Origin of the sequence: Nocardia bhagyanarayanae, assembly GCF_006716565.1 — a bacterium.
Lineage (GTDB): Bacteria > Actinomycetota > Actinomycetes > Mycobacteriales > Mycobacteriaceae > Nocardia > Nocardia bhagyanarayanae.
This window is the reverse complement of the sequence record NZ_VFPG01000002.1, coordinates 1377481-1433938: the sequence shown is the minus strand read 5'-3', so window position 1 is coordinate 1433938 and position 56458 is coordinate 1377481. Positions and strand designations below refer to the sequence as shown.

Sequence of the window (56458 nt, the reverse complement as noted above, 5' to 3'; positions counted from 1 at the left end):
CGGCGGCCGCGATCTCGGGGGCCATATGCCGGTCCGGGCCCGGCCCCTCGACCTTGGTGCGCAACAGCGCGACCGCGGCGGCGGTGGCGGGCGCAGGACGCAGCGGGGCGCGCAGATCGAGGGCGCGGGCCGCGGTTAGGTACTCGACGGCGAGGACGGTGGTCAGCCCGTTCACCGCGGTGCGCAATTTGCGCGCGGCCGACCAGCCCATCGACACGTGGTCCTCCTGCATGGCGCTGCTCGGAATGGAATCCACCGAGGCGGGGACCGCGATCCGCTTCAGTTCGGCGACCACGGCCGCCTGGGTGTACTGGGCGATCATGTGCCCGGAGTCGATGCCGGGATCCGCGGCGAGGAACGCCGGAAGTCCGTGGGAGCGAGCGACATCCAGCATGCGATCGGTCCGGCGTTCGGCCATGCTCGCGACGTCGGCGATCGGAATGGCCAGGAAGTCGAGCACGTAGGCCAGGGGCGCGCCGTGGAAATTGCCGTTGGATTCCAGGCGGCCGTCGGCCAGTACGACGGGATTGTCGATGGTGGCGGCGAGCTCACGGTCGGCCACCGTCTCCGCGTGCGCGACGGTGTCGCGGGCCGCGCCGTGCACCTGCGGCGCACAGCGCAGCGAATAGGCGTCCTGCACCCGATGGCATTCGCGGTGACTGGCCACGATCTCGGAACCGGCGAGCGCGGCTCGCATGCGGGCCGCCGCGTACGCCTGACCCGGATGAGGGCGCAGGGCTTGCAGGTCGCCCGCGAAGACGCGATCGGTGCCGAGCAGCGCCTCCACGCTCATGGCGGCGGTGATATCGGCGACGTCGAGCAGCCGGTGCAGGTCGGTGAGCGCGAGCACCAGCATGCCGAGCATGCCGTCGGTGCCGTTGGTGAGGGCGAGCCCTTCCTTCTCCGCCAGGATGACGGGCGTTATCCCGTTGTCGTGCAACGCCTTTTCCGCGTCGACCACGTTTCCGCCTGCGTCGGTCACGGTGCCTTCGCCCATGAGCGCGAGCGCGACAGCGGCCAGCGGCGCGAGATCGCCGGAGCAGCCGAGCGAGCCGAACTCGTGCACCACGGGCGTGATGCCCGCGTTGAGCAGGGCGGTCAGCGCGTGCGCGGTCTCCGGATGGGCCCCGGTGTAGCCCGAGGCGAGGGTCCGCAGCCGCAACACCATCTGCGCGCGCACCACCTCCCGTTCGACCGCGTCGCCCGCGCCCGCCGCGTGGGAGCGGATCAGCGACCGCTGCAACGCGGCGCGGCGCGACGGCGGGATGTGGCGAATCGCGAGCGCACCGAATCCGGTGGACACGCCGTAGGTCGCGGTCGATGCCTCCGCCAAGGCGTCGACGTGCTGACGGGCGGCGATCAGCCGCCGCTCGGCGGCCGCGCTCAGGCTCACCCGAGCGCCGCCACGCGCGACCGCGACGACCTGCGCCCTGGTCAGCGGCCCGTCGATCTCGACGTTCGGCTGTTGCGCGATATCCGGCATGACTTCCATTCCACAACCGCGACGGCCGGTGGAGAATGAGGCCACGCCGGATTCGGTCTGAGATCCCAGACAAACCGAGGAGGCACCGTGGGAGAGAGCAGCGACATCCCCGCGCTGCGCCGCGGGCTTGCGGTGCTTCGGCTACTCGCGGGCAGACCCGGTCCGGTGTCGGCGGCCGCCATCGCGCGCGAGCTCGGGTTGCCGCGCTCGTCCACCTATCACCTGCTCGCCGAGCTGACCCAGGCCCGCTTCGTCACGCACCTGCCCGACGAGCGCCGCTACGGTCTCGGCATCGCCGCGTTCGAACTCGGCGCCGCCTATCTCCGGCACGATCCGCTGGAGCGCTTGGCCGGGCCCCTGCTGCGCGAACTCGTCGAGCAGGTGGGGCACAACGCGCATCTCGGCGTACTGCACGGCAACGAACTGCTGTACCTGGTCAAAGAGCGCCCGGCGCGGCCGGAGACCCTGGTCACCGACGTCGGCGTCCGGCTGCCCGCGCACCTGACCGCCTCGGGTCGCGCCATCCTCGCGCACCTGCCCGCCGCGCACGTGCGCGCCCTCTTCCCCACCGCCGAGTCCTTCGTGACCCGCACCGACCGCGGTCCCGCCGGTCTCGCCGCGTTGCGCCGCGTCCTCGCCGAGGAACGCCGACGCGGCTGGGCCTGTGAAGACGGCCACGTCACCCCCGGCTTCGCCTCCGTCGCCTACCCCGTCTTCGACCACGACCACCACCCCATCGCCGCCATCAGCGTCACCCTCCGGCACCACTGCGGCCGGCACCCCTGCGACGCCGATTGGACCGTACTGGCCGCCCGCGTCCGCGCCACCGCCGACACCCTGACCCGTCGGATCGGCGGCCGCACCGAATGATTCGCATCATCGTCGGCCGCGAACGACCGTCGGCACGATGGTCGCGAAGAGAGCCAGTGTTTCGCGGACGAATTCACGTCGGGCGCAACCGAGTTCGCGCAGAGCCGGACCGTGGTCGTGGGCGACGACGAGGGTCGCTCCGACCAGCACGGTCCACCAGAAGGCGCGAACGGCGACGCGGGTCGGCAGCCACGCGTCCGCGAACGCCGCGCGGAGCCGCTGGGTGTGGAAGGGCACGTGCCGACGTTCGTCGTCGAGGATGAGCGTGGCGACGCGGGTGGTGAGTGGATCGTCGGAGCCGTCGCGCAGCGCCCGGTAGTACTGGAGCGCGACGACTTCGGCGACCATCAGCACCATCAGTTCGAGGCGCAGCCCCAGCGCTCGGCGCAGCCGCACGAACACGGCGTCGGTCCAGTGGTGCTCGATCGTCGGTCGACCCGCCGCCCGCAGCAGGTGGGCGAGTAGTCGGGCGTGGTTGCGTTCCTCGTCGACGAACAAGCGGACCGCCGCCGTGTACACCGGATCACCGGCGCGTTCGGCTTTCGCGATGAGATCCGCGCCGTCTCCGCTCTCGCCGACCTGGAATCGCTGAACACTGCGCGCGATGGCTGGATGCAGGCGGGCGCCACGACTCCAATCCGGGTCGCCCGCCGCCGCTCGGGCGCGCGCCTTGGCCTCGAATTCCCCCACCCATCGGACGAATTCGTCCGTTTCCAGCTGTTCGATCACCATGTACGCAACCCTACGAACGAGTTACGCCGATTCCCGGGTGAGCCGGTGGAGATTTCGTGTGGATGCCGAACGTTACGGCTTGCGGCCGACACCGCCCCACGCCGAGGCGCCGCGAACGCCCTGGGCGGCGTCGTCGGTGCGCCAGTGGTTGATCGGCACGACGCCGGGTTCGACCAGGTCCAGTCCGTCGAAGATGCCGGTGATCTCGGCAGAGCTGCGCGGGAAGTACGGCGCCCCACCGGTTTTGGCGTAGTTCTCGCACATCCGCACGTACGCCTTGTCGTCGGTGGCTCCGTCGTAGAGCGCGAGGTAACTGCCCGAGGGCACACCGTCCATCATGGTGTTCACCACGCGCCGCACCTGGTCGTAGCTGCGCGCGTGCCCGAGCACGCCGATGTACATCACCGCGATCGGCTTGCTGAAGTTCAGCACGTGACGCGCGTCGGCCAAAATCATCTCGGGATCGTTGAAATCGGCCTCTAGATAGGTGGTCACGCCCTCGTCGGTGGTGTTGACCAGCAGCGCTCTGGCGTGCGCGAGGACGAGCGGGTCGTTGTCGACGTAGACGATCCTGGAGTCGGGAGCGGCGGACTGCGCCACCTCGTGCGTGTTCTGCATGGTCGGCAGTCCGGTGCCGATGTCGAGGAACTGACGGACGCCCGCTTCCGCCGCCAAATACCGCACCACCCGGATCAGGAACTGCCTCGACTGCATCGCCAGTGTCTTGATCTCGGGATACCCGGCGACACCGGCTTCGCCGGCCAGCCGATCGGCCTCGTAGTAGTCACGGCCGCCGAGCCAGTAGTTCCAGATTCGCGCCGAATGCGGGACGTCGGTACGGATCGGGCGCTTGTCTGCCATGGTGGCTCCTGAGCAAAAACGGCTGCGTCGCGGTGACTGTACAGCCGATCGTGTTGCGGTATCCGATGGTTCGCTGATGTCGAGCTGGGAACGGTGATCACGGGCAGTTGAGCAAGGGTCGCTGGAAAATATCCGGCGAGCGCGTCCGGGCGTGTCACGACTCGAGGACGGCACGCGCGGCATTGTGTCCCGGGATGCCGCTGACGCCGCCGCCGCGCACCGCGCCCGAGCCGCACAGGAAGACGTTGCGCACCCCGGTCGCGACGCCCCAGCGTCCGGCCGGATCCGTTTCGCTGTCGTCCGCGCGATAGGGAAACGCCAAGTCCCGGTGGAAGATATGACCGCCCGGCAATCCCACCTCGCGCTCCAGATCGAGCGGGGACTTCACCTCCAGACAGGGCACGCCGTCGGCATCTCGAGCCAGGCACTCGGCGATGGGCTCGGCCAGTACCTGGTCCAGCTGCGCGAGAAGAGCTTTCGCAACGGCGGCGCGGGCGGCATCCGGATCGTCACCGAAAAGCCGTGCGGGAGTGTGTAATCCGAACAGCGTGAGGGTGTGCATGCCGCGAGCTGCGACGTCGGCGGACAGGATCGACGGGTCGGTCAGGGTGTGGCAGTAGATCTCGGACGGCGGCGCCGACGGTATCCGTCCGGCCTCGGCTTCCCGATAGGACTGCTCCAATCGCGCATACGATTCGGCGATATGGAAGGTACCGGCGAAGGCCTCGGCGGGGTCGACCGCGGCGTCCCGTAGGCGCGGTAATCGCCGCAGCACCATGTTCAGCTTCATCTGGGAGCCTTCGGGTTTCGGCTCCTCGGCGCCGCCGAGCAGGCGCGCCAGCTCGTGCGGCGCGGCGTTCACCAGGACGTGCCGCGCGCCGACCGTGCCGCCCTCGAAGCGCACCTCCGCGGCGGCGCCGTCGCTGTCGACGCCGGTCACCGCGCGGTTCGTGACCAGTTCGGCCCCCGCGGCGCGCGCCGCGTCCGCCAGCGCGTCGGTGAGTGCCCCCATGCCACCCACCGGAACATCCCAGTCGCCGGTGCCGCCGCCGATCACGTGGTAGAGGAAGCAGCGGTTCTGCCGCAGCGAGGGGTCGTGCGCGTGGGTGAAGGTGCCGATCAGGGCGTCGGTGAACACCACGCCGCGCACAGTGTCGTCGGTGAAGGTCGCCTCGATCGTCTCGCCGAGCGGCCTTTCGAACACCGCCTCCCACAGCGCGTCGTCCGCGACGACGCGCCGCAGCTCGGTTCGGGTCGGCAGCGGTTCGGTCAGGGTGGGAAACACCCGCCGGGCCAGCTGTCCGGTACTCGCGTAGAACCGCCGCCACGCCTCGAAATCGCGGTCGGAGCCCGTCAGGCGTTCGAAGCTCGCCCTGGTGCGCGCCTCGGATCCGGTGTCGACGAGCAGCCCGCCGTCGCCCACCGGCGTGTAGGAGGAGATCCGCCTGCGCCGGGTCTGGAACCGGAGGCCGAGATCGCGCACGATGCTCGCGGGCAGCAGGCTGACCAGATACGAATACCGGGACACCCGCGCGTCGACACCGGGGAACGGGCGTTCCGACACCGCCGCGCCGCCCGTGTGCGACTGCCGCTCGAGCAGCAGCACCGAGCGGCCTGCCCGCGCCAGGTACGCGGCGGCGACCAAGCCGTTGTGGCCGCCGCCGACGATGACGACATCGTAGGAAGAGCGCGTCGGTGTCATCCGTCCTCGATACCACGGCCGCACCGCTGGAGGTCGTCCCGACGCGCCGCCGGGCGCTGCTCGCGGGTGCCCGCGCAGCCTCGCCCAGCGGCAGATTAGCAGCCCGCACCGACAACTTCGCTGATACCGAAACCGGTTGCGAGACAGAGGTTGTCGCTGTTCACAAGATCGACAACCGGGCCCCGGACTTGTCGGTGGGTTCGCGTAGGTTTTCGGTCATGAAGAGAAACGGGAGGGAATGCGATGGACTCGGATGACCGCGAGTGGGAGCGGGCGGCGGTGGTGCAGACGCTGCCCGTCGTGGCGCCGCGCAAACTGGCCAAGGTGCCCTTCGTCGAGATGGCGGACGGGCGGTTGCAGGGCGTGGTGTCGAGCGGATCGGATATCGCGCGGGTGTACGTCTCGTCGGTGTCGGCGAAGACGCACGGACTCAGCTGTAGCACCAACAACAATCGGCCGTGCGGCGGGCTGCGCGGACCCTATCCGTGCAAGCACATCGACGCGCTGCTGGACGAGGCGGTGGTGCAGTACGGCGCCGAGCAGGTGGCCCGCTACTTGGGGGTGGAGATCGCCGAGGGCGCGAGCCTGCGCGCCGCGCTGAACTGCGCGCACGAACCCGCGCCCGCCGCCGTCGTATTCAGCCGCTTCCTGCGCCATCTCGCGTATCTCGAGCTGCCGGGCGGCACCGCGCCGATCCCCGAGTTGCAGTGGTTTCCCGCGACGGGGGTGAGCCGCTGATGCTCGGCGTGCATTTGGCCGAACTGCTCGAGCCGCCGCCGGGTGTGCCGGAAACGCTCGATGTGGTGACCGGATTCGACACCGCGCTGGTACACGGATTCGCGCGGCTGACCGACGAACACACGGCCGCGCTGGCGAGTCTCGCCGCCGCGCTCGGCGGATCCCCGCTCGGGCCATCGATCGCCGAGGCGGTCGCGAAACTCGGCGCGGGCTCGATCGGCCCCGAGGAGCTCTCGGCCCTGGCGGGCGGACGCGCCGCGCTGCTCGGCGCCGTACACGACGCCCTGCTGGACCGGGTGGACACCGCGCTGGGACGCGAGCGTGCCGTGTGGGAGCAGCCGGAGCAGCCGCACACGCCGCACAACCTGGCGGCGGGCAGCCGCTCCTGGTTACAGGAGGTCGCCATCACCGGATGGCGCGGCGTCGACCACGACTTGGTCTCGGCCGCCGATCAGACGGTCGAGGCGCTGCTCGCCGAACCGGCCTTGCGCAGGCTCGCCGTCCTGCTCGACGGCCTGACCGCCGAGCTGCGCGCCGGATCTCCGGTGGCGACGCTGGACCGGCTGCCCGCCCGGCGCTGGGCGGACCTGTGGGCGCGGGCGCTGCTGTTGTCCTGGCGCACCGGCGGTTTCACCGAGACCACGGCGGTCTCCGGGCGGCTGCTTCCGCTGGGCGTCGACGTGCACGAGCACGGCACCGCGGTGCAGGCCCAGCTGTACGCGCTGCTGGAGACGGCGGGCGGGCCGACGCGGCGGGTGCGGGTCAGCATCGCCGCGGCCAAGGTCGACACGATCGTCGGCCCCGCGATCTGGCAGCTGTTCACCGAGCACCCGCAACTGCTGAAAGCGATGGCCGAGCGGCTCAGCCTCGACATCGACGGCATGCCGATGACCGCGGGAGGCGACCTGATCTGGCACGACCAGTCGGCTCGCATCGGCGCGAGCGCCGATCCGTTCGCCACGGCACGCGTCGGTCTGGCGGGCGCATTGGCCCCGGCCACTCCCCCGCTGGATCGTGACCCGGTGCACCTTTCGGAGCCGGTTCTGGTGGAGGGGTACAAGGTCGAGGACGGCGCCATCGAGTTGGACGGGCACCGGCTTGCCCTCGAACTGGACCGGCTGCCGACCTGCGGCCCGCTGACGCCCGCCGCGGTGAACGGCTCCTCGACCTGCCTAGGCCTGCTGCGCTGGGACGCCGGGCGGTGGTCGCTGCGCCCGCTCGCCGTGCGCAAGAAGACCAAAGGCGTGGCGGTCGACGTGCACGGCGGCGACTGGGCCTGCGGCGTGACGGATCCGAAAGTGGCCAAGTCGCAAGCGAAGTCGGGCGACGCGGTCGCGGTGCTCAGGGAACGAGCGGGACGGCTGCTGAGAAAATGACCGACAGCAACGAGACTCGACGGCAGATCCTCTACTGGCGGCTGCTCGCGGGCATTTTCGACAGCGAGGCGCAGCCCGCGCTGGAGACGTCGAGCGTCGCGATCGTCGACGACCTCGGCCTGCCCGCGGCGCTGCTCGACCCCGGTGTCTCGATCGACAACGTGGTGCAGCGCTTCCCCGATCTGGCGACCGAATTCGACGGACTCGGCGCCCACGTGCGGGCGGCGGAATCGGTGGACTGCGCCGCGGAATCGATCGAGCGGAACGCGGACGAGACTCCGGCGCAACCCGCGGAAACGGAGGCCGACCCGGCTGTCGGCTCCGGCGAGGTGCGTTCGGCCGCCTTGATTTCCAAGCTGTTGCTGAACGTCTTCGCGACCGGCGGCGGCACGGTCAGCGCGACCCAGCTGGCGGGCTGGCAGCGCGATGCGGGCTGGTTGCGGCGCATGCTCGGCGAGGACTGCGGCGCGGACGTGCGCACCGTGCTCGGCGACCTCGAGGCCGACCTGGTCTCGCGAATGCGGCTGCGCGAGGTACTCGCCGATCCCGCGCTCTCGGCCCAGCTGACGCCGAGCATGTCGCTGATCGAACAGCTGCTGCGCGACAAGACGAATCTGTCGGGCGTCGCGCTGGCCAACGCCAAGTCGCTCATCCGCCGCTACGTCGACCAGGTCGCGGAGGTGCTGCGCACCCAGGTACAGCAGACCACCGCGGGCACCGTCGACCGCTCGGTGCCGCCGAAGCGCATCCTGCGCAATCTGGATGTGGACCGCACGATCTGGAAGAACCTCACCAACTGGAATCCGGACGACGAGCGCCTCTACGTGGATCGGCTGTTCTATCGGCAGACCGCCAAGCGCACCGTGCCCGCCCGGATGATCGTGGTGGTCGACCAGTCCGGTTCGATGGTCGACTCGATGGTGAACTGCACCATCCTCGCCTCGATCTTCGCCGGCCTGCCCAAGGTCGACGTGCACCTCATCGCCTACGACACCCGTGCCATCGACCTGACGCCGTGGGTACACGACCCGTTCGAGGTGCTGCTGCGCACCAACCTCGGCGGCGGCAACGACGGCCCGGTCGCCATGGCGATGGCCCAGCCGAAGATCGTCGACCCGACCAACACCGTGCTGGTGTGGATCTCGGACTTCTACGAGTTCGACCGCTCCCAGCCGCTGTACGAGAGCATGCAGGCCGTGCACCGCAACGGCGTGAAGCTCATCCCCGTCGGCTCGGTGAACAGCTCCGGGCAGCAGAGCGTGAACCCCTGGTTCCGGGAGCGCTTCAAGGCCATGGGCACACCGGTGATCTCGGGCCGCATCCAAAAACTCGTGTTCGAACTCAAGAACTTTCTCGACTAGGAGACCTCGCAACCATGACCGACACCGCGCTGCGCGCCCCCGCCGAAATCAAGTACGCCGAGGAGCTGGACTGGCTCGAGTCGATCGACGACGGCCCCAAGCCGTTCGCCTGGCGCCTGAGCCCGAAGATGGTGCGGCTGTTCATCCTCGGCTCCGAGCGCGCCGACGGCCTGGAGCGGCAGATCGACCAGAAGTGGTTCGGCGACCGCAGTTTCGTCGAACGCAGCATCGTCACCCTGGCCTCCGACCGCGGGCTGCTGCTGATCGGTGATCCCGGTACCGGCAAGAGCTGGCTGGCCGAGCTGCTCTCGGCGGCCATCAGCCGCAATTCCACGCTCGTCGTGCAGGGCACCGCGGGCACCACCGAGGACCACATCAAGTACTCGTGGAACATCTCCATGGTCATCGCCAAGGGGCAGTCCAGGGAGTCGATGATCCCGTCCCCGATCATGACCGCGATGGAGCAGGGCGTGATCGGCCGCTTCGAGGAGCTGACCCGCTCCACCAGCGACGTGCAGGACGCGCTCATCTCGATCCTGTCCGAGAAGTACGTTTCCATCCCCGAACTCGACGACGACAACGTCGTGTTCGCCAAGCCGGGCTTCTCCATCATCGCCACCGCCAACAGCCGCGACCGCGGCGTCAACGATCTCTCCTCGGCGCTGAAGCGGCGCTTCAACTTCGTGCGCATCCCGGTGGTGACCAACAAGCGCAGCGAGGCCGAGATCGTGCGGTTCCGCACCGCCGAGCTGCTGCGCAGGCACCAGATCGAGCTGGAGCTGCCGCCCACGCTGCTCGACATCCTGCTCGACAGCTTCGCCGATCTTCGCTCCGCTGCCGCGGCCGCGACCAGCGACGACGAGAAGCTGGAGTCGGCGCTCTCGACCGCCGAGCAGATCGGCGTGCTGGAGGACGCGATCCTGCACAGCCAGTTCTTCGGCGACCGCACGCTGCGCGCGGAGACACTCGCCGGGTCGCTGGTCGGCTCGTTGGCCCGGCGGGCGCCGGAGGACCTGGCGATCCTCAACAAGTTCTGGCACGGCGTGGTGGAACCGCGCAGCAAGGACGCGGGCGGGGATTGGTCGCAGTTCCTCGAGGGCGGCCGGGCGGCGATCGCGAGGCTCTCGTGAGCGGTCCGTTCGGCGCGCTGCGCGAGCAATTGGCCACGGCCGCGGAGCGATTCGCGGCCGAGCCGGGCGCGGTCGCGGAGATCCTCGCGGGCATCGTCGACGACGTCGATCGCGCGCTCGCGGTCGAGCTCGAGATCTTCCCGGTTTGCCACCATTCGCCCGCCTCGGGGCTGGCGATGGTGCGGCGGCTGCACGAGAAGCGACCCAAGGTCGTCTACCTGGAGCTGTGCGAGGACCTGCGGCCGATCCTGGACGAGCTGCGCAATTGCAGGCTGCCGGTGGCGGTACAGGCGTGGGCCGGTGAACTCGACGGGTTCCCGGCCGCGTGGGCGCCGCTGTCGGTGGTCGCGCCGATCACCGAGGCGTCGGCGGAGTACCAGGCCATCGCCTACGCGCTCGACACCCCCGGCGTCGAGCTCGTGCTCGTCGACCGCTCCACCGACCACGTGTTCCAGTGGGCGCCGGACCGCGACGCGCCGAAGGGCGACGCGCCCGCCGAGGTAGTGCCGGAGCCCGCCGAGGGCGGCGCGCTGCACGGCGACGCGGTCGGCATCGAAATCGGCGATCTGCGACCGGGTTTCGCCGAACTCGAGGAGCACCTGCTGCACCACGGCAAGGTGCGGCACTGGTCGGAGTGGTGGGACCAGTATGTCGAGCAACCGCTGGCGGGCGCCGACTACGACACCTACCGCCAGGTCATGGTGTTGATCGGCAGCCTGTTCCGTCGCTTGCGCCGCACCGGCGTCGAGGAGGACGAGAACCGCGAGCGCTACATGTGGACGCGGATGCGCGAACATCTGGACGCGACCGGCGCCGACCCGGCCGACTGCCTGTACGTGTGCGGGGCGTTCCATGCGGCCAGCCACGTCGAGCAGTTCGGCCTGCCCGCCGACGCGGCGCCCTACGAGATCACGCCGCGGTCGAACACCACCTGGCAGTACGGGCTGATCCCGTCCAGCCACTCGGCCATCGAGGAGCAGTTCGGGCTGGCCTCGGGGTCGGTCTCGATCGCGGCGGCGACCTGGTCGAAGGGACTGCGGCGCGGCGGCGCCAAGCCGTTCCAGCTCGCGGGTCAGAAATCCGCGAGCAAGAAGACGAGCAAGCGCACCCCGCCCGTGGTGACGGTCGCCGCCGTGACCGACCAGCTGACGGGGTTCCTGTCCACGCCGCCGCGGCTGGACTCGCTCGACGAGGCCGAGTTGCTCGACTGGTCGGTCGACATCGTCCGGCTGGCCCGGCGCAACGGCTACCTGGCCAGCACCGCCGACGCGATCGCGGTGTTCGAAACCTCGATCCTGTTGGCGGGCATGCGCAATCGCGCCCGCCCGACGCCGTACGACTTCCAGGACGCGGCGATCACCTGCATCGAGAAGGACCACGTGCCGGGTCGCCGGGACGTGCGCAGGCTGTGCGAGATCCTGCTCGGCGGTGACCGCATCGGTCAGGTGGGCTACGCGGCGCTGCCGCCGCTCGCCCGCGACGTGCTCGACCGGCTCGCGCCGCTGGGTATCGACACCAGCAAGCGCACCGTGCAGCGTTCGCTGTTGGATCTGCGCGCCGACCCGCACCTGCGGCCCTGCTCGGATCTCTTGTGGATCCTGCGCAGGCTGCTGCCCTCGGACGCGGTGCGGCCGATCATGGGGTCGCGGGCACTCGGCGAGACCTCCATTCAGGAGAGCTGGGATCTGGCGCTCGGCAAACACCAACGCGCCCTCGTCGAGCTCGGCTACGAGGGTGTGACCATCGAGCAGGTCCTCGAGCAACGGCTACGCATGGCGGTGTCCGCCGCGGACGCCACGGCCGCGGTGGCGCTGGCGGCGGTGGAAGACGCCCTGGTGTACCTGAACTCGCCGCGCCTGGCCGACGAGCTGGGGCACCGCGCCGTCGAACTGCTCGCCGCCGAACGGTCGGTCGACGACGCGCCCGAGGTGCTGCGCCGAATCCGGCTGCTGCTCAACTACTTCCGGTCGACCGCGGACGGCCTGCCGGAGTGGTGCGGCCGGTTCGTCACCGCGGGCTACGCGCACTACTGCACGCTGCTGCCGACCGCGTTCACCGACGAGAACACCGGAGTGCGGCCGGTCGCGGCCATGCTCGGCTTCCTGTTCGGCATGGAGAACCTGGCGCTTTCCCTCGGCTGCGATCACACCCAGCTCGAACTCGCGGTGTTGCAGTCGCATCCGGAGGCGCCCGCGAAGGTCGCGCTGCTGTGGGCGACGCGCTTGCAACTCGGGTTGCTGACGCTGCCGGAACTGCGCACCCGCTGCGACGACATGCTGGCCAACCCGCTCGTGGTCCCCGCCTTCCCGCACTACCTGAGCGGTTTCGTGCAAGCCATGGATCCGGTGCCGTCCTTGAAACCTTTCGTGGTGGAACTGCTCTCGAAGGCATTCGGTCGCCTGCCGGACAGTGTGCTGCTGCCCTGGCTCCCGAAGCTGATCACCACCCTGCGTGGCCAGGCCGGTGAACTGATCCCGGCGCTCACCAGGGAGGCCGGTCGCACGTTCCCGTCCGGTCTCGCGGCGGTGGACCGCTGGACTCCGCCGTGGACGGGCACGCCGCAGCCGCCCGCCGCGCCCGCCGTCGCGGTCGCGGGCGGACCGGTCGGCGATCTGCTCTTCGCCCATCCGGCGAGCTGCGACGCGCTGGCCACGCTGCTCGGCCACGGCGGCGACTGGCAGCGTCCGGCGGAAGCTCCGCACGCCGAGGTCGCGGCGCTTGTCGCCCGGCACCAGGCCTCGGCGGTCGCGCTCGCCGCGCTGGTGCCAACGGCGGCGGGCTGATTTCGGACGGGAGGCCACTACGGCGGCAGGCCGATCGCCCGAAAGGCCGCGAATGCCGACGCTCTCCGCCGCGCCGAAACCATCGGCGCGGCGGAGCTTTCGTGTCTCGGCAGGCCCGTACGCCACTAGACGTCGCGCCGCCACGGTGCGCTGGGGATTCCGCAATCCTGGCACTGGATCGGAATGACGTGCGGCTCCTCGAGCCGGGCCGCGACGTGCGACTCGCGCCGGAACCGCTCGCGGTAGACGGGTCCTCGGCCGGCCGCTCGGGCAGCACCTTGATGGCGACGACGCGGTCCTTACCGGCGTCGTAGGCCTCGAACACCTCGCCCATGCCGCCGCGGCCGATCAGCCGGACCAGCCGGTACGGCCCGAACTGCGAACCGACCTCGAGTGGTCTGCGCTGGGTCGTCATATCGATCCTCCGTGACGCGAACCGCTTCCCGGACGGTGGCGCGGCCCCTCGGCCGCGCGGTACCTCGGATCAGCCGCCGAAGACCGCGCACCCATGCCCGATGTGCATGCCGGTGCCGACGGGCACCGCGGTGGCGGCGGTGCTGACACGGTCCGGAGCCTGCACGACGCTGATCGTGTGCGCACCCGGTGTCTCCGGTACCCACTTCAGCAGCGCGACCCCGCCGGTCGGCGCCACCGTGGCGAGCGGAATCCCGTTGTCGTAGAAGGACACCGGCGAGACCGCGTCGGTCACGAAGGCCTGGATCGTGTAGCTGCAGCCGGTTCCGAAATTGGTCGCGAGGCCGTAACCGAGGTCCGGTAGGACTCCGATTCTCGTGGCGGTGGCGTGCGCGCCTGGCGCGGCGGCCAGTGCGATCCCGGCGGCGCCCGCGCAGGCGCTCGCCACCACGGTGGCGCGGATCCGCCGCCGTCGAGCATTCCGGTCGACACTCATGCCTGCACCCCTCTCCGGACCCCGACCCCCTCCGATGGTATCGCTACCGAGCCGACGGCTCGAGCCATCCGCCGATCATGGTCGCCGTTTCGGTGATCACCAGTTCGCGATCGGCGGTCGCGGCGGGCCCGAGGGTGATGCGCAGCGCGGCGGCGAGGCCGGTGGTCACCATGACCAGCGCCTTCGCGTCGAGCTCGTCCTCCGGACACGGACCGAGCCGGTGCAGCAGGTAGGCACGGGTGAGGACGAGCAGCCTGCGCTCGAGCCCGAGCAACCCGAATCCGGGCACGGCGGCGGCCGCCGAAAGCGCGCGGACCAGTCCCTCCCGCGCAGACACCACGTCGACGATCGCGTGCAGGCTCGCCGCGACCGATTCCCGCGTGGACAGCGTCATTCCCGCCCGCACCGTCTCGGCGAACCGCTCCTCCAGTTCGGCGAGCAGCCGATCGCGCAGCACCCCGACGATCTCGTCCTTGTCGGCGAAGTACCGGTACAGCGACCCGATGCTCATGCCCGCGTGCGCCGCGATGCGATTTGTGGAGGTGTCCGCGATGCCGCGCTCGGCGAAAAGCTGAGCGGCGGCGGTCAGGATGCGTTCCCGAGACTCCCTCGCGCGCGGCTGTTTGGGTGCTTTTCGCCGGTTCGGCGCAGTATTTCCGGTCATCGGCGAACCGACCACAAAAGCGAGTAGAAGGTGAGCATCCACTCACTTTAGTGTTTCGGCATGGCTACCGACACCACTGACGAGGCGGAACTCTCGGCACCGACCGAATTCCGTTACTGGGAGCGCGTCGAGGACCCGTCGATCCAGCGGATACGGCGAATCATGCGGCGCGCCTTGCGTTTCGATCCGCAACCACCGGACGACCTGGTCCGTTCCTTCGCGGCGGCCTACTTCGAGGCCGACCCGGTGGCCGAGGCGTTCGTCGACGAGGTCTATCTCGGCGAACCCGGCCCGAAAGCGGGACGGGCCATGCTCGACCGAGCCCTGACGCACGGCGTCGACGCGGTGCCGGACGCCCCCGCGTCGCTGGTGCGGTTGTTCCAGGAGTTCGAGACGCCGCCGGAATGGCTGGACCGCGAGCTGGTCGAACGGGGCGCGCGGGTGTTCCGCCGTTGGGGCACCTCCGTGTTCAGCTTCGCCACGACCAGCACGCTGGAAATGTATTCGGAGAGCTCGATCGCCAAACCGCTGTCCTACACCGGCGGCTACGCGGGACAGCGCGCGCACAAACGCCAGCTGGAGACCGTGCGCTTCTGGATCGATGTGTCCGAGCCCGGCGGCTTGGCGCCCGGCGCGCGCGGGCGGCAGACCGCCATGCGGGTGCGGATCATGCACGTGTTCATCCGGCGCAAGCTGCTGAGCAGGCCGGAGTGGCAGCGCGCGGCGTGGGGTGTGCCGATCAGCGTCGGGGATGCCACCCTGACCCTGATGGCGGGCAGCGTGGTCCCCGGACTCGCGCTGTGGAGCGCCGGTTTCCAGACCACGCGCGCGGAGATCGAAGCCACCATGCACTTCTGGCGCTACGTCGGGCACCTGCTCGGCGTGCAACCGGACTGGTATCCGACCGACCTGCGCACCGGCGCGCAGCTGATGTTCGCCGCCTTCGTCAAGCGGGCGCACACGGCGGGCGCCGACGGAGCCGAACTCGTCGAGTCCTACCTTCCGGCCTTCCGTCCGAAGCCGGAAACGCCGTGGCGCAAGCGAATCCGCGACGAGCTCAACTATCGCGCGCAGATCGGCTACACCGGTTTCTGGCTGCCTCCCGCCACCTACGCCGCGCACTCCATGCCACGGCGCTTCCCGTGGATCCTCTACCCGATCCTGCGCACACCGGTGATCTTCGGGCTCGAGACGCTGCGCCGCACCGTTCCCGGCATGGACGACCTCGCCGACCGGTTCCAGCGCGTCCGCCGAGAAGCGTGGTACCGCAACGAAGTCGGCGACCGCGCCGCCGAGTTCACCCCCGTCGAGGAATTCCGACGGTGAGCGCCCGGCGGCGCGGATGCCTCACTCCACCAGCACCGACAGCGATTCGGCGACGCACGCGGGTTTCGCGCCGCCCTCGATCTCGATGGTGACCCGCGCGCTCACCTGCGTGCCCGCGGCGATCGCCTTGGCGCCGAGCAGTTCGACGCCCGCGCGCACCCGGCTGCCGACCGGCACGACGGCGGGGAACCGCACCTTGTCCGCGCCGTAGTTGATGCCCATCCGCAGCCCGTCCACCCGGTAGATCTGGCCGACGAGCTGGGGCAGCAGCGAAAGCGTCAGATAACCGTGCGCGATGGTGGCGCCGAACGGACCCGCCGCGGCCCGCTCGGGGTCGGTGTGGATCCACTGGTGATCACCGGTGGCGTCGGCGAACAAGTTCACCTGTTCCTGGGTGATGGTGTGCCACTCGCTGTAGCCGAGGTGGCTGCCCACCGCTTCGGCGAGTTCGGCGATTCCGTGAAAGACCCGCATCGGCAATCCCTTTCGCTCAGGCGGTCGGTCCGCCGGCCACGTAGATGACCTGACCGGAGACGAATCCGGCGCCCTCGCCGACCAGGAAGGAGACCGTGTTGGCGATGTCCTCCGGCTTGCCGGTGCGCCCGACCGGGATCTGCTTGGCGGCCGCCTCGATGAACTGCTCGAAGCTCACGCCGATCCGCTCCGCGGTGGCGGCCGTCATGTCGGTCTCGATGAAGCCGGGGGCGATGGCGTTGACCGTGACGCCGAACTTGCCGAGTTCGATGGCCAGCGTCTTGGTGAAGCCCTGCAGGCCCGCCTTCGCGGCCGAGTAGTTGGCCTGGCCGCGGTTGCCCAGCGCGGAGGTGCTCGACAGGTTGACGATGCGGCCCCACTTGGCCTCGGTCATGTACTTCTGGGCGGCGCGGCTCATCAGGAACGAGCCGCGCAGGTGCACGTTCATCACCGAGTCCCAGTCGGCGACGCTCATCTTGAACAGCATGTTGTCGCGGGTGATGCCCGCGTTGTTCACCAGCACCGTCGGCGCGCCCAGCTCGTCGGCGACCCGCTGCACGGCGGCGCCGGCGGACTGTTCGTCGGAGACGTCGACGCCCACCGCGAGCGCCTTGCCACCTGCCGCCTCGATCTCCTCGACGACGGGCTTGCACGCCGCCTCGTCCAAGTCGAGGACAGCGACCGCGAAGCCGTCGGCGGCTAGCCTGCGGGCGGTGGCGGCGCCGATGCCGCGGGCGGAACCGGTAACGATGGCCGTGCGGGGAGTCGGGGCGCTCATGGTTCTCCTGACTGTCGAGGATGGTCCATTTCGAGGGACACCCATAAAATACATCTCAGTCGCCACGTCTCCAATGGGCACGGCCGACCGTTCGATCGGCTGTACGATTCACCCGGTGACCACTCCTCCGCGGCCCGCCGCCACTCGCTCCCCCGGACGTCCGGCTTCGGCTACCCGCGAACAGGTCATCGAACTCACCCGCCGCGCCTTCCTGGCCGGTGAGCGCGTCGACGTGCAGGCGATCGCCGCCGAGCTAGGGCTCAGTCGCGCCTCGATCTACCGCTGGTTCGGCTCGCGGGATGGCCTGCTCGGCGCGATGCTGGTGCAGGAGTACGAGCAGATGATCGCCCGCGCCGACGCCAAGCGACGGTCGCGTGGCGCGACGCGCATCCTCGACGTGCTCGACCGCGTCGCGCGCTGGGAGGCGGTGAACGAGCCCTTCCGTCGCTACTTCGAGAACGAACCGATCTCGGGCTTACGCATCCTCACCGCCAGCGACGGACCGGTCCAGCCGCGCGCGGTGGCCGCCGTCGCCGAACTCATCGCCCGCGTCGAGGAAGAGGACGGCTACCGCCCGCCGCTGGAGCGAGAGCTGCTGGCCTACGCGCTGGTCCGGCTCGGCGAGGCCTTTCTCTACACCGACACCGCGGCGGGCATCCGCAACGACGTGGACCGGCTGCGCGAGGTGCAGTCGGTGCTGCTGGGGATCACCGCGCAGGACGGCTCCGCCTGACCACGCCGTCGAGTGCGTCAGGGGCGCGCCGAATCTCGCGCGAAGAAAGCGCGGGCCGCGGCGGTCGCGGTGTGGCAATCTAGGGCGCATGGCAGCACTTCGCCAGTGGCCCACCGCATTCGGCGCCGTCGAGTACGATCGGCTGCCCGTCGCGCTCGAGGAGCTCGCGCGTGCGCACGCGCGCCGCGCGCTGGCCTGCACCGGATCTCGCGAACCGCTCGCGCTGATCGACCAGGCCGTCTCGATCGGCGCGTGTGCCGAGACGCTGCTCAAGTCCGTTCTGGCCGCAATCGATATCCATCTGGTCCGCGGACAAATGGCGGGTCTCGAGACGACGCTGACGCTGGCCGGGCGGCCGGAGGATCCGAACCGGCCGCTGCCCGACCTGTGGACGCTCGGCGGGCTCGAGGCCGCCCAGGTGCTCAACCGGGTCACGCCCGCGGACATCCACTTGCCCGAGGCGCTGCTCACGCGGATCGTCACGGTACGCGACTCCGCCATCCACATGGGTTTCGTGAACCGCGACGAGAGCGAAAGAGCTCTCACCGATCTGGTCGTTCTGGTCGATCGGGTGCTGACCATCCGCCGCGCGCTCGGCCAGAACGCCGACTGGGCCGCGTTCTGGTCGCCGACCCATCTCGAACGCGCCGACGCCCTCTTGCGCCGGAGCGCCGAACCGGTGGTGGAGCTGGTCGAGCTGAGCGAGCAGAGCCTTCCGCTGCTGCTCGACGCGGCGGTGACCGACGCCGACCCGCTCGAGGTCATGGCGCCGGTGGCGGGGCCGCCGGGCTGGACCTCGGTGCGCAAGGAGGCGTTCCTGGCGTTTCACCGCGACCGCGCGCTGCACCCCACCTGCCCGAACGAACGCACCTTCGTCATCATGGTCGAGGGCCGGGTCGTCGGCGCGGCCCGGCTCGAACCGCACGGCGACGAAGTGGAGGCGGGCGTGTGGATAGGCCGCTCGCACCGCGGGCGCGGCATCGGCCGTCGCGTCGCCGCCGAGTTGCGCGCGCTGGCCACGCGATCCGGAGCCCGCCGCATCACGGCCGTGACCACGCCGGACAACATCGCGGCGCGGCAGCTCATCGACACCGGACTCGGCGCGCGGCCGCACGTGCGGGGCGACGAAGTCATCGGCACCGCGGAGCTGGGTTGATCAGAGCCGACCCGGCGATCGTCGTCAGTCACCGCGCAGGTGATCGAGCAGCACCGCGACGTGGCTGTGCTCGGGATCCTTCGCCGCGGTCACCAGAGTCACAGGATGCTCGGCCGCGAGCTCGCGCAGTTCGCGAAGTCCCCGCCGCTGCGCGGCGCCGGACAGCTCGGCCGCGTAGCGCTCGGCGAATTCGCCGAAATCGGCGGCGGAGTCGTGGTGGTACCACGCGCGCAGATCGTTCGAGGGCGTGATCTCCTTGTCCCACAGGTCGATTCGGGCGCGTTCCTTGCTGATGCCGCGCGGCCACAGCCGGTCGACGAGCACCCGGCGTCCGTCGTCGTCGCTGGGGTCCTCGTAGATCCTCTTGGTCCGGAATTCACCCACGATCGCGTCCTTCCGATGCGTCCTGTTCACTGCACGACGAGCACGACCAACCGGCGCGGGCCGTGCACACCGGGCGTCGCCGCGTCGGCGCTGGCCGACGGGCCGCCGACCAGAATGGTCGAACGGCGCGGATCGAGCCGGTCCATCACCTCCGGCAGCGAGGCAAGGAGCTGTTCGGCCCGCACCACGCAGATGTGGCAGTCGGGTGCCAGCGTGGCGGGGCGGCGGCTCTGGCCCTCGCCGCCGTCGAGCACGAGAATGCCGGAATCGGCGGCCGCGGCCGCGCAGGTGGTGACCACCGCGTCGACCTGCTCCATCTCGCCGGGCGTCGCCAACGGACTGTCGGGGACGATGCGGTGGCCTTCCTCCGCCGCCCATCCGGCCAGCCATTCGGAAGGCAGTCCGTCGGGCGCGATGACCGAGCGCGCACCGTGCTCGCGCAGCGCGGCGCGCACCTCGTCCGGGATGTCCGCCGCGGCGATCCGGCGCAGCCGCGCGCCGTGCTGTTCCAACCGCTCGGCGAACAGGTCGATCAGCGCGGCGAGATCGTCGGGCTCGGCGCCGGATCCCTTGCGAGCGGCGGCGCGTGGCACCGGCACGACCCGTTCGTCATCGGGTAGCTCGACCAGCGCGTCCCTGATCCGGCGCAGCAGGTCCTCGCGGGAATTCACGTGCGCCACCACCCGCTCGCGTTCGCCCAATATCCCACTCCCCCAGCGGTTTCCACCGCCTCCCCGAACATTTCCGGACAGGCGTCGCGATCGTACCGCAGGTTCCCCGGCACCGCTCAGACTCCGGCTTCGACGGTTTGCTCGCCCCGATGCTCGATCGCGCCGAGGATCAGACCCTTGTCGTCGGCGTCGACGCGCACTGTGTCACCCGAGCCGAGCTTGCCGTCCAGCAGCAGCCGGGACAGCTTGTTGTCGAGTTCCTTCTGCACGGTACGGCGCAACGGACGCGCGCCGTACTCGGGCTGATAGCCGTGCTCGGCCAGCCAGTCCACGGCCGGGTCGGTGATGTCGAGCGCGATGTCCTGGGCGCGCAGCAGGCGGCGGGTGCCGTCCAGCACCAGATCGACGATGTCGCGCAGTTCCTGCCGGTCCAAGCGGTGGAACACGATGGTCTCGTCGATCCGATTGAGGAACTCGGGACGAAAGTGCGCGCCCAGCCGATCCATCAGCTGCGGCGTGATCGCCTCGACGTCGCCCTCGGGGGCGGACAGGATCAGATCGGAGCCGATGTTGCTGGTCATGATGACGATCGTGTTCTTGAAATCCACGGTGCGGCCCTTGCTGTCGGTGACCCGGCCGTCGTCGAGCAGCTGGAGCAGCACGTTGAACACGTCCGGGTGCGCCTTCTCCACCTCGTCGAACAGGATCACCGAATACGGTTGCCTGCGCACTTTGTCGGTGAGCTGGGCCGCGTCGTCGTAGCCGATGTATCCGGGCGGGGCGCCGACCAGGCGCGAGACCGTGTGCTTCTCCTGGAACTCGCTCATGTCGAAGCGGATCAGCCGATCCTCGTCGCCGAAGACGGCCTCGGCCAACGCTTTCGCGAGTTCGGTCTTGCCGACGCCGGTCGGTCCGAGGAACAGGAACGAGCCGATGGGCCGGTTCGGATCCTTCAACCCGGCTCGCGCCCTGCGCACCGCCTCGGCGACCGCGACGATCGCCTCCTCCTGGCCGATCACCCGCTTGTGCAGCACCTCTTCCAGTTTCAGCAGCCGCTCGCGCTCCTCGACGGTGAGGTCCGCGACCGGTATGCCGGTCTGGCGGGAGACCACCTCGGCGATGTCGGTGACCGTCACCTGCGGCGCCTCGCCGGACTCGGATTCCTCGACGCGCTGTTCGGCCGCGGCGATCTCGGCCTTGAGTTCGTTGGCCTTCTCGTAGTCCTCGGCGGCCACCGCGGCGTCCTTCTCGCGGCGCAGCCTGGCCAATTCCTCTTCCTTCGAACGCAGATCGGGGTCGGGGGTGCGGGTGCGCAACCGCACCCGCGCGCCCGCCTGGTCCAGCAGGTCGATCGCCTTGTCGGGCATGAACCGATCGGTGAGGTACCGGTCCGACAGTTCGGCCGCCGCGACGAGCGCCTCGTCCTGATACCGCACCTGGTGGTGTTCCTCGTACACATCGACGAGGCCGCGCAGGATCTCGATGGTGTCGGCGACGGAGGGCTCCGACACGAGGACCGGCTGGAACCGCCGTTCGAGCGCGGCGTCCTTCTCGATGTGGCGGCGGTACTCGTCGATGGTGGTCGCGCCGATCGCGTGCAGATCACCGCGCGCCAGCGCGGGTTTGAGCAGATTGCCCGCGTCCATCGCGCCCTCGGAGCCGCCGCCCGCGCCGACGATGGTGTGCAGTTCATCGATGAACACCACCAATTCGCCGGAGTGCGCGCGCACCTCGTCCAGGATCTTGGTCAGCCGCTCCTCGAACTCGCCGCGATACTTGCTGCCCGCCACCAGCGAACCGACATCGAGGGCGACGACGCGGCGGTCGGCGAGGGTGCTCGGCACGTCGCCGTTCACGATCCGCTGGGCGAGGCCCTCCACGATCGCGGTCTTGCCGACGCCGGGATCGCCGATCAGCACCGGGTTGTTCTTGCGCCGCCGGGACAGGATCTCCACCGTCTGCTCGATCTCCTCGGCGCGGCCGACCACGGGGTCCAGGTTGCCCGCACGCGCCTCCGCGGTCATATCGCGGCCGTATTCGTCCAGCGTCGGGGTCTCGCTCTTCGCGGGCCGGGCCGCGGTGGCGGTCTTGGCGCCCGACAGCAGCACGTGGGCCGCCGGACTGTCGCTGACGGAGGCGATGCCGAGCAGGATGTGTTCCGGTCCGATGTAGCTGCTGCCCGCGTCGGCCGCGCGGCGCTGGGCCGCGCGCAGGGCAAGCTTCGCGCCGGGGCTCAAGGTCACCTGCTCGTCGGCGTCCTCGGCGGGTTCGCCGGTGTCGACGGCATCCCGCATCTGACTGGCAACCTTGTCGGGATCGTGGCCGAGCTCGGCGATGATGCTGCGTCCCGGTTCCGCCTCGGTGGCCGCGTACAGCAGGTGCTCGGGGGTGATCTCGGGACTGCCCCACTCCCGGGCCGTGTCGCGGGCCGTGCCGATCAACAGTTTCGCGTTGTCGGTCATCAGCCGGCCGAGATCGGTGCGCTGCACGGGCGGCTGCGACATCATGCCCGAACCGAAGAACCGCTGGAAGATGTCGTCGAAGGAACTGATCGAACTCGGCCAACCCTCGGTCATATCCACCTCACTGCGTCGCGGCGCACCCGGTGCGCCAACGGATCACGGACAGTGCCGGACGAGACGGCACCGGAGCTGCTCACGGTTCACGCTCGTTCACATCGCGTCGCCGACGCCGTTGCGACCACGGGAGATCGACCTCCCGCTCCATCGCAACGTACCGCCGTCTCGCACGGCGTGGCAACCGCTCGGTTCGTGACCAACTCGAGACTGGCTAACCAGCCGCTATCGGCCGTCCGGCCCTATCGTGCAAGGCATGTCCACCGGCACCGGCACTGTTCCGCCGCGGCCGGGCGACGGTCGTGATCGAGTGGTACCCATGTGCCGCACCCTCGCCGACCTCGACGCCTCCGTCGCCGATTGCTTCGCCTGCCCGCGCCTCGTGGCGTGGCGGGAGCTGGTCGCGCGCGAGAAGCGCGCCGCGTTCCGCGACGAAACCTATTGGGGCCGACCGGTTCCCGGTTTCGGTCCGCCCGACGCCAGGCTGCTCATCATCGGACTCGCCCCCGCCGCGCACGGCGGCAACCGGACCGGGCGCATGTTCACCGGCGACCGCAGCGGCGACGTGCTCTACGCCGCCATGCACGCCGTCGGCCTAGCGAATCAGCCGACCTCGGTGCGCCGCGGCGACGGCCTCGAGCTGCTGGGCGCGCGTGTCACCGCGCCGGTGCACTGCGCGCCGCCGGACAACAAGCCGGCTCCCGACGAACGCGATCGGTGCCGCGGCTGGCTGGACATCGAACTCGGACTCCTGGCCCCGACGGTCCGGTCGGTCGTGGTGCTCGGCGCGTTCGGCTGGCAGGCCGCGCTGCCGGCGCTGGCCGAGGCGGGCTGGGTGGTGCCACGCCCGCGCCCGAAGTTCGGGCACGGCGCGCACATCACGCTGGCGCCCGCCGTGGCGGGTCGCGCGGAACTGGAGCTGTTCGGCTGCTACCACGTCAGCCAGCAGAACACCTTCACCGGACGATTGACCCCCGCGATGCTCGAGCAGGTGCTTGCCGAGGCGGCGACCGCGGCGGGACTGCATCCGCGCGAACCGCGCTGACACCCACGCCGAAGTGCTCGGCGCGCACGGAACGAGACGACCCCGGTTCCCACGACGAGCACCCGGTGGTACCGGCCCAGCGCCGGGCATGCGCCGAAGGGCAACCACCTGGAAGTCACCGACGCAGCGTGACACGGCCGCGCGGAAACACCGGTGGCGCTCGTCTGCTCGGCCCAGGCGGTGATGTCGCTCTCGAGGGACCACTGGCGCTGGCCGGCTGATCCGAACGCCGGGAGCCGTCCGGCGAAAGTCAGGCCGGGCTCGAGCGGCGGTGCAGGGCGAGTTGGAGTTCCAGTAGGAGGCGGTTCGCGGGGTCGGCGAGGGTGATGCCGGTGATGGCCTCGGCGCGGCGCAGCCGGTAGCGCAGCGTGTTCGGGTGCACCCGCAGGGCAGCGGCCGCGCGCCGGACGTCGCCGTGTTCGCGCAGGTAGCCTTCGACGCTCTCGCCGAGTTGCGCACCGTGGTCGCGGTCGTAGTCGAACAGCGCCCGCAGCCGCGGGTCGTGCAGTTCGGCTCGGGTGGCGAGCAGATCGAGGATCTCCCCGAGCAGGACGGCGGTGCGGGATTCGGCGAGCGTGGTGACCCGGCCGCGCGGAAAGGTGGTCGCGGTGCTGTCCAGCACCCGGTCGACCTCGGCGCGCGCGGCGGCCACCTGGGTGAGGTCGGCGACGGGAATGGCGATGGCCGCGCGCAGGATCGCGCCGCGCCTGGTCTCCAGCTGGTCGACCAGTTGCCGGGTCCACGCGGTGACCGACGGCGCGGACCGGTATCCGGGCAGCAGTACGTAGACGCGGTCGCCGAGCACGGTCGCGATCGAGTCGGCCCGAAACGAGCTCGCGTGCAGGCGGATCACACTGCCGATCTCCGAATGCTCCGCGCCCGCCTGCGCGTTCAACGCGAATCCGACGACGGCCGCCGGGCCACGCACGGGGATGCGCAGCGCGCCCGCCACGGACGGAATGTCGACGCCCTCGCCGTGCGCACCGAAAAGCCGTTGCAACAAGAGGGTTTCGGTCGACGGCGCGTCGAGTGCCCGGGCGATGATGCGCGCCGCGACGGCGGCCGCGCCGCGCAGCACCTCCGCGGCGTCCGGCTTGAACGGCCGGTCGCCTTGCTGCAACCAGATCGAGCCGAGCGTGCGCGAGCGGCCGTCGGCGGCCGTGGCGTGGATGCCGACGACCAAGCGGCGCTTGATGTTCAGCTCCGCGCGGGCGGGCAGGTCGATCACCTCGTCGCCGCGGCGCAGCCGGTCGAACACACCCCAGTCCTGGAGCACCCGCAGGTAGTCGCGGGGTCCCTCGCGGCCGAGAATCGACAGGATGCGCAGTTCGTCGGCCGATTCGTCGGAGGCCGAATAGGCGAGCACGTGCGAGTGCGCGTCCTCGATGGAGACCATGCCGCCCGCGTTCTGCGCGACGATCTGGGCCAGCCCGAACAGGTCGGTGTCGGTGGTGAGCGGGTCCTCGGCCGGTCCGCCGCGGCCCGCGCGATCGAGGACGCGACGCACCAGCGCGAGCACCGTGTCCCAGCGGGCCCTGCGGTCGACGACGACCACGGCGACCCGCGAGCGACGAGCCGCCGCGCGCACCGCGGCGGATTCCGCGGTCGACTTGAGCAGCACCGCCCGCGGCCGCCGCTCGGGCGGGCGGGCGGCCAACTCGTCCAGCCAGGCCAGCACCGCGGATTCCGGCACGCCGACCAGCAACGACATGTCCGCCGGAACCGAAGGCGACTCGCTGAAGTCGTCGCCGTCCAGCAGCGCCACCGAGCGAATGGCGACCGCGTCACCGTCGGGCGCTTCGACCGGATCGGTGACGGTGCTGTCGAGCGCGTCGAGCAGTTCGCGCAGCGACACGCCCGCCGGTCGGTTCAGTTCCTCGGTGACCACGCTCACACCTTCCCACCCGATCGGCTTCGGCCGACCGGACAACAACTCGACCCCATCTTTGTCCCATCGGCCGATCCGGCGCGGGGCTTTCGCGGAGTTGACTGCGCTGACCAGCTCCGACCAGGCAGGAGGATCCATGGACGCCATCGCGACCACACCCACGCCCGTCAACGAACCCGTCGGCAGCTTCGCCCCCGGCACACCCGAACGGGAGCGGCTGCGCGCCGAACTGACCGAGCTCGCCGCGACGCCGACCGAGGTGCACCACGTCATCGGCGGCAAGCATCGCCGCACGGCCGGACCGGTCGTCGAGGTGGTGCAGCCGCACCGGCACGCCGCGGTGCTCGGCACCCTCACCTTCGCGGAGGCCCGCGACGTCCAGGACGCCATCGAGGCCGCCGCCGCGGCCGCACCGGGGTGGCGCGCGCTGTCGTTCGAGGACCGGGCCGCGGTGTTCTTGCGCGCCGCGGATCTGCTCGCCGGGCCGTGGCGCGAAACCATCGCCGCGGCGACGATGCTCGGTCAATCCAAAACCGCCTACCAGGCCGAGATCGACGCGCCGTGCGAACTGGTCGACTTCTGGCGGTTCAATGTGCATTTCGCGCGCCAGATCCTCGCGGAGCAGCCGATCTCCACGCCGGGAGTGTGGAATAGGCTGGAGTACCGGCCGTTGGAGGGGTTCGTCTACGCGATCACCCCCTTCAACTTCACCGCTATCGCGGGCAACCTGCCGACCGCGCCCGCGCTGATGGGCAACACCGTGCTGTGGAAGCCCGCGCCTACCCAGGCGGTCGCCGCGTACTGGACGATGAAGCTGCTGGAGGCGGCGGGACTGCCGCCCGGCGTGATCAACCTGGTGCACGGGGCGGGCCCGGAGGTCTCGGACGTGGCGCTGGCCGACCCGCGCCTGGCCGGTGTGCATTTCACCGGATCCACCGCGACCTTCCGCCACCTGTGGCGCACCGTGGCGACCAATCTCGATCGGTACCAGGGGTATCCGCGGCTGGTCGGCGAGACCGGCGGTAAGGACTTCGTGCTCGCGCACGCCTCCGCCGACCCGGATGTGCTCACCACGGCGCTGCTGCGCGGGGCGTTCGACTACCAGGGCCAGAAGTGCTCGGCCGCCTCACGCGCGTTCATCCCCAAATCGGTGTGGGCGAGGATGGGCGCCGATCTGGTCGACAAGGCGAACGCCCTGACCTACGGCGACGTCACCGATTTCGGCAACTTCGGCGGCGCGCTCATCGATCGCCGCGCCTTCGACAAGAACGCCGACGCGATCGCCCGCGCGAAGGCGACGCCGGGCCTGACCATCGCGGCGGGCGGGCGCACCGACGACAGCGTCGGCTACTTCGTCGACCCGACCGTGCTGCTCGGCGACGATCCCACCGACGAGGCGTTCCGCACCGAGTACTTCGGACCGATCCTGGCGGTGCACGTCTACGACGACGCGGCACCCGGATCCTTCGACGCCGCGATGGAACTCGTCGACCGCGGCGCGGCCTACGGGCTCACCGGCTCGATCGTCGCCGACGACCGCGCCGCCGTGGCCGCGGCCACCGACCGGCTGCGCTTCGCCGCGGGCAACTTCTACGTCAACGACAAACCGACCGGCGCCGTGGTCGGCCAGCAGCCGTTCGGCGGATCTCGCCTGTCGGGCACCAACGACAAGGCGGGCTCCCCGCAGAACCTGCTGCGCTGGATCTCGCCGCGCACCATCAAGGAGACCTTCGTGCCGCCCACCGATCACCGCTACCCGCACCAAGCCGCCGCCGCCCAGCCGTCCGATGCCGAAACGGAGGTGCGGTGATGCCCGCCGGACTGCTGCGGCCCGCCCTGCTCGCGGCGGCCCGCTCCCCCAGGCTGGAGCGCGGCGTCACGCGGATGCGCGCCACCCGCTCGCTGGTCGACCGCTTCGTCGCGGGCTCGACCGAGCCGCAGGCCATCGCCGCCACCACGGCGCTGCGGAGTTCCGGCCGCTTCGTCACCATCGACTATCTCGGCGAGGACACCACCGACCTCGGCCGGGCGCGCGACACCGTGGCGCACTATCGCGCGCTGCTCACGGCGCTCGCCGAACTGCCCGATGCCACCGAGCCGGGAACCGTACGCCCGCTGGAGGTTTCGCTGAAGCTCTCGGCGCTCGGCCAATCCCTCCCGCGCGACGGGCACCGCATCGCACTCGACAACGCCCGCGAGATCTGCGCGGCCGCGCACGACGCGGGGGTCGCGGTCACCGTCGACGCCGAGGACCACACCACCACCGACTCGACGCTGTCGATCGTGCGGGATCTCCGGGTCGATTTCCCCGGCACCGGCACCGTGCTCCAGGCCTACCTGCGGCGCACCGAGGCCGACTGCCGCGACTTCGCGGGCCCGGGGTCCCGCATCCGGTTGTGCAAGGGCGCGTACCGGGAGCCGGAGTCGGTCGCCTACCAGTCGGCCGCCGAGGTGGACGCCGCCTATCTGCGGTGTCTGCGCATCCTGATGGACGGCGCGGGCTATCCGATGGTCGCCACCCATGACCCGGCGATGATCGCGGCGGCCCAGCGCTACGCCGACGAGGTCGACCGGAAGGCGGACGAGTTCGAGTTCCAGATGCTCTACGGCATCCGCGACGCCGAGCAGCGCCGCCTCGCCGAGGACAGCCATCGAGTGCGGGTCTATCTGCCCTACGGCGACCAGTGGTACGGCTACTTCATGCGCAGGCTCGCCGAACGGCCCGCCAACCTGGTGTTCTTCCTGCGCGCCCTGGCGCCCGCCAACCGGCGCTGACTCCGTCCCGACCGCCCGGCGTTGTCCAGTCGGACAACCCGGGCGGAACATTATTTATCCAACTCACCGATCACACCGCGTTCGTGGTCCGATTAGCTGACTGCCACCAGTGTGATCTGCGTTACCGTGCGTCCGCGACCCGGGCGCTCGGGAACGCAGCGGAGAAAGGAAGCCGCATGTCCCTCGCGGAGTTGCGCCACCAGATGTTGCGCCGCAAACCCCTCGTCGCAGTCGAGGACGAGACGCCCACCGACGAACGGCTGGCCAAACACCTCGGCGTCTGGCAACTCACCGCGATCGGCGTCGGCGGCATCATCGGCGCGGGCATCTTCACCCTCGCGGGCAGCGTCGCCAACAAGACCACCGGCCCGGCCGTGCTGCTGTCCTTCCTGGTGGCGGGCCTGGCCAGCGCGGCGGCCGCGCTGTGTTACGCGGAGTTCGCCGGCATGGTGCCGAAGGCGGGATCCGCCTACACCTACGGCTACGTCTCGCTCGGCGAGTTCGTCGGCTGGTTCATCGGATGGGATCTGCTGCTGGAGTACATCGCCGTCGCGGCGGTCGTCGCGATCGGCGTCTCCGGGTACTTCGGATTCCTGCTCGATCAGGTGGGCATCACGCTGCCCGACTGGATGCTCGGCGCCTCCGGCACCGGTGACGGTCACGTCGTCGACGTGTTCGCGATGGTGTTCTGCCTCGGCACGGCATGGGTGCTCTCGCGCGGTATCCGCAGCGTCGGCCGGTTCGAGACGGTGGCCGTCGGCATCAAGGTCGCCCTGGTCCTGCTGATCATCGTGCTCGGCGTCTTCCAGATCGACAGCTCGAACTACACCCCGTACTTCCCGTACGGCACCGGCGCGGTGATGACGGGCGCGGCCACGGTGTTCTTCGCCGTGTTCGGCTACGACGCGATGAGCACGGCGGCCGAGGAGTCGGTCGACGGCAAGAAGCACCTGCCCAAGGCGATCCTGTACTCGCTGGCCATCGCGATGGTGCTGTACGTGCTGGCGACCCTGGTGCTCACCGGCATGCAGAAGTACACCGAGATCGACCCGGAGAGCGGCTTTTCCAGCGCCTTCGAGGCCGTCGGCATGCCCGGCATCGCCAACATCATCGCGGTCGGCGCCATCGTCGGCATCATCACCGTGGTGCTCACCTTCATGCTCGGTGTGACCCGGGTCTGGTACTCGATGAGCCGCGACGGCCTGCTGCCCGAGTGGTTCGCCAAGACCCATCCGGAGCGCAAGGTGCCGACCCGCGTGACGTGGATCGTCGGCATCGGGTCGGCCATCCTCGCGGGGCTGCTGCCGATCAACCTGGTCGCCGAGCTCACCAACATCGGCATCCTGAGCGCGTTCGTGGTGGTCTGCGTGGCGGTGCTCGTGTTCCGCTACACCCGGCCCGAGGTACCGCGCACCTTCCGGCTGCCGTTCATGCCGGTCGTGCCGATCGTCGGCGTCGTGTTCTCGGTGTGGCTGATCCTGTCGCTGCCGTGGGAGACCTGGGCGCGCTTCGGGACCTGGCTGGTGGTCGGCCTGGTGATCTACCTCGGGTGCTCGCGCACCCACTCCAAGCTCCAGCAGACCGCTCCCGGCGCGCAGAACGCCGTCGGCTCGGCGCGCGAGTGAGCGGCGCGGGCGGGGCCTCGAGGATTATTCGGATGAATACTTTCGAATCGAATCGGATTCGCTACCGTGAGCCGGTGACCAGGAAAGATTCACCGGTACCGCCACCTCAGGCCCCGCCGCGCCGTAGCCGCACGCCGGTCCCCCTCGACGACATCGACCGCGTCCTGCTCGACGAGCTGGCGCGCGACGGCCGCATGACCAACAACGCGCTGGCGGCCGCGGCCGGTATCGCGCCGTCGACCTGCCTCGGGCGGGTGCGGGCACTGGTGGAGCGCGGCGTGATCCGCGGCTTCCACGCCGACATCGATCCGTCCGCGCTCGGCCGGGGCTTGCAGGCGATGATCGCGGTACGGCTGCACGGGAATTCGCGCAAGCACCTCGCCGAGTTCGGCAAGCGGCTCGCGGCGCTCGCGGAGGTGCTCAACGTGTACTTCATAGCGGGCGCCGACGACTACCTCATCCACGTCGCCACCGAGAACACCGACGAGCTGCGCGGTTTCGTGCTGGAGCACCTGAGCGCGAATCCCGCGGTGTCCTCGACGGAGACGATCCTCATCTTCGAGCACCTGCGCCCGCAGACGCCGGTGCACTGAGCCGCCGAACCTAGGCCGCGACGAGCCGCTCCGCGGTGTAACCGTGTGCGGCGGCGACGGATTCGGACAGCAGCGTGCCCTCGTGGGTGCTCAGTCCAGCGGCCAGGCCGGGATCCGCGGCGACGGCGTCGCGCCAGCCGCGCTCGGCCAAGGCGACGACGTAGGGAACGGTGGCGTTGGTGAGCGCCACCGTCGACGTGTTCGGCACCGCGCCGGGCATGTTCGCGACGCAGTAGAACACCGAATCGTGCACCCGGTAGGTCGGATCGGCGTGCGTGGTCGGCCGGGAATCGGCGAAGCAGCCGCCCTGGTCGATGGCGATGTCGACCAGCACCGAGCCCGGCTTCAGCTGTTCGACGAGATCGTGCGAGATGAGCTTGGGCGCTTTGGCTCCGGGAACCAGCACCGCGCCGATCACCAGATCGGCCTCGCGCACGCAGTTCTCGACCTCGTACGCGTTGGAGACGACGGTGCGCACCTGCCCGCGGTACTGCTCGTCCACCTCGCGCAGCCGTGCGACGTTCAGATCGAGCACGGTGACCTCCGCGCGCATCCCCACCGCGACGGCGATGGCGTTGCGTCCGGCGACGCCCGCGCCGAGCACCACGACCTTCGCGGGCCGCACACCCGGCACCCCGCCCATGAGCACGCCGCGGCCGCCCTCGCTGCGCATCAGGTGGTACGCGCCCGCCTGCGGGGCGAGCCTGCCCGCGACCTCGCTCATCGGGGCCAGCAGCGGCAGGCCGCCGTCGCGTCCGGTCACCGTCTCGTAGGCGAGCGAGGTGATGCCGGAGGTCAGCAGCGCGTCGGTGCACTCCTTGGAGGCGGCCAGGTGCAGGTACGTGAACAGCACCTGCCCGGCGCGCATCCGCGAGTACTCCTCGGCCACCGGTTCTTTCACTTTGAGCACCAGGTCCGCGGCGCCCCAGACCTCGTCGGCCGTCGGCAGGACGTGCGCGCCGACACAGCCGTAGGCGGCGTCCTCGAACGCCGACCCGGCGCCCGCACCCGCCTCGAGGAACACTTCGTGTCCGCGAGAGACAAGCTCACGCACACCGGCCGGCGTGCACGCCACCCGGTACTCGTGATTCTTGACCTCGCGGGGGATCCCGATTTTCATCAGCACTCCTGATCGTCTCGTCGCCGTTCGAGCTAGAGCGGATCCCTATCGATCGGGACCGCCTCAGGATCGAGTATGAAAATTCTGCGAGATCAGATCCAGATTTCTGAAGATGATTCTGCGATTGGCGTCAATAGACGCGTATGCAGCGGTAGAGGTTGCGGCCACGGCCGCCTGGTCGAATCATCTTCGACCCCTCCGGAGGCGTCCGCGACACGCGTGCCGCGGACCTCACGACGGCTACACCGAGACCCGGTCGCCTTCCGGCGCGCCCGCGATCCCGCGCGAGTCGGGCGCACTGAGCCGCACCACGTCGGCCGTCCGGTCGTCGGGCTGCTCGTTGGCGCGCAGTTCGGCCTCGACGCGCACCCGGTAGGTCTCGATCTCACGCTCGATCCGCTCCTCGTCCCAGCCGAGATACGGGGCGACCAGGCGCGCGACCTCGGCCGCGACCAGCACGCCGCGATCACCGGTCTCCACCGACAGCCGGGTGCGGCGGGTGAGGATGTCGTCGAGGTGCAGCGCGCCCTCGTGGGTCACCGCGTAGACGATCTCGGCCCGCAGGTAGCGGGAATTGCCCAACGGCGCACCGAGTTCCGGCTGCGCGCGGATGATGTCGCGCAGTTCGCCGACGGCGCTGCCGTAGCGACCGAGCAGGTGCTCGACGGTCGCCAGGTCGACGCCGAACTCGTCGGCGAGGCGAGCACGGGACAGCGACAGCTCGCGGTACCCGTGCGCGCCGACCAGCGGCACCCGCTCGGTGCACGACCGGGCGACGCGCCCCGGCAGATCCGCGACGGCCGCATCGATGGCGTCCTTGGCCATCACCCGGTAGGTGGTGTACTTACCGCCCGCGACGATCACCAGGCCCGGCACCGGCGTCGCCACGGTGTGCTCGCGCGAGAGCGCGCTGGTCTGCTCGGAGGCGCCCGCCAGCAGCGGCCGCAGTCCGGCGTAGACGCCGACGATGTCGTCGTGGCCGATGGGCTGCTCCAGCAGCCGATTCACCTGGGCGAGAATGTAATCGATGTCGGCGCGGGTGGCGGCGGGATGGGCCAGATCGTGGTCCCAGTCGGTGTCGGTGGTGCCGATGACCCAGTGGTCCTCGCTCCACGGGCACGGGATCACGAACAGCAGGCTCTTCTCGGTCTCGGTGATCAGACCGGTCTCGGAGTCGATGCGATCGCGCGGGACGACGATGTGCACGCCCTTGGAGGTGCGGATACGGAAATCACGTGTCCCGCCGAGCATTTCCTGGATCTCGTCGGTCCACGGCCCCGCCGCGTTGACGGTGCGCTTGGCCCGCACCGGGATGTGCCGACCGCTCTCCAGGTCGTGCACCAGCGCGCCGACGATCCGTCCGTCCTCGCGCAGGAAGTCGACGACCCTGGCGCTGGAGGCCACCAGCGCGCCGTGGCTCGCGGCCGTGCGCGCCAGCATCATGGTGTGGCGCGCGTCGTCGAGCTGGCCCTCGTAGAAGCTCACGCCGCCGCGCACGGTCCCGCGCTTCGCGCCGGGGAAACGCGCCAGGGTGGCCCGCCTGCCGAGGTGCCGATGGTGCTGCGGCACACCGCGTCCCGCGCCGAGGACGTCGTACACGCCGACGCCCGCGCCGACCCAGGCCCGGTCCAGACCGGGACGCTCCAGCGGGTAGACGAACTCGACGGGCCTGGCCAGGTGCGGCGCGAGGGTCTCCAGGATCAGCGAACGCTCCCGCAGCGCCTCGAAGACCAGGGCGAAGTTGAGCTGCTTGAGGTAGCGCAGGCCGCCGTGCACCAGCTTCGACGACCGGCTCGAGGTGCCGGAGGCGTAGTCGCGGGCTTCGACGAGCCCGACGCTGAGCCCACGGGTCACCGCGTCGAGCGCGGCGCCCGCGCCGACCACGCCCGCGCCGATGACCAGCACGTCGAGTTCGGTGCTCGCCATGGCGTCCAGGGCGCGGCTGCGCTCCGCCGGGTCCAGCGCGACGGGGGCGGTGAGAGAACGGTCGACCATGTCGGTCTCCTTCTGTTCGAATCGTGGTGCGCGCGTGCGCGTGTGGTCTGTGTGAGCGGGCGGCTCAGTGCGCGGGCGCCCAGTCGAGGGTGCGGCCGATGGCCTTGCGCCAGCCCTCGTATCCGGCGGCCCGCTGCGGCTCGGTCCATTCCGGTTGCCAGCGCGCGGATTCGCGCCAGTTGCGCCGCAATTCCTCGGCGCCGCCCCAGAATCCGACGGCCAGACCCGCGGCGTAGGCCGCGCCCAGCGCGGTGGTCTCCGACACCACCGGACGGCTCACCGGCACGCCGAGCACGTCGGCCTGGATCTGCATGCAGAGGTTGTTGGCGGTGACTCCCCCGTCCACCTTCAGCACCTCCAGCGCGACGCCGGAGTCCTTGAACATCGCGTCGGCGACATCGCGAGTCTGGTAGCAGATCGCCTCGAGGGTGGCCCGCGCGATGTGGGCGTTGGTGGCGTACCTGGTCAGCCCGACGATCGCGCCGCGCGCGTCGGAGCGCCAGTGCGGCGCGAACAGGCCAGAGAACGCCGGGACGAAATACACCCCGCCGTTGTCGGCGACCTCGCCCGCCAGCGTCTCGCTCTGCGAGGCGCCCTGGATGATGCCGAGCTGGTCGCGCAGCCACTGCACCGCCGAGCCGGTGACGGCGATCGAGCCCTCCAGCGCGTACACCGGGGCCTGTCCGGCGAATTGGTAACAGACGGTGGTGAGCAGCCCGTTCTTCGACCGAACCGGCGTGCCCCCGGTGTTGAGCAGCAGGAAATTGCCGGTGCCGTACGTGTTCTTGGCCTCGCCCGCGGACAGGCACACCTGCCCGATCATGGCCGCCTGCTGATCGCCGACCGCCGCGGCCACCGGGACCTCGCCGGCCAGCGGGCCCTGCGCGGTGGTCCGGCCGTAGCCCTCGGCGTCCGAGGACGGGCGGATGGACGGCAGCATGGCACGCGGAATGTCGAACAGCGCGAGCAATTCGTCGTCCCAGTCCAGGGTCTCGAGGTTCATCAGCATGGTGCGGCTTGCGTTGGTCACGTCGGTGACGTGCACGCCGCCGCGGACACCGCCGGTGAGGTTCCACAGCAGCCAGGTGTCGATGGTGCCGAACAGGGCATCGCCGCGCTCGGCCGCCGCCCGCAGGCCGTCGACGTTCTCCAGCAGCCAGCGGATCTTGCCGCCCGCGAAATAGGTGGCGGGCGGCAGCCCGGTGCGGTGGCGGATCAATTCTCCCGCACGGGTTTCCAGCTCGGCGGCGATCCGGTCGGTGCGGGTGTCCTGCCAGACGATCGCGTTGTGGTACGGCCGTCCGGTGCGGCGGTCCCAGACCACGGTGGTCTCGCGCTGATTGGTCACGCCGATCGCGGCCAGGTCGGCGGCGCGCAGGCCGTGCGAGTTGAGCGCCGTCTGGATGACGGCCGACGTGCGTTCCCAGATCTCGACCGGATTGTGCTCGACCCAGCCGGGCCGCGGCAGGATCTGCTCGTGTTCGAGCTGGTGCCGGGCGACGACCGCGCCCGCGTGGTCGAAGACCATGAAGCGGGTGCTCGTGGTCCCCTGATCGACCGCACCGATGAGGTCAAGCATGCGTCTCTCCGTTGTTCCGTTGTCCGGCGCGCGCGGCGCGCGGTACGCCATGCCGAAGGTAGGCAGCGGCCGATACGGCGACAACGGTGCGCGTTCGACAATGTCGAACGTTTCGCTTTCCCGCAGTACAGTCGAGTTCGTGCCGGGACCGATTCAGTCGATCGAACGGGCCGCCGCGATCCTGCGGGTGGTCGCCGAGGCGCCCTTCGGCGTCGGCGTCGGTGAGCTCGCGGGCGCGCTCGGTCTGCCCAAAGCGACGGCCCACGGTCTGCTGCGCACCTTGCAGCGCGTCGGCTACATCGAGCAGGACGACGCCACCGGCAAGTACCTCATCGGCGCCGCGGCCCTCGGGCTCGCCGACGCCCGGCTCGACACCAACGTGCTGCGTTCCTACGCGATGAACTGGGCCGACACCCTGGCCGCGCGGTCCGGCGAGTCGGTGCGAATCGGTGCGCTGCGCGGCGAGGGCGTGTCGATCGTGCACCACGTGTTCCGGCCCGACGGCTCCGAGCAGACTCTCCGCGTCGGCATCGAACTGCCCTTGCACGCGACCGCGCTCGGCAAGGTACTGCTGGCCTACACACCGGGTTTGACCGAACGCGTCGCGAGTGCGCCGCTACCCGCTTACACCCGGCGCACGGTCACCGCGCCGCGCGCCGTGCACGCCGAGATCGCGCGGGTGCGCGCGCAGGGCCATGCCGAGGACGTCGCCGAGTTCGCCTTCGAGCGGGCGTCGGTGGCGGCGCCGCTGCGCGACGCCGGCGGACGGGTGGTCGGCGCGCTCGGCGTGGTCGGCGCCGTCGATCGGGTGACCGATCCCGGCGTCCGTCCCAAGCTCGTCGAGCTGGTGCGCGCCACCGCGAGCGCCGTCTCCCGCGACCTGGGCGCCGACCGCCCGCGGGTGCGCCGATGACCGCCGAACGGGGTCGCGGCCGGTACGTGATGGCCATCGACCAGGGCACCACGTCCAGCCGCTCCATCCTGTACGACGCTGCGGGACAACTGGTTTCGATCGCCCAGCGCGAGCACCGGCAGCTGTATCCCGCCGCGGGACGGGTCGAGCACGACGCCGCGGAGATCCGTCGCCACGTGGCGGCGCTGGTCGACCGGGTGATCGCCAAGGCGGGCGTCGCCGCCGACCAGGTGGTGGCGATCGGCATCGCCAACCAGCGCGAGACGACGGTGCTGTGGGACAGGGAGACCGGCGCGCCCGTCGGCAACGCGATCGTCTGGCAGGACACCCGCACCGAGGACCTCGTCGCCCGGCTCGCGCGCAGGCCCGAGGCCGACGAGGTCGTCCGGCGCTGCGGATTGCCGCTGCTGAGTTACTTCGCGGCGCCGCGCGTCCGGTGGCTGCTCGACCGCGACGAGCGGCTGCGCGAACGCGCGGAAAAGGGTTCGGTGCTGTTCGGCACGATGGACAGCTGGCTGATCTGGAACCTCACCGGCGGCCCGCGCGGCGGCGTGCACGTCACCGACGTCACCAACGCCGGGCGCACCATGTTGATGAACCTCGCCACCCTGGACTGGGACGACCGGCTGCTCGACTTCTTCGGCATCCCGCGGGCGATGCTGCCCGAGATACGCTCCAACGCCGAGGTCTACGGCCACACCGCGGCGGGCATCCCGATCGCGGCCGCGCTCGGCGACCAGCAGGCGGCGCTGTTCGGCCAGACCTGCTTCGCCGCGGGCGAGGCCAAATGCACCTACGGCACCGGCAGTTTCCTGCTCACCAACACCGGGACCACGCCGGTGCGCTCCACCCACGGGCTGCTCACCACGGTGGCGTTCCAGATCGACGGCGAACCCGCCCGCTACGCGCTGGAAGGTTCGATGGCCGCCACCGGAACGCTGGTGCAGTGGCTGCGCGACCGGCTCGGGCTCATCGACGCCGCGCCCGAGATCGAAACGCTCGCAAGCACTGTCGAGGACAACGGCGGCTGCTACGTGGTGCCCGCGTTCTCCGGCTTGTTCGCGCCGCGCTGGCGAGCCGAGGCCCGCGGCGTGATCGCGGGACTCACCTCCTACATCACCAAGGGGCATCTGGCCCGCGCGGTGCTCGAGGCCACCGCCTGGCAGACCAGGGAGGTGGTCGACGCGATGAACGCCGACACCGGCTACGCCCTCACCGAACTCCGCGTCGACGGCGGCATGACCTCGAACAACCTGCTGATGCAACAGATCTCGGACGCGCTCGGGGTGCCGGTGGAGCGGCCGCTGTTCTCCGAGACGGTGTCCCTCGGCGCGGCCTACGCCGCGGGCCTCGCCGTCGGCCTGTGGCCCGACATGACGGGTCTGCGCCGCAACCGCCGCACCGCGAGCCGGTGGCTGCCGACCATGCCGGACGAGCGGCGGGACCGGGAGTACCGCCGCTGGTCGCGGGCCGCCGAACTCACCTACAACTGGAACGAACCGGGCGAGTCGTGAACCGCGCGCGCGGCGCGACGGCGCGTCGGCAGGCCGTTCGCCGGTCCGACGCTACGGTGCTGGAAGCAAAGGCCGGAATTCGTCCGAGGAGGGGCAGTTGCTCACCGTCGTCCAGATACTCGCCGTGCTCGCGGCGCTGCTGCACGGCTACATCTTCGTGCTCGAATCGCTGCGGTTCGCCGAGCCGAAGGTGTACGCGGGGACGTTCCACGTCGAGCGCGAGGATCTAGCGGCCGTCCAGCCCTGGGCCTTCAACCAGGGCTGGTACAACCTGTTCCTCGCGATCGGCACGTTGATCGGCGCGCTGCTGCTGCCGACTCTCCCCCAGGCGGGCTGGGCGCTGCTGCTGATCGGTTGCGGTTCGATGATCGCCGCGGCGGGCGTCCTGGTGGCGACCGACCGGCGTTTCGTCAAAGCCGCCCTGATACAGGGGACGCTGCCCGTCCTCACACTGATCGCGGGCTTCATCACCCAGGTCTGAACGCGGGGAGGGCTCGCCGAGCGGCCCTCCCGCACGACCGATTACGGATTCAGATACACCGGCAGGCGGCGGTGGCCGTTGGAGATGAAACTGGGTACCGCGCCCAGTTCCCCCGGCTCGGCGGCCAATTCCATCTTCGGGAACCGCGCGAAGATCGCGGGCAGTGCGACGGCGGCCTCCATGCGGGCGAGCGGAGCGCCGAGGCAGTGATGCGCGCCGTAGCCGAAGGCGACGTGCTCCTTGTTCGCGCGGTGCACATCGAACTCGTCGGCGGTGTCGCCGTGCACCTTCCGGTCCCGGTTGGCCGCGACATAGGACGCCAGGATCGGCTCGCCCTTCGCGATGCGCGCGCCATCGAGTTCGATGTCGTCGACCGCGAAACGCAGCGGCAGGTGCGCGACCGGAGCCTCGAACCGCAGCGCCTCCTCGATCAGGTCGCTCCACGCGGCCCGCTCCTCGACCACCTCGGCACGCTGCTCCTGCCGGGTCAGCAGCGCGAAGATGGCCTGGTCGAGCAGGTTCACCGTGGTCTCGTGGCCCGCGCTGATGACGAGCAGCAGCGTGTCGATCAGCTCCTGCTCGGTGAGCTGGGTGCCGTCCTCCTCGTCGCGGTGCGAGATGAGCAGGCTGGTCATGTCGTCGCCCGGATGCTCGCGCCGGTAGGCGACGAGTTCACCGAGGATCCGGTACATCTCCATGTAGTTGGCCTGCGACTGCTCGGGGGTGAGCGAGGTGTCGAAGATGCCGTCCACGCAGGTGCGCAGTCCGGCGTTCAGCGACTCCGGCACGCCCATCAGCTCCGAGATCACCTGGATCGGCAGCGGATAGGCGAAACCGTCGCGCAGGTCGACCGGTTCGCCCGCCGGGGCGGCGGCGAGCTCGTCCAGCAGTGCCGCCGTGATGGCCTCGATACGCGCGCGCATGGCCTCGGTGCGGCGATGGGTGAACGCGGGCGCCACCAGCTTGCGCAGCCGACGATGATCGGCGCCGTAGGCGGTGAACATGTTGTTCACCGCGACCCAGAGGAACAGCGGCCAATCCTGCGGGATCTCGCCGTTGATGAACGCGGGCCAGTGCTGGCTCGCGTCCTTGGACACCCTCGGGTCCACGAGCAGCTTCTTCAACAGTTCGGCATCGGTCACCGACCATGCCCGCACACCGCCCGGCAACTCGACCAGCGCGACCGGCCCGAGCGCGCGAAGACGCGCGGACTCACCCTGGATATCGGCGCCGGTGGGATCGAGGACGAGGGGCTGACTGTCCATCGGGGGGCACTCTCCTTAATACAGGTTCAGCGGAGGGGATTTCGGGAAGGTGACCGGAAGGGACACCAGAGCTCGATGGAAAGGCCCAGGCCGCCAAGTCAATTGATCGACGGGCACCGCTAGTCGCATTTCCGGTAGTGCGTCGAGCAGCTGATCGATCGCGTCCTGCGCGATCAGGTAGGCCGCCGACCTCGCCGGGCACGCGTGCGGGCCCGTGCTCCACGCCAGATGCGAACGGTTGTCGGTGTAATCGCCCGCGTCGATCGCCGGATCGTTGTTGCACGCCGCCATGCTGATGACCACCGGCTGGTGCGCGGGCAGCCAGGTGTTGTCGATCAGGATGGGCTGTTTCGGATACGAGACGCAGTAGTTGGCCATCGGCGGGTCGGTGAAAAGCACCTCGTCCAGCGCGTCCCGAGTGGACAGGCTGCCGCCCAACAGGTTTCCCGCGAACCGGTCGTCGGTGAGCATGAGCAGCAGCGTGTTCACGATCAGGTTCTGCTCCGGCTCGATGCCCGCGCCGTACAGGGTGACCAACTGGTGGATCATCTCCACGTCGTCGAGCCCGACCGGGTGGCCGATCAGCCGGGAGACGATGTCGTCGCCCGGCTCCTTGCGCTTGCGGGTGGTCAGCTCGTGCAAGGCGTCGGTGAGCATGGCGTTGCCCTTGTCCGCGTTCACGCCTTCGAAGATGGCGGCCATGCCGGTGGCCACCTGCTGGCCGATATCGGCCGGGCAGCCGAGCATTTCGTTGAGCACCGCGAACGCGAGCGGGAAAGCGTACTGGCTGATCAGGTCCGCGGCGCCGTCGGCGCAGAAGGCGTTGATCAGCGGGACCGCGACGCGCTCGATCGTGGCGTGCATGGCGTGCAGGTCGACCTCGGTGACCGCCGCGAGGTTGGCCGCCCGATAGCGCGTGTGCTCCAGGCCCGCGCTGCGCAGCGCGTTGGGACGCCATTCCAGCATCGGCAGGATCGGGCATTCGCCGGGCACGTTCTGCTGCCAGGCGCGCGGGTCGGCCGGAAAGTGCTCGGGGTCGTTGAGGATTCGCAGCGCGGTGTGATACCCGATCACCAGGGTCGCGGGCACGCCGGGCGCCAGATCGACCGGCGCGAGCGAGCCGTACTGGCGGCGCATCTGCCGGTACGCGCGGTGCGGGTCGGCGGCGAACTCCTCGGTGTACAGCGGCACCCGCGGTCCGTCGGTGTCGATCGGCGAGCCGTGCGGGACGGGGCAGACCCCGGCGGGCGCCACGTGCGGAGGCATTGTCAAAGTCGGGACTCCAGACGGTGGAACAGGAATTCGACGAGCGTGATGAGCGATTGCAGACACGTGCCTCGATGCCGCGCGTCCAGCATGGTCAGTGGCGTGCCCTCGGCTAGGTCCAACGCGTCGCGGACCTCGTCGAGCGGGTACTGCTTGGCGCCCTCGAACTGGTTGACCGCCACCGAATACGGCACGCCGCGTTCCTCGAGCACCGAGAGCACCTCGTCGGCCTTCTCGATGCGACGGGTGTCCACCAGCACCAGCGCGCCGAGCGCGCCGCGAGCCAGCTCCTCCCACAACGGCACGAAGCGCTGCTGGCCCGGTGTGCCGAAAAGGTATAGCGCCAGTTGGGGATTCAGCGTGATGCGGCCGAAGTCCATCGCGACTGTCGTCTGCGTCTTGCCGGGCAGACCGGCCATGTCGTCGACGCCGATGCTGGCTTCGGTGATGGTCTCCTCGGTGCGCAGCGGCTTGATCTCCGAGACGCTGCTGACGAAGGTCGTCTTGCCGACGCCGAAGTTGCCCGCCACCAGCAATTTGACCGATCGGGTCACGGTCTCCGGCACATAGTCGACAACTCGCTCAGGCCGAGAGAGCGCGGAGCCCATTCAGTACCTCCTCCAAAAGGGCTATCTCCGGCAGGTTCTCGGCCGGGGTTGGCGTAGTCAGGTGGCCGCCGTCCATGAGATCCGATACGACGATCTTCACCACGGACGGCGGCAGGTCGAGATAGGCGGCGATCTCGGCGATGGACAGCACGCCGCGCCCGCTGCACAGGTTCATCACGCGGCGTGCGTCCGGGCTCGCGCCGGGCGCGGGAGCCAGCGCCGCGACGACGAGCGTGACCAGATCCAGTTCGCGAGTGGGACGCGAACGCCCGCCGGTGCGCACATAAGCCCGAACCAGGTCGGGGTCGCGGCGGGACCTGGTCATGACAGGTCGCTGTCTGTCCTCTGCCGCGACTGGCTGCCGAGTTCGTGCCCGACGCGCCCGGCCAGTTCGTTCATCCGGTGCGCGATGAGGCTGACGTCGATGTCCGCGGTGGTGGAGACGCCGAGCAGGGCGCCCTCCCCCGCGGCGGTGATGAAGATCATCCCGTCGTCGTACTCGGTCATGTTCTGGCGCAGGCCCGTCTCCGGTCCGCCGCAGAACTCGCCCAGCGCCTTGCCGAGGGACCTCAGGCCGGAGGCGGCCGCGGCGAAGCGTTCGGCGTCGTCGCGGGCGATGCCCTTCGAGTGCGCGATGCGCAGCCCGTCATCGGACAGCAGTACCGCGAACCGGACGCCTGGAATGCTGAGATCCTCGAGTAGCCAGCCGAGCTTGTTGCTGCTATCGGCCACGGCGGTAGTCGGTGTGCCCATCAAGGTGTCATCCCTTCCGTGTGTTCGGCGGCGGCGGCGCGGCCGCTCTTGGAACCGGTGTGCCATGCGGCGGCGATTTCCGGCCTCGCGGGCGCGGTGTCGCCGGAATTCCTGGCTCGCGTGCCGATCGCGGGCGCCACCGCGCGGCGCCGCCGCTTCGGTAGGCCGCCCTCGGTGATCTCGTGCACCGCGAACCCGGTGTCCTCCGGCTCCTCCTCCCGCGGCGCGGGCACCGGTTCGGGTGCGGGCGCGGGAGTTTCGGCCGGGGCGGCCGCCGTCGTCTTGTCGCCTTTGCTCGGCGCGGCGAGCAGGGCCTCGGGGATGTACACCATCGCGCGCATGCCTCCGTAGGCGTTGGGCCCGTCGATGTAGACCGTGAACCCGTAGCGACGCGCGAGCGCGGCGACACCGGGGAAACCGACCTTCGGCGACGGACCGAGCTGGTGGATGTCGACCGGGCGCTCGTTGGCGAGCACCTGCCTGGCCTCCTCCATCTGCTCGGCGTTCATCCGCACGCCCGCGTCATCGATGATGACGGTGACGCCGTGGTGTCCCTCCTGGAAGCTGACGTCCACGAAGGAGGTCGGCGGCGAGTAGCGCAGCGCGTTGTCGAGCAGGGTGGCCAGGGTGTGCACGAGCGGTTCCACCGCTCGGCTGACGACTACGCGGTCCAGTTGGGTGGTCCGCACCCGCAGGTAGTCGCGCACGCGGCCGGTGGCGCCGCCGACCACGTCGGTGAGCGACTGCGCAGGCCAGCGCCTGCCGGGGAGACCGCCACACACGATCACGTAGGACTGCGCCTGGCGGATCATCTGCTGGACGGTGTGGTCGATACGGGTGAGCGTGGCGTAGACGTCGTCGTCACGGTGCTGGCGCAACGCGGCGCTGACCACCTGGCTGACGTCGGCGCCGAGGCTCACCACGGAGGTGCCGAAGGAGCGCACCGCGCCGCTGGTCGCGTCGCGCGCGGCGGCGCCGACCTCGGCGCGCACCGCCTCCTCGGCGGCGTGGATCGCCTGTCTGGCGTGCGCGTCGGCCTCGGCCGCCGCGCGTTCCCTCGTCTCGGACTGCATCAGGCGCAGGTCGTCGGCGTAGCGATCGCCGATCCACTGCAGGCACTGGGCAAGTCGCGAATTCTGCAGTCCCGCCGGCACTTCGATCGTGCTGGTCGGCTGCTCGTAGCGTCGGACGGCGTCGGTGATCGCCGGCATGGTCTGCCCGGCGAAACGCTCCAGCGCCTCGTCCCGCTTACGCTGGTCCTCCAGTAGGGACTCGGCTCTGGCCCGCTCCCGGCGCAGCGCGGCGATCGTGTAGACGACCGCGACGACAAGCACCGTGGCGAGGATCCATGGAAGTAATACGGCGATATCCAGATTCATCAGTTCTCTCGTCGTTGACGGGATCGAGCCTCCCCCCGATGCACCGCCCCCGTTAAGGTCCCCGTCCGAACCCGCACCCTGCCACCACAGATCTCCGTCTTTTCTTTTCCTAACGACACCGATCGTGTGACGCCTGATCGGATCCATTGCGCGTCGGAGGATCTGGCTCTCGCGGACAGGCACCACCGGAGGCTCACCGCTCACCTCACAGTGCCCGCAGCGCAGGCAGCCAGCGAATCGATCACCGACCGACCGGAGCCAGTCCGACACGCCAGAACCCGACGACTCGCCAACCCTAGCAGCATCACAGCGAAGTCACGACGGATCCTGATGACGGGCTTTGCAATTCGCAGTGAACAGAACGCCGACTTCGGAAAATCCAAGCAGCGCAGTTCAATGCGGCCGACACGAATCGGCTGTTCGGAGCCGGATCGAACAGCCGGAGCGGCCATTGTTCGCCGAATTCGCAACGGCGCAAGGGAAGGACGATCTGGTTCTCGCCGTCCTGCGGCGCAGGGAGAAGCTGTGGACCTTCGAACCCGACGAGTTCGCCAGGTCATGGCACATCTTGATGAAGGGCTCGATCGTCTCCGCGGCGGAGGGCGATCGACAGGCCGCGCGCCGCGCTCGCGAGATGGCGCGCGCCCTGATCGCCGCCCACCGGCCGGGGCAGACCTCGAGCTAGCTCTGGAGACCGGCCTCGATCTCCAGCGTGAGGGTGACCTTGTCGCCGATGACCGCGCCGCCGTCCGGCAGCGGCATGTCGATGTCGAGGCCGAACTCGCGGCGGGAGACCACGGTCTTGGCCTCGAAGCCGGCGACCGGGCCGTTGCCCATGCCCTGGTTCACGCCGAGGAACTCCACGTTCAGCGAGACCGGCTTGGTGTTGCCGCGGATGGTGAACTCGCCGTCGACGACGAATTCCTCGCCGTTCACCCGGAATCCGGTCGACTTGAACGTCATCAGCGGGAACTCCTCGGCGTGGAAGAAGTCGGCGGTGCGCAGGTGGGCGTCGCGCTGCTCGTTGTCGGTGGTCAGCGAGTTCACCCGGATCTCGGCCTCGGCCGACGCGGCGCCGTCCTCGCCGATGACGAGCTTGCCCTCGAAGTCGGTGAACCGGCCCCGGACCTTGCTCACCATCAGGTGGCGTACCGAGAAGCCGACGGTGGAGTGGGCGGGGTCGATGACCCAGGTGCCCGCGGACAGTCCCTTGGCGATGGCGGTGGTCATGAGATTCTCCTTCGGTTGGTAGAAATTTCAACTAGTACGGCGGTCGGGTGCGACATCCTCGGCGTCACCCGGTGTCCTTGCGCACCAGGCCGGTGCGCAACGGCTTTCCTCGCGTCAGCCCGGCAGGCGTCCCGCGAGCAGGTCTTCGAACGGCACGGTATCGCGGTACGGATCCGGCGGGCGCACGGCCGAACGCGCGGCGAGCACCTCGGCGAATTCCTCGGCGGCACGGTCGATGCGGCGGCTCAGCCCCTCGCCCGCGCTGTCGGCGCCCCAGTCCTCCGAGGCGGCGTACACCGAGGTGGGCACGACAACCGAACGCAGGTAGGTGAACATCGGGCGCACCGCGTGCTCGAGCGCCAGCGAGTGGCGCTCGGTGCCGCCGGTGGCCCCGATCAGCACCGGCATTCCGACCAGCGAATCCGGTTCGAGCACATCGAAGAAGGTCTTGAACAGGCCGCTGTAGGAGGCGTTGAAGATCGGCGTCACCGCGATCAGGCCGTCCGCGCCGACGACCCGATCGATGGTCTCGCCCAACGCGGGCGCGGGGAAACCGGTGAGCAGGTTGTTGGCCAGATCCCGCGCGTGGTCGCGCAGATCGACGATGTCCACCCGCACGTCCCGGTCTCGGCCGACCAGCACGCGTTCGGTGGCGGCGGCCAGACGGTCGGCGAGCAGCCTGGTGGACGAAGGTTGCGAAAGACCGCCCGAGACAACCGCGATGCGCGTGGCGGTCACGACGCCACCTCCGTCGCGGTGCGCGCGGCGAGCAACGAGGCGTGCGTCGGCGCGTCCGGCACGTGCGCGGGCTTGCGCGCGGCGAATTCCTTGCGCAGCACCGGAACGACCTCCTCGCCGAGCAGATCCAGTTGCTCCAGCACGGTTTTCAGCGGCAGCCCGGCGTGGTCGACCAGGAACAGCTGGCGCTGATAGTCGCCGAAGTGCTCGCGGAAGGTCAGCGTCTTGTCGATGACCTGCTGCGGACTGCCGACGGTGAGCGGGGTCTGCTCGGTGAACTCCTCCAGCGAGGGACCGTGACCGTAGACCGGCGCGTTGTCGAAGTACGGGCGGAATTCGCGCACCGCGTCCTGCGAGTTCTTGCGCATGAACACCTGTCCGCCGAGACCGACGATGGCCTGGTCGGCGGCGCCGTGCCCGTAGTGCTCGTAGCGGCGGCGGTACAGCTCGATCAGCCGCTGGAAGTGCTCCTTCGGCCAGAAGATGTTGTTGGCGAAGAAGCCGTCGCCGTAATAGGCGGCCTGTTCGGCGATCTCGGGGCTGCGGATGGACCCGTGCCAGACGAAGGGCGGCACGTCGTCGAGCGGGCGCGGGGTCGAGGTGAAGGACTGCAGCGGCGTGCGGAACTTGCCCTCCCAGTCCACCACGTCCTCGCGCCAGAGCCGGTGCAGCAGATGGTAGTTCTCGATGGCGAGCGCGATGCCGTCGCGAATGTCCTTGCCGAACCAGGGATACACGGGTCCGGTGTTGCCGCGGCCGAGCATCAGGTCGACGCGACCGTCGGCCAGGTGCTGCAGCATCGCGAAGTCTTCGGCGATCTTGACCGGATCGTTGGTGGTGATCAGCGTGGTCGCGGTGGACAGCTGGATGCGGTCGGTGCGCCCGGCGATGTAGCCGAGCATGGTGGTCGGCGAGGACGGCACGAACGGCGGGTTGTGGTGCTCGCCCGTCGCGAACACGTCCAGGCCCACTTCCTCGGCCTTCTGCGCGATCGTCACCATGGCCTTGATCCGCTCGGCCTCGCTGGGGGTGCGGCCGTCCGTGGGATCCGCGGTGACGTCACCGACGGTGAAGATTCCGAACTGCACGAGGCCTCCTCGAGCTCATTTGGTTGACTTGGCAACCATATCAACTCGGTTGCTTCGCCGCATATTCCGACGTGACGGGGCTCACAGATCGCGGCGGCTATCGGGGCCAAGTCGAACCGCCGGTACCGGATAACATGCGCGGCATGGCAAAGCTCAAGGTCTCCGTCGACGTCCCGATCAGCCCGGAAGAGGCGTGGTCGCACACCTCCAACCTGAACGAGCTGGACAAGTGGCTCACCATGCACGAGTCGTGGCGCGGCGAGGTGCCGGAGACGCTGACGGTGGGGACCGAACTGGTCGGCGTCGCGTCGGTCAAGGGCATGCGCAACCGCGTGACGTGGAAGGTCAAGACCGCGGAGCCGCCGCGCAAGCTGGTGCTCAGCGGCGCGGGCAAGGGCGGCACCAAGTTCTCGCTGGGACTTCTGGTCGCCCCCAAGGGATCCGGCTCCGAGGTGACCGTCGACATCGAACTCGGCGGGGCGCCACTGTTCGGCCCGATCGGCTCGGGCGTGGCGCGCGCGGTGAAGGGTGACATCGAGCGCTCGCTGGACAAGTTCGTCGCGCTCTACGCGTAGGCGCTGCCATCGGCCGTCGCCGAACCGCGCACGAAACGATTCGGGTCCGCGGCGTGTTCGCCGCGGACCCGAATCTGTTGCCGGAGGCCAGGCTCAGTGCACGAGCACCTTGGCGTCGGCGTCCTGGGTGTTCGCCGGTTTGGTCCGGGGCAGGAAGAACGCCGGGACCAGCGTCAGCACGATGAGGACCAGCGCGACGATGTAGGTGTCGCTGAACGCCTGCGCGGCCTGGTCCAGGCCGGTCGCGATGGCGTCCGGGCCGAGCTGCTGCGCGACGGCGGGATCGGAGTTCGCGACGATCGCGGGTCCGGCCAGCGGCTGATCCTTCAGCAGGTTGGTCAGAACCACCGACATGGTCGCGGTGCCGATCGAGCCCGCGGTCTGGTTGATGATGTTCATCAGCGTCGAACCGCGCGCCACCTGCTGGTGGGTCAGCGTCTGAATGGCGGCGGTCATGATCGGCATCATGGTGCAACCCATGCCGAGACCCATCACGAGCAGCGCCAGGCACATGATCACGTACGACGTGTCCGCCTCGAGCTGGGTGAAGAAGGCGGTGCCCACCGCGAGCAGCACGATGCCGATCATCACGATCTTGCCGGGGCCGTACTTGTCGACGAACCGGCCCGCGATCGGCATGGTGAGCATCGCGCCGAGCCCCTGCGGCGCGATCAGCAGACCCGCCGCGAGCGCCGACTCGCCGCGCACCTGCTGCAGGTAGCTCGGCAGCAGCAGACCCGCGCCGAAGAACGCGATGGCGAACAGCACCATGGTCAGCACCGAGGCGGTCAGCGCCTTGTTGCGGAACAGGTGCAGGTCGATGAGCGGATGCTTGGTGCGCAGCGCGTGGAAGACGAACGCCACCAACAGAACCAGGCCGATCGCGGCCGGAATCAGCACCTTCTTCGCGGTGACCGTGCCCGCCTCCGGAATCGTGGAGACGCCGTAGAGGAACAGCGCGAGACCCGGCGAGGCGAGCAGCATGCCGAGGAAGTCGAACGACTCCGAGGGCTCCGGCTCGTCGGCCGGGAACACGATGTAGGCGAGCACCAGCGCGACGATGCCGATCGGCAGGTTGATCAGGAAGATCCAGTGCCAGCTGAACGCGTCGATCAGCCAGCCGCCCAGGATCGGGCCGCCGATCGGGCCGAGCAGCATCGGCACGCCGAGCACCGCCATCACGCGACCGACCCGCTGCGGGCCCGCCGCGTGGGTCATGATCGTCATGCCGAGCGGCATCAGCATGCCGCCGCCGATGCCCTGGATGACGCGGAAGGCGATCAGCGACTCAATGTTCCAGGCCGTACTGCACAGCAGCGAACCGAGCACGAAGAACGTCAGCGCCGCCATGTAGAGGCGTTTGGTGCCGAACCGGTCGGCCGCCCATCCGGTGAGCGGGATGACGGTCGCGAGCGCCAGGGTGTAGCCGGTCATCGTCCACGCGGCGATCGCGTAGCTGGTGCCGAACTCGATTTGGAAGGTAGGCAGCGCGACGGTCACGACGGTGATGTCGAGGATCGACATGATCGCGCCGAGTACGACCACGCCCGCCACCTTGAACACGGCGGCGTCCAATTTGTCCGAGGACGGATCTTGTCCCGCCGCCTGAATATCCGGAGGTTGTGTCACCGGTTAAGAGTGTCACTTTCTCGCCCGAAGAACCAGACGACTCTCGAACCAGATGATTCCGATTGGAAAAATTCTGGTCGTTCGCTCGCTACTCGAGTAGTGCTCCCGCCATTTTTGACGTAGTCGCCTACGCAGGGAACGCGCGCCGCATCGGCCGACACTTCTAATCGCACGCCCGTCCGGGCAGCGCGAATCGAAATCCATTCCATTCAGGGGCCGACATGCCGCGCAGTCTTCGTTTCACCGACCCACCCAGCACTCCCGAGCAGCTCGCCGCGACGCCGCCCGATCGCGAGGCCGAGCCGACCGACGGCCTCGCCTTCGAGACGACCGTCGACGTTCCGGCCGACAGCGCCGATGTCGAGCAGTCCTCGGTCGTCGTCCGCGGCTTCGACGCGGGCGCCGCGACGGAGCAGCCCGCGACCCAGGTCCGAATCAGCTACCGGCCGAGCCGAATCGGCGCCCGTGCCATTCCGCCCTCGGTGCCCGCGGAGCGAGTCGATCCGCCGGACGCCGAGATCGTGGCGCGCGAAGAGCAGCGCCTGGAACGCGAACTCGACGGGAAGGCCGCGACTCCCGAACAGCTCGCCGACCTGGAATCGGCCATCGCACGCGCCACCGCCGAGTTGCCGCGCATCAGCACCGACGCCGGGGTGCCGAAGCACCTGGCGGTGCGCTCGGTTCCCGAGCCGATGCCCGAGGAAGTCCGCGCGACCCGCTTCCCCACCGCGCCGGCGAACCCGTCGCTCGACGCGCCCCGTCCCACGACGGTCTTCCTCCCCGAGAACCGCCAGGTGCTGTGGGACACGGCGTACCCGTGGGGCTGCAACGGCCGGGTGACCACCGGTAACGGTGCGGGTTCCGGCGTGATGGTCGGCCCGAGGCACCTGCTGACCGTCTCGCACGTGATGGTCTGGAACAACGACGGATCGGTGGGCTGGCTGGAGTTCGTGCCCGCGTTCTTCGATCGCGAGCCCGGGCCGTTCGGGAAGGCACACGCGATCCGGACCTACTACCACCGCAAGGTCACCGGCGGTCTCGACGAGGACGAGCGGCGCCACGACTACGTCGTGGTGGTGCTGAACTGGCGGATCGGCGACCGGACCGGGTGGCTGGGGTCCAAGTCGTACACCGACTCCTGGGACGGCCAGACGTGGTGGAGCCACGTCGGCTACCCCGCGGACTTCGGTGGGCTGCGCCCCACCTGGCAGAGCAGCATCTCCCTCGACGGCCACAACTCGCAGGCCGATTCGAACCAGGAGATGCACCACTGGGGCGATGTCGCGGTCGGCCAGTCCGGTGGCCCGTTCTTCGCCTGGTGGGACGGGGTTCCGCACACCGTCGCCGTGCAGAGCTCGCACGACAGCGGACGCAACTACGCGAGCGGGGGTTCCTACATCCCGAACCTGATCAACCGGGCTCGTACCGAATTCCCCTGACAAGCAGTCCTTTGGCAACGAAAGGAACGATCGTGACCACGCCAGCGGCACGCCGCAACTGCATCATTCCGCCCTACCTACTGGATCTCCTGCTCCAGAGCCCGAATCCCGACGTCCGCGGCGCCGCGATCGAAACCCTCGTTTCGGACACGCGCATGCGCACCGAGCGTCGCCTGACCGCCGCGTTGCCACTCGCGGCTCCGCCGACCGACGCCGCCCGTACCGTCTTCGACTGCCGTTCGTCCCGCAACCTCGCCGCGGCCCGCCAGGTCCGCGGCGAATCCGGCGCGGCGGTCGCCGACGCGTCGGTGAACCGAGCCTTCGACGGCCTCGGCACGACCCGCTCGTTCTTCTCCGAAGTCCTGCAACGCAAGTCGATCGACGACCGCGGAATGCAACTGCACGGTTACGTGCATTACGGTCGCCGATACAACAACGCGCTGTGGGATGGCAGCCGCATGATCTTCGGCGACGGCGACGACCGGGTGTTCACCGATTTCACCAAGTCGCTCGATGTGATCGCCCACGAACTCGCGCACGGCGTCACTCAGTTCACCGCGGATCTCGTCTACGAGAGCCAGCCCGGTGCGCTCAACGAGTCGATGTCCGACGTGTTCGGCTCGCTGGTGAAACAGTGGAGCGCGAAGCAGACCGCCGACCGAGCGGATTGGCTGATCGGCGCGGACATCTTCACCCCCGCTGTCGCGGCCGACGCGTTGCGCTCGATGAAAGCGCCGGGCACGGCGTGGAACGAAGCGTTGTTCGGCAAGGACCCGCAGCCGGGCCACATGGACGACTACGCCGACCTGCCGATTTCCGAGGACGGCGACTGGGGCGGGGTGCACATCAACTCCGGGATTCCCAACAAGGCGTTCTACCTGGCCGCCGTCGAAATCGGCGGCTACGCGTGGGAGGCGCCGGGGCACATCTGGTACGAAGCGTTGCGTACCGCGCACAGCCGGACGGAATTCCAGGAGTTCGCCGGGCTGGCCGTTGCCGCGGCCGGGCGCCTGTGCGGCGCGGGCAGCAGGGAGCAGGACGCGGTGCGGTCGGCGTGGACGCAGGTCGGCGTCGACGTCGCGGAGCGGCGGGACGTGGGCAACGGCGCGGCGGCGGATCAGATCGCCGACCTGACGGCGCAGATCAAGCAGCTGTGCGACCGGGTCGACCTGATCTCCAACGAGCGGCGCTGATCGGGCGTGGTCCCCGTGAAAGTCACGCTGACAACGTCGGGTGGGCACCTTCCCGGGCTGCCCACCCGGCCGACGGTCGTCGATTCCGCCACGCTCGCGGCGGCCGACGCCGACCGGCTGGCACACGCCGTCGCGGCGGCGGTCGCCGCGGACGACGCCGCACTGCGGACGTTTCGCGCACCCGATGCCGCCACCTATCGCCTGACGATCGAAACCGCTGACGGCACCGATGTTCTGGTGGGCTCCGACGGTGCGCTGAGCCCGGCGCTCGCCGAATTGCTCGATGTGGTCGAACAACTCGGCACACCCTCCTGATCCGCGCGGGCCCGCATCGGCTCGCTCGTACCAGCGGCGATCACCAGTCCCGCGCGGCGAGCAGCAGGTGGCGGCGCACCCGTTCGACGTGGCGGCGCGGCGAACTTCCGGGGCGGCGGGCCAAGAAGGCGGTGTTGATGGGCGGGTCCTCCGGTTCGAGCAGCGCCGTCACCGCGCCGGAGGCGAGTTCGCGCGCGCACAGGTAACGCGGCACCACGCTGACGCCCGCGCCCGCGACGACCCCGGCGAGCACCGCGCGCAGGTCGCCGACGATCAGCGCGGGCTCGGCCGTGAGGCGGGTGTCGAAGACGTGGCGCCAGTAGCGGCGCAGGATCGGCAGGTCGGCGGCGTAGCTGAGCAGCGGTAGCCCGGCCAGCGCCGTGGGATCCCCGGCGCGCAGCCGCGCGGTGTCGATGCGCAGCGCCACGGTGGGGGCGGCGACGAGGACGAATTCCTCGTCGGCGAGCGGTTCGGCGAGCACCGTGCGCCCGCGCGGACGGGTGGTCGCCACGACAAGGTCGTAGGTTCCGGCCCGCAGACCGGCGAGCAGGTCGTCGGTGAGGCCCGCGGTGAGCGTCAGCCGCACGCCGTCGGCCACGAGCGGCGCCAACGCGGGCACCACCATGGCGGCAAGCAGTTCGGCGGGCCCGGCCAGCAGCACCGGCGGCTCCGGCAGCGCGGCCTCCGGCTCGGCGCCGCCCGCGATCGCCTCCAGCGCGTCCATCGGTCCCGCCAGCCGTGCGGCCAGCTCGTGCGCCGCCGCCGTCGCCGCCACGCCGCGCGGCAGCCGATCGAACAACGGACGACCGAGCCGCCGCTCGAGTATCTGCAATTGCGTGGTCACCGTCGGCTGCGACAGCCCGACCTGCGCGGCGCCCGCCGTGATCGACCCCGCGCGGTACACGGCGAGGAAGGTCCGCAGGTGCGCCAGATCCGCCACGCCATTGGTCCGCCGATCCGCCACGGCCAAAGTCTATTGCTCCGCCGATACCGCCTCTCGCTAAGCTTCTGCTCCTATGGCTCTCAGCGCGACACTGCACACGTTCACCGTTCATCTGGCCGATGTCGATCGCGGCGTCTACGAGGAGCTGGAGTTGCGGGTGGCGCGCCACCCTTCCGAAACGGCCGAGTTCATGCTGACGCGGCTGCTGGCCTACTGCCTCGAGTACGAGGAGGGCATCGCCTTCAGCGACGGCGGCGTGTCCTCCACCGACGAGCCCGCCGTGCTGGCGCGCGACCTCACCGGCCGACTGACCACCTGGATCGAAGTCGGCGCACCCGACGCGGACCGCGTGCACCGCGGCAGCAAATCGGCCGACCGCGTCGCCATCTACACCCACCGCGACCCCGCCAAGGTGCTCGCCCAACTCACCGGCAAGCGCATCCACCGCGCCGCCGACATCCCCCTCTACAGCTTCGACCGCGCTTTCGTCGACGCCGCCGTCCCCGCCATCGACCGCCGCAACACGGCCACGCTCTCCATCACCGAACGCCTGCTCTACCTCGACCTCAACGGAACGATTCTGAGCACCCCGATCGAAGAACACCGCCTCACCTGACCGCGGCTGAACGGCGACGCGCAGCGCCCGGCGCCGGGGCGGGCACCGGAGACGACGGCGACGAGGAAAAGGTTGCGCCGCAACCGATTCGGTATCCGTGCGAGGCTCGCTGTGTCCGACGGCGGATCGAAAGACGACAACGGCCCTCCGCGCGCCGGGCGGCGGAGGGCCGTTCTAGGCGAAGAGCGGAACGGTTACCTGCACACCCCGTCGAAGGCGGTGCCCTCGCGGGTGACGACGCCGTCGAGGATCGAGCACGCCGTGCCGTCCGCGACGGGCACCCGCACGACCGCCAGCGTGCGCGGATCCACGCACGGCGCCTTCGGCGAACGGAAGCCCGCGGCCGCCAGGCTGGTGTTCAGCTGGTAGCCCGCGGACTCGCAGGCCTCCTTCGCCGCATGCAAGTAGGCGTCGGTGGCGGGGTCCGCAGAGGCGTACCCGGCACCCACCACCGGGAGCACGGCGGCGATGGCGGCTCCGGCGAGGAAGGTGATCCGGCGGTGTGCGAGTTTTGTCATGGCCGAGATCTTATGGGCTGAACTCGGTTTCATGAACAATTCGGGCTGCGAAGTCGCATACCGAGTCCTGCAGAGCGGGACGGGCGATCGTTCGAGGACGCACGAGCCGCATCGACGGGGTGTGTCCGGCCGGACGGAGCAGCTAGACAGTAGCCGATCGCACTTTTGCCGAGCGCCGAACGGGGTAGATCGGAAAGGCGGGCGCGGCGAACGCGCTCGGGGCAGTGAGGAGGTCGGTCGCATGCGATTGCGACGCAGCACACCCTACGGCCCCGGCCTGCGCCGGATCGGCCGCGGCCGCGGCTTCTCCTACCTCACCACCGACGGCGAGCCCGTATCCGACAAGGAAGAACTGGAACGCATTCGCGCCCTGGTCATCCCGCCCGCGTGGCGCAAGGTGTGGATCTGCCCCTACCCGAACGGACACATCCAGGCGGTCGGCGTGGACGCGGCGGGCCGCAGGCAGTACCTGTATCACGAGCAGTGGCGGCGCGAACGCGACGAGGAGAAGTTCGACCGGGTGCTCGAGCTGGCGGCCCGGCTGCCGCGGGTTCGCGAGCGGGTCGGCGCGGACCTCGACCGTCGCGGCCTGGACCGGCACCGGATGGAGGCGCTGGCCATCGGACTGCTCGACCGCGGGGTGTTCCGCATCGGCGGCGAGGAGTACGCCGAGGAGAACGGCACGCGCGGCGTGGCCACGCTGCTGAAGGAGAACGTCGAACTGCACGGCGACGAGCTCGTGTTCGACTTCACCGCCAAGGGCGGCATCCGGCGGCAGGCCCGCCTCCGCGACGCGCGGTTGGCCAAGGTGGTGCAGGCGGTGCGGCGCAGCCGCGCACCGTCGAAGCGGCTGCTGATCTACCGGGACGAGACCGGCTACGGCGAACTGCACGCCGACGACATCAACGCCCGTTTCCGCGAACTCACCGAATGCGAATGCAGCGCGAAGGATCTGCGCACCTGGCAGGGCACAGTGCTGGCGGCCGTCGGCTTCGGACAGGCCGATCCGCCGTCCTCGCAGCGCGGCCGCAAACGCGTCGAGCGGGCCGTGACCGAGCGCGTCGCGGCGGAACTCGGCAACACACCCGCGGTCGCACGCAGCGCGTACATCGATCCGCGGGTGGTCGAGGCGTTCGAGGACGGCGTCACGATCTCCGACGCGCTACGGCGGGCCGCGCGCCGCAAGTCCGAGGACGAGCGCAGGGAGCTGACCGAGCGCGCCGTCATCCGCCTGCTGCGCCGCCGCGCCGGGTGATCGGCACACCGTCGCCGCGGGTTCAGACCTGGCGCCACTTCTCGTCGTCGAGCATCACGCTGGCCTGCGGCCCCATCAGCAGCATCCCGCCGTCCACCACGAACGACGCGCCGGTCACGTAACCCGCGGCGGGTGTGGCCAGGAACGCGACGACGGACGCGACCTCCCGCGCGTGACCGGGGCGGCCGAGCGGAACGCCGGGGCGTGGCTGCGTGCGCGGGTCCACCTCCTCCTGCCCCGTCATCGGCGTCGAAATCTCCCCCGGCGCAACGGAATTGACCGTGATATCGTGCTCGGCGAGTTCCAGGGCCAAGACCTTGGTCAACGCGCCGAGCCCGGCTTTGGCCGCGCAGTACGGCGCCGCGCCGACCAGCGGCGCGTGCTCGTGCACGCTGGTGATGTTGATGATGCGGCCGCCGTGCCCGCCCTCGATCATGTGTTTGGCGGCGCGCTGCGAACACAGGAACGCACCGTCCAGATCGACCGAGAGCACGTGGCGCCAGGTGTCGAAGTCCATGTCCATGGCCTTCTGCGCGGAACCCGTTCCCGCGCAGTTGACCAGGACGTCCAAGCCGCCGAGTTCGTCGGCCAGCTCATCGATGACCGCGGCGGAGGTGGGCAGGTCGCCGAGATCGAGCTGTCGCACGGCCGCCGTGACGCCGCGCTCGCGGGCCTCCTCGGCGGTCCGGTCGGCGCCCTCGGCGTCGGTGTGGAAAGTGATGCCCACGTCGGCGCCGCCACCGGCCAGCGCGACGGCCACCGCCGCGCCGATACCGGAGTCCGACCCGGTCACCACGGCGCGCAGCGGCGCGCCCGTACGTTCTTCGGGAAGCGGAGCTGTAGTAGCCATGCTCGCCGCATACCCGACCGCCCCGACGTCACACTCCGATCAGGAGATGACGGCGTCGACGGCCTTCTTCAGCGCCGACGGCTGGGCGGGCGAGGTGGGCGCCTTCTTGCGCAGCTCGATCATCCGCGCGCCCAGCTCCTGCAACTGCTTGCGGCCGAGGTGTTCGCGCACCTGCGGGAACCACTCGTTCTCCTCTTCGTCGATGTGGTGGTCGACGTTCTCGATGAGCACGGTGGCCTTGGCGGTGAAGTGCTCGTCTTCGGGCTTCATGGCGGCCAGCTCCGCGACGAGCACGTCGGCCACGTGGTGCTCCTCGTAGGACTCGAGGATGTCGTCCTCGAGTTCGGGGACGAGCTTGCGCACTTCGGGGTACATGCACTCGTTCTCTAGATAGGTGTGCACGGTCAGCGCCTCGATGATCTTGTCGACCACCCGCGCCTTGGTGGTGTGCGCGTCCGACCCCGCCTTCTCGAACTCGCGGAACAGTTTGCGAATGGCCTTGTGATCCTCGCGCAACAGCACGATCGCGTCGGTGCTCATCGGTGGCTCCTCCATCGGGACA

General features: G+C 69.9%; 53 protein-coding genes and 1 pseudogene (1 of these 54 cut by a window edge). 24 read left to right on the top strand and 30 right to left on the bottom strand.

Features of this window, described 5'->3' with window-relative positions; translation table 11 throughout:
- On the bottom strand, positions 1–1483 hold the 5' portion of the coding sequence (gene hutH, locus FB390_RS33285; RefSeq protein WP_141813258.1) for a histidine ammonia-lyase. It extends 89 nt beyond the left edge of the window; the window shows 1483 of its 1572 coding nt (coding positions 1–1483); its start codon is at positions 1481–1483; the stop codon falls past the left edge of the window.
- Positions 1484–1570: 87 nt separating this feature from the next.
- Here hutH and FB390_RS33280 point away from each other — a divergent pair, with 87 nt between their 5' ends.
- A complete protein-coding gene (locus tag FB390_RS33280) occupies positions 1571–2353 on the top strand; it encodes an IclR family transcriptional regulator (protein WP_141813103.1) in 783 nt (260 codons plus the stop codon).
- 6 nt (positions 2354–2359) lie between these two features.
- On the opposite strand, the gene FB390_RS33275 is transcribed toward FB390_RS33280, so the two are convergent.
- The 3 genes from FB390_RS33275 to FB390_RS33265 form a co-directional block, all read right to left on the bottom strand.
- Positions 2360–3085: a ferritin-like domain-containing protein gene (locus tag FB390_RS33275; RefSeq protein ID WP_141813102.1), complete on the bottom strand. Its 726-nt coding sequence runs from the start codon at positions 3083–3085 to the stop codon at positions 2360–2362.
- Positions 3086–3157: 72 nt separating this feature from the next.
- Positions 3158–3946: an SAM-dependent methyltransferase gene (locus tag FB390_RS33270; protein ID WP_141813101.1), complete on the bottom strand. Its 789-nt coding sequence runs from the start codon at positions 3944–3946 to the stop codon at positions 3158–3160.
- 154 nt (positions 3947–4100) lie between these two features.
- Positions 4101–5648, bottom strand: a complete 1548-nt coding sequence (locus FB390_RS33265) for a phytoene desaturase family protein (protein ID WP_141813100.1) — start codon at positions 5646–5648, stop codon at positions 4101–4103.
- 243 nt (positions 5649–5891) lie between these two features.
- Here FB390_RS33265 and FB390_RS33260 point away from each other — a divergent pair, with 243 nt between their 5' ends.
- The 5 genes from FB390_RS33260 to FB390_RS33240 are packed head-to-tail and all read left to right on the top strand — an operon-like array spanning position 5892 to position 13036.
- Positions 5892–6386 (top strand): hypothetical protein, encoded by a 495-nt coding sequence (locus FB390_RS33260; RefSeq protein ID WP_141813099.1) that lies wholly within the window; start codon positions 5892–5894, stop codon positions 6384–6386.
- Positions 6386–7762: a hypothetical protein gene (locus FB390_RS33255; RefSeq protein WP_141813098.1), complete on the top strand. Its 1377-nt coding sequence runs from the start codon at positions 6386–6388 to the stop codon at positions 7760–7762. Before FB390_RS33260 ends, FB390_RS33255 begins: the two co-directional genes overlap by 1 nt.
- On the top strand, positions 7759–9123 hold the full coding sequence (locus FB390_RS33250) for a VWA domain-containing protein (protein ID WP_141813097.1): 1365 nt from the start codon (positions 7759–7761) through the stop codon (positions 9121–9123). Before FB390_RS33255 ends, FB390_RS33250 begins: the two co-directional genes overlap by 4 nt.
- 14 nt (positions 9124–9137) lie before the next feature.
- Positions 9138–10253, top strand: coding sequence for an ATP-binding protein (locus FB390_RS33245; protein WP_141813096.1), 1116 nt, complete (start codon positions 9138–9140; stop codon positions 10251–10253).
- Positions 10250–13036 (top strand): DUF5682 family protein, encoded by a 2787-nt coding sequence (locus FB390_RS33240; RefSeq protein ID WP_141813095.1) that lies wholly within the window; start codon positions 10250–10252, stop codon positions 13034–13036. The genes FB390_RS33245 and FB390_RS33240 overlap by 4 nt, the downstream gene beginning before the upstream one ends.
- A gap of 176 nt (positions 13037–13212) precedes the next feature.
- Here FB390_RS33240 and FB390_RS34565 read toward each other — a convergent pair.
- The 3 genes and pseudogenes from FB390_RS34565 to FB390_RS33225 all read right to left on the bottom strand — a co-directional run.
- Positions 13213–13451: pseudogene (locus FB390_RS34565) on the bottom strand (protein kinase domain-containing protein); the annotation flags it as partial.
- Between the two features lie 69 nt (positions 13452–13520).
- Positions 13521–13946, bottom strand: coding sequence for an Ig-like domain repeat protein (locus FB390_RS33230; RefSeq protein ID WP_141813094.1), 426 nt, complete (start codon positions 13944–13946; stop codon positions 13521–13523).
- A 43-nt stretch (positions 13947–13989) separates the two neighbouring features.
- Positions 13990–14610: a TetR/AcrR family transcriptional regulator gene (locus FB390_RS33225; RefSeq protein ID WP_141813093.1), complete on the bottom strand. Its 621-nt coding sequence runs from the start codon at positions 14608–14610 to the stop codon at positions 13990–13992.
- A gap of 60 nt (positions 14611–14670) precedes the next feature.
- Here FB390_RS33225 and FB390_RS33220 point away from each other — a divergent pair, with 60 nt between their 5' ends.
- Positions 14671–15936, top strand: coding sequence for an oxygenase MpaB family protein (locus FB390_RS33220; protein WP_141813092.1), 1266 nt, complete (start codon positions 14671–14673; stop codon positions 15934–15936).
- Between the two features lie 21 nt (positions 15937–15957).
- Here the strand turns inward: FB390_RS33220 and FB390_RS33215 are convergent, their stop codons facing one another.
- Both FB390_RS33215 and fabG read right to left on the bottom strand, forming a co-directional pair.
- The gene (locus FB390_RS33215) at positions 15958–16410 is read right to left on the bottom strand and encodes a MaoC family dehydratase (RefSeq protein ID WP_141813091.1); all 453 of its coding nucleotides are present in this window, start codon (positions 16408–16410) and stop codon (positions 15958–15960) included.
- 16 nt (positions 16411–16426) lie between these two features.
- Positions 16427–17188, bottom strand: coding sequence for a 3-oxoacyl-ACP reductase FabG (fabG, locus tag FB390_RS33210; protein WP_141813090.1), 762 nt, complete (start codon positions 17186–17188; stop codon positions 16427–16429).
- A gap of 115 nt (positions 17189–17303) precedes the next feature.
- On the opposite strand from fabG, the gene FB390_RS33205 reads away from it, so the two are divergent.
- A complete protein-coding gene (locus FB390_RS33205; protein ID WP_141813089.1) occupies positions 17304–17921 on the top strand; it encodes a TetR/AcrR family transcriptional regulator in 618 nt (205 codons plus the stop codon).
- A gap of 88 nt (positions 17922–18009) precedes the next feature.
- Positions 18010–19077, top strand: coding sequence for a GNAT family N-acetyltransferase (locus FB390_RS34560; RefSeq protein ID WP_246124552.1), 1068 nt, complete (start codon positions 18010–18012; stop codon positions 19075–19077).
- A 24-nt stretch (positions 19078–19101) separates the two neighbouring features.
- Here FB390_RS34560 and FB390_RS33195 read toward each other — a convergent pair whose 3' ends face one another.
- The 3 genes from FB390_RS33195 to FB390_RS33185 form a co-directional block, all read right to left on the bottom strand.
- Positions 19102–19461 (bottom strand): DUF488 domain-containing protein, encoded by a 360-nt coding sequence (locus FB390_RS33195; RefSeq protein WP_246124550.1) that lies wholly within the window; start codon positions 19459–19461, stop codon positions 19102–19104.
- Between the two features lie 26 nt (positions 19462–19487).
- Entirely contained in the window at positions 19488–20162 is a 675-nt protein-coding gene (locus tag FB390_RS33190) for a LutC/YkgG family protein (protein ID WP_221639455.1), read from the bottom strand.
- Positions 20163–20248: 86 nt separating this feature from the next.
- On the bottom strand, positions 20249–22708 hold the full coding sequence (locus FB390_RS33185) for an ATP-dependent Clp protease ATP-binding subunit (RefSeq protein ID WP_141813088.1): 2460 nt from the start codon (positions 22706–22708) through the stop codon (positions 20249–20251).
- A 319-nt stretch (positions 22709–23027) separates the two neighbouring features.
- Between FB390_RS33185 and FB390_RS33180 the strand changes: the two genes are divergently transcribed.
- The gene (locus FB390_RS33180; RefSeq protein WP_141813254.1) at positions 23028–23753 is read left to right on the top strand and encodes a uracil-DNA glycosylase; all 726 of its coding nucleotides are present in this window, start codon (positions 23028–23030) and stop codon (positions 23751–23753) included.
- Between the two features lie 250 nt (positions 23754–24003).
- Here the strand turns inward: FB390_RS33180 and FB390_RS33175 are convergent, their stop codons facing one another.
- Complete coding sequence (locus FB390_RS33175) at positions 24004–25641, bottom strand: PucR family transcriptional regulator (protein ID WP_246124548.1); 1638 nt, start codon at positions 25639–25641, stop codon at positions 24004–24006.
- A 136-nt stretch (positions 25642–25777) separates the two neighbouring features.
- Here FB390_RS33175 and pruA point away from each other — a divergent pair, with 136 nt between their 5' ends.
- The 4 genes from pruA (at position 25778) to FB390_RS33155 (ending at position 30634) form a co-directional block, all read left to right on the top strand.
- Positions 25778–27451: an L-glutamate gamma-semialdehyde dehydrogenase gene (gene pruA, locus FB390_RS33170; protein WP_141813087.1), complete on the top strand. Its 1674-nt coding sequence runs from the start codon at positions 25778–25780 to the stop codon at positions 27449–27451.
- Positions 27451–28416, top strand: coding sequence for a proline dehydrogenase family protein (locus FB390_RS33165; protein ID WP_141813086.1), 966 nt, complete (start codon positions 27451–27453; stop codon positions 28414–28416). The genes pruA and FB390_RS33165 overlap by 1 nt, the downstream gene beginning before the upstream one ends.
- A gap of 176 nt (positions 28417–28592) precedes the next feature.
- On the top strand, positions 28593–30041 hold the full coding sequence (locus tag FB390_RS33160; RefSeq protein ID WP_141813085.1) for an amino acid permease: 1449 nt from the start codon (positions 28593–28595) through the stop codon (positions 30039–30041).
- Positions 30042–30073: 32 nt separating this feature from the next.
- Entirely contained in the window at positions 30074–30634 is a 561-nt protein-coding gene (locus tag FB390_RS33155) for an Lrp/AsnC family transcriptional regulator (RefSeq protein WP_141813084.1), read from the top strand.
- A gap of 10 nt (positions 30635–30644) precedes the next feature.
- Here the strand turns inward: FB390_RS33155 and ald are convergent, their stop codons facing one another.
- The 3 genes from ald to glpK (FB390_RS33140) form a co-directional block, all read right to left on the bottom strand.
- Positions 30645–31754, bottom strand: a complete 1110-nt coding sequence (ald, locus tag FB390_RS33150; protein ID WP_141813083.1) for an alanine dehydrogenase — start codon at positions 31752–31754, stop codon at positions 30645–30647.
- 240 nt (positions 31755–31994) lie between these two features.
- Entirely contained in the window at positions 31995–33749 is a 1755-nt protein-coding gene (locus FB390_RS33145) for a glycerol-3-phosphate dehydrogenase/oxidase (protein WP_141813082.1), read from the bottom strand.
- Between the two features lie 64 nt (positions 33750–33813).
- The gene (gene glpK, locus FB390_RS33140; RefSeq protein ID WP_141813081.1) at positions 33814–35328 is read right to left on the bottom strand and encodes a glycerol kinase GlpK; all 1515 of its coding nucleotides are present in this window, start codon (positions 35326–35328) and stop codon (positions 33814–33816) included.
- 139 nt (positions 35329–35467) lie between these two features.
- On the opposite strand from glpK (FB390_RS33140), the gene FB390_RS33135 reads away from it, so the two are divergent.
- The 3 genes from FB390_RS33135 to FB390_RS33125 all read left to right on the top strand — a co-directional run bounded on the left by FB390_RS33135 (position 35468) and on the right by FB390_RS33125 (position 38236).
- Complete coding sequence (locus FB390_RS33135; protein WP_141813080.1) at positions 35468–36241, top strand: IclR family transcriptional regulator; 774 nt, start codon at positions 35468–35470, stop codon at positions 36239–36241.
- On the top strand, positions 36238–37755 hold the full coding sequence (gene glpK, locus FB390_RS33130) for a glycerol kinase GlpK (protein WP_141813079.1): 1518 nt from the start codon (positions 36238–36240) through the stop codon (positions 37753–37755). Before FB390_RS33135 ends, glpK (FB390_RS33130) begins: the two co-directional genes overlap by 4 nt.
- A 97-nt stretch (positions 37756–37852) precedes the next feature.
- On the top strand, positions 37853–38236 hold the full coding sequence (locus FB390_RS33125; protein ID WP_141813078.1) for a DUF1304 domain-containing protein: 384 nt from the start codon (positions 37853–37855) through the stop codon (positions 38234–38236).
- Positions 38237–38277: 41 nt separating this feature from the next.
- Here FB390_RS33125 and FB390_RS33120 read toward each other — a convergent pair whose 3' ends face one another.
- Genes FB390_RS33120 through FB390_RS33095 form a run of 6 tightly spaced genes read right to left on the bottom strand, consistent with a single transcriptional unit; the run spans position 38278 to position 43507 of the window.
- Positions 38278–39501, bottom strand: a complete 1224-nt coding sequence (locus FB390_RS33120; protein WP_141813077.1) for a cytochrome P450 family protein — start codon at positions 39499–39501, stop codon at positions 38278–38280.
- 15 nt (positions 39502–39516) lie between these two features.
- Complete coding sequence (locus FB390_RS33115) at positions 39517–40767, bottom strand: cytochrome P450 (RefSeq protein WP_141813076.1); 1251 nt, start codon at positions 40765–40767, stop codon at positions 39517–39519.
- Between the two features lie 2 nt (positions 40768–40769).
- Positions 40770–41375, bottom strand: coding sequence for a GTP-binding protein (locus FB390_RS33110; protein WP_141813075.1), 606 nt, complete (start codon positions 41373–41375; stop codon positions 40770–40772).
- Positions 41350–41700 carry a DUF742 domain-containing protein gene (locus FB390_RS33105; protein ID WP_141813074.1) on the bottom strand — a complete coding sequence of 117 codons (351 nt, stop codon included), beginning with the start codon at positions 41698–41700 and terminating at the stop codon, positions 41350–41352. Before FB390_RS33105 ends, FB390_RS33110 begins: the two co-directional genes overlap by 26 nt.
- Positions 41697–42128 (bottom strand): roadblock/LC7 domain-containing protein, encoded by a 432-nt coding sequence (locus FB390_RS33100; protein WP_141813073.1) that lies wholly within the window; start codon positions 42126–42128, stop codon positions 41697–41699. Before FB390_RS33100 ends, FB390_RS33105 begins: the two co-directional genes overlap by 4 nt.
- The gene (locus FB390_RS33095) at positions 42128–43507 is read right to left on the bottom strand and encodes an ATP-binding protein (RefSeq protein ID WP_141813072.1); all 1380 of its coding nucleotides are present in this window, start codon (positions 43505–43507) and stop codon (positions 42128–42130) included. Before FB390_RS33095 ends, FB390_RS33100 begins: the two co-directional genes overlap by 1 nt.
- Before the next feature lie 451 nt (positions 43508–43958).
- Between FB390_RS33095 and FB390_RS33090 the strand changes: the two genes are divergently transcribed.
- On the top strand, positions 43959–44192 hold the full coding sequence (locus tag FB390_RS33090) for a hypothetical protein (RefSeq protein ID WP_246124545.1): 234 nt from the start codon (positions 43959–43961) through the stop codon (positions 44190–44192).
- On the opposite strand, the gene FB390_RS33085 is transcribed toward FB390_RS33090, so the two are convergent.
- From FB390_RS33085 to FB390_RS33075, 3 genes are all read right to left on the bottom strand, one after another.
- A complete protein-coding gene (locus tag FB390_RS33085; protein ID WP_141813071.1) occupies positions 44189–44737 on the bottom strand; it encodes a YceI family protein in 549 nt (182 codons plus the stop codon). The two genes, FB390_RS33090 and FB390_RS33085, sit on opposite strands and share 4 nt — an antisense overlap.
- A 114-nt stretch (positions 44738–44851) precedes the next feature.
- Positions 44852–45475 (bottom strand): FMN reductase, encoded by a 624-nt coding sequence (locus FB390_RS33080; RefSeq protein ID WP_141813070.1) that lies wholly within the window; start codon positions 45473–45475, stop codon positions 44852–44854.
- Positions 45472–46563, bottom strand: coding sequence for an LLM class flavin-dependent oxidoreductase (locus FB390_RS33075; protein ID WP_141813069.1), 1092 nt, complete (start codon positions 46561–46563; stop codon positions 45472–45474). Before FB390_RS33075 ends, FB390_RS33080 begins: the two co-directional genes overlap by 4 nt.
- Before the next feature lie 143 nt (positions 46564–46706).
- On the opposite strand from FB390_RS33075, the gene FB390_RS33070 reads away from it, so the two are divergent.
- On the top strand, positions 46707–47138 hold the full coding sequence (locus FB390_RS33070) for a type II toxin-antitoxin system Rv0910 family toxin (protein ID WP_141813068.1): 432 nt from the start codon (positions 46707–46709) through the stop codon (positions 47136–47138).
- 93 nt (positions 47139–47231) lie between these two features.
- On the opposite strand, the gene FB390_RS33065 is transcribed toward FB390_RS33070, so the two are convergent.
- Positions 47232–48767 carry a DHA2 family efflux MFS transporter permease subunit gene (locus FB390_RS33065; RefSeq protein ID WP_141813067.1) on the bottom strand — a complete coding sequence of 512 codons (1536 nt, stop codon included), beginning with the start codon at positions 48765–48767 and terminating at the stop codon, positions 47232–47234.
- Between the two features lie 221 nt (positions 48768–48988).
- Here FB390_RS33065 and FB390_RS33060 point away from each other — a divergent pair, with 221 nt between their 5' ends.
- Genes FB390_RS33060 through FB390_RS33050 form a run of 3 tightly spaced genes read left to right on the top strand, consistent with a single transcriptional unit; the run spans position 48989 to position 51714 of the window.
- On the top strand, positions 48989–50206 hold the full coding sequence (locus tag FB390_RS33060; RefSeq protein WP_141813066.1) for a hypothetical protein: 1218 nt from the start codon (positions 48989–48991) through the stop codon (positions 50204–50206).
- 32 nt (positions 50207–50238) lie between these two features.
- The gene (locus FB390_RS33055; RefSeq protein WP_281292443.1) at positions 50239–51399 is read left to right on the top strand and encodes a M4 family metallopeptidase; all 1161 of its coding nucleotides are present in this window, start codon (positions 50239–50241) and stop codon (positions 51397–51399) included.
- Between the two features lie 6 nt (positions 51400–51405).
- Positions 51406–51714: a protealysin inhibitor emfourin gene (locus tag FB390_RS33050; RefSeq protein ID WP_185757381.1), complete on the top strand. Its 309-nt coding sequence runs from the start codon at positions 51406–51408 to the stop codon at positions 51712–51714.
- Between the two features lie 40 nt (positions 51715–51754).
- Here the strand turns inward: FB390_RS33050 and FB390_RS33045 are convergent, their stop codons facing one another.
- A complete protein-coding gene (locus tag FB390_RS33045; RefSeq protein WP_141813064.1) occupies positions 51755–52678 on the bottom strand; it encodes a LysR family transcriptional regulator in 924 nt (307 codons plus the stop codon).
- Between the two features lie 52 nt (positions 52679–52730).
- On the opposite strand from FB390_RS33045, the gene FB390_RS33040 reads away from it, so the two are divergent.
- Positions 52731–53273, top strand: a complete 543-nt coding sequence (locus FB390_RS33040) for a YaeQ family protein (RefSeq protein ID WP_141813063.1) — start codon at positions 52731–52733, stop codon at positions 53271–53273.
- Between the two features lie 194 nt (positions 53274–53467).
- On the opposite strand, the gene FB390_RS33035 is transcribed toward FB390_RS33040, so the two are convergent.
- Positions 53468–53791 carry a hypothetical protein gene (locus FB390_RS33035; protein WP_141813062.1) on the bottom strand — a complete coding sequence of 108 codons (324 nt, stop codon included), beginning with the start codon at positions 53789–53791 and terminating at the stop codon, positions 53468–53470.
- Positions 53792–54032: 241 nt separating this feature from the next.
- On the opposite strand from FB390_RS33035, the gene FB390_RS33030 reads away from it, so the two are divergent.
- Entirely contained in the window at positions 54033–55046 is a 1014-nt protein-coding gene (locus FB390_RS33030; protein WP_141813061.1) for a DNA topoisomerase IB, read from the top strand.
- A 22-nt stretch (positions 55047–55068) separates the two neighbouring features.
- Here the strand turns inward: FB390_RS33030 and FB390_RS33025 are convergent, their stop codons facing one another.
- Positions 55069–55896, bottom strand: a complete 828-nt coding sequence (locus FB390_RS33025; protein WP_141813060.1) for an SDR family oxidoreductase — start codon at positions 55894–55896, stop codon at positions 55069–55071.
- 39 nt (positions 55897–55935) lie between these two features.
- On the bottom strand, positions 55936–56436 hold the full coding sequence (locus FB390_RS33020) for a hemerythrin domain-containing protein (protein WP_141813059.1): 501 nt from the start codon (positions 56434–56436) through the stop codon (positions 55936–55938).
- Positions 56437–56458 lie beyond the last annotated feature (22 nt).

Bases quoted from the DNA above. Each gene is read 5' to 3' on its own strand.
- FB390_RS33275 (WP_141813102.1), bottom strand. From the start codon at position 3,085: ATGGTGATCGAACAGCTGGAAACGGACGAATTCGTCCGATGGGTGGGG.
- FB390_RS33270 (WP_141813101.1), bottom strand. From the start codon at position 3,946: ATGGCAGACAAGCGCCCGATCCGTACCGACGTCCCGCATTCGGCGCGA.
- FB390_RS33265 (WP_141813100.1), bottom strand. From the start codon at position 5,648: ATGACACCGACGCGCTCTTCCTACGATGTCGTCATCGTCGGCGGCGGC.
- FB390_RS33260 (WP_141813099.1), top strand. From the start codon at position 5,892: ATGGACTCGGATGACCGCGAGTGGGAGCGGGCGGCGGTGGTGCAGACG.
- FB390_RS33255 (WP_141813098.1), top strand. From the start codon at position 6,386: ATGCTCGGCGTGCATTTGGCCGAACTGCTCGAGCCGCCGCCGGGTGTG.
- FB390_RS33250 (WP_141813097.1), top strand. From the start codon at position 7,759: ATGACCGACAGCAACGAGACTCGACGGCAGATCCTCTACTGGCGGCTG.
- FB390_RS33245 (WP_141813096.1), top strand. From the start codon at position 9,138: ATGACCGACACCGCGCTGCGCGCCCCCGCCGAAATCAAGTACGCCGAG.
- FB390_RS33230 (WP_141813094.1), bottom strand. From the start codon at position 13,946: ATGAGTGTCGACCGGAATGCTCGACGGCGGCGGATCCGCGCCACCGTG.
- FB390_RS33225 (WP_141813093.1), bottom strand. From the start codon at position 14,610: ATGACCGGAAATACTGCGCCGAACCGGCGAAAAGCACCCAAACAGCCG.
- FB390_RS33220 (WP_141813092.1), top strand. From the start codon at position 14,671: ATGGCTACCGACACCACTGACGAGGCGGAACTCTCGGCACCGACCGAA.
- FB390_RS33215 (WP_141813091.1), bottom strand. From the start codon at position 16,410: ATGCGGGTCTTTCACGGAATCGCCGAACTCGCCGAAGCGGTGGGCAGC.
- fabG (WP_141813090.1), bottom strand. From the start codon at position 17,188: ATGAGCGCCCCGACTCCCCGCACGGCCATCGTTACCGGTTCCGCCCGC.
- FB390_RS34560 (WP_246124552.1), top strand. From the start codon at position 18,010: ATGGCAGCACTTCGCCAGTGGCCCACCGCATTCGGCGCCGTCGAGTAC.
- FB390_RS33185 (WP_141813088.1), bottom strand. From the start codon at position 22,708: ATGACCGAGGGTTGGCCGAGTTCGATCAGTTCCTTCGACGACATCTTC.
- FB390_RS33180 (WP_141813254.1), top strand. From the start codon at position 23,028: ATGTGCCGCACCCTCGCCGACCTCGACGCCTCCGTCGCCGATTGCTTC.
- pruA (WP_141813087.1), top strand. From the start codon at position 25,778: ATGGACGCCATCGCGACCACACCCACGCCCGTCAACGAACCCGTCGGC.
- FB390_RS33165 (WP_141813086.1), top strand. From the start codon at position 27,451: ATGCCCGCCGGACTGCTGCGGCCCGCCCTGCTCGCGGCGGCCCGCTCC.
- FB390_RS33160 (WP_141813085.1), top strand. From the start codon at position 28,593: ATGTCCCTCGCGGAGTTGCGCCACCAGATGTTGCGCCGCAAACCCCTC.
- FB390_RS33155 (WP_141813084.1), top strand. From the start codon at position 30,074: ATGAATACTTTCGAATCGAATCGGATTCGCTACCGTGAGCCGGTGACC.
- ald (WP_141813083.1), bottom strand. From the start codon at position 31,754: ATGAAAATCGGGATCCCCCGCGAGGTCAAGAATCACGAGTACCGGGTG.
- FB390_RS33145 (WP_141813082.1), bottom strand. From the start codon at position 33,749: ATGGTCGACCGTTCTCTCACCGCCCCCGTCGCGCTGGACCCGGCGGAG.
- glpK (WP_141813081.1), bottom strand. From the start codon at position 35,328: ATGCTTGACCTCATCGGTGCGGTCGATCAGGGGACCACGAGCACCCGC.
- glpK (WP_141813079.1), top strand. From the start codon at position 36,238: ATGACCGCCGAACGGGGTCGCGGCCGGTACGTGATGGCCATCGACCAG.
- FB390_RS33120 (WP_141813077.1), bottom strand. From the start codon at position 39,501: ATGGACAGTCAGCCCCTCGTCCTCGATCCCACCGGCGCCGATATCCAG.
- FB390_RS33115 (WP_141813076.1), bottom strand. From the start codon at position 40,767: ATGCCTCCGCACGTGGCGCCCGCCGGGGTCTGCCCCGTCCCGCACGGC.
- FB390_RS33110 (WP_141813075.1), bottom strand. From the start codon at position 41,375: ATGGGCTCCGCGCTCTCTCGGCCTGAGCGAGTTGTCGACTATGTGCCG.
- FB390_RS33105 (WP_141813074.1), bottom strand. From the start codon at position 41,700: ATGACCAGGTCCCGCCGCGACCCCGACCTGGTTCGGGCTTATGTGCGC.
- FB390_RS33100 (WP_141813073.1), bottom strand. From the start codon at position 42,128: ATGGGCACACCGACTACCGCCGTGGCCGATAGCAGCAACAAGCTCGGC.
- FB390_RS33095 (WP_141813072.1), bottom strand. From the start codon at position 43,507: ATGAATCTGGATATCGCCGTATTACTTCCATGGATCCTCGCCACGGTG.
- FB390_RS33085 (WP_141813071.1), bottom strand. From the start codon at position 44,737: ATGACCACCGCCATCGCCAAGGGACTGTCCGCGGGCACCTGGGTCATC.
- FB390_RS33070 (WP_141813068.1), top strand. From the start codon at position 46,707: ATGGCAAAGCTCAAGGTCTCCGTCGACGTCCCGATCAGCCCGGAAGAG.
- FB390_RS33060 (WP_141813066.1), top strand. From the start codon at position 48,989: ATGCCGCGCAGTCTTCGTTTCACCGACCCACCCAGCACTCCCGAGCAG.
- FB390_RS33040 (WP_141813063.1), top strand. From the start codon at position 52,731: ATGGCTCTCAGCGCGACACTGCACACGTTCACCGTTCATCTGGCCGAT.
- FB390_RS33035 (WP_141813062.1), bottom strand. From the start codon at position 53,791: ATGACAAAACTCGCACACCGCCGGATCACCTTCCTCGCCGGAGCCGCC.
- FB390_RS33030 (WP_141813061.1), top strand. From the start codon at position 54,033: ATGCGATTGCGACGCAGCACACCCTACGGCCCCGGCCTGCGCCGGATC.
- FB390_RS33025 (WP_141813060.1), bottom strand. From the start codon at position 55,896: ATGGCTACTACAGCTCCGCTTCCCGAAGAACGTACGGGCGCGCCGCTG.
- FB390_RS33020 (WP_141813059.1), bottom strand. From the start codon at position 56,436: ATGAGCACCGACGCGATCGTGCTGTTGCGCGAGGATCACAAGGCCATT.